Raw genomic sequence first — 56,483 nt, forward strand, 5'->3', positions numbered from 1 at the left:
CTCGTCGGGCTCATAACCCGAAGGTCGTCGGTTCAAATCCGGCCCCCGCAACCAACATCATAAACACCCTCAAGGGTGTTTTTTTGTTTCTGCGATTCGCAAAATCTTATACCTGATTCAGGGAACGGCTAAGCGCCGCTCCCTCACCTTCTCAGCCCTTCGGCAACACAATATTGCTCGCCGCCAGCATCCCCATTTCGTGATACATCGCGCAGGCCGCTTCAACGATCGGCATCGCCAGCGCCGCGCCGCTGCCTTCTCCCAAACGCATTCCCATATTCAGATAGGGCTCCAGCTCGAGATGCATCAGCGCCGTACGCGCCCCCTTCTCCGCCGAATAGTGCGACGGGATAAGATAGGGTTTCACCTGCGGCGCAATTCGGCACGCCGCTAGCGCCGCTGCGTAGGAGAGGAAGCCATCGAGCACCACCGGCAGACCGCAGGAGGCCGCGCCCAGCATCACACCCGTCATCCCCAATAAATCAAAACCGCCCACTTTTGCCAGCACGTCCAGACCATCATGCGGATCGGGGCGGTTAACGGCGATGGCCCGTCGTACCACCTCAACTTTATTGCCGACCTTCGCCAACGGCAGATTAGCGCCAATTCCCACCACCTCCTGGGCATCGCTGCCGGTCAGGACGCTGACGATTGCCGCCGCCGGGGTGGTATTGGCCATTCCGAGCTCCCCGACGCCAAACAGCGTGACGCCATCCTCCGCCAGCCCCCGGGTATAGCGCATCACCTCTAGCAGCAGCTCTTCCGCCTGGCTGCGGCGCATTGCCGGACCAACGGCGATATTGCCGCAGCCGCGCGCCACGCGCATGTTGATGACGCCCGGTATCAGCTCGGCATCGATTCCAACATCAATCACGTGCACCTTCGCGCCCGCCTGCGCCGCCAGTACGCAAACGCCGGTTTTGCCCAGCGTCATATTCGCCGCCTGAATTGCGGTCACCGCTTTTGGCGAAATGGCGACCCCTTCGTCCCACACGCCGTGGTCGGCGCACATCACCAGCAGCGCCTTTTTTTTCACCTGCGGCACGCCTTCAAGACCGGGCATACCCGCCAGCTGCACGGCAAGATCTTCAAGGCGTCCAAGGCTTCCGGGCGGTTTCAGCAGACCATCAATATGAAGTCGGGCGCGCGCCATCGCGTTTTCATCAGGCGCAGGGATCGCGCCCAGTAGAGAGGTTAAGCTTTGCATAGAGGTTCTCGTCTTGTTGGCTGACTCATAGCAGAGCCAGCAGGAAGAATAACGCCCGTTACGGCGCGCCTGGCCTATTTGATTTTTACGCCAATGCCCGACACCACCAGCCACACCTCGTCTGCCGCCGCCGCAAGGCGCTGGTTGACGCGTCCGGCGATATCGCGGAAATGGCGGGCAAGACGGTTCTCCGGCACAATCCCCATCCCTACCTCGTTGGTCACCAGCACCACGCGGGCCGGGCAGCGCTGGCAGGCGGCAATCAGTACCGCGATTTCGGCGTCGATCGCCCGCTCCATCGCCGCATAATCCCAGCCGTCCGGCGAGCTGTCGCCCCCCAGCGCAAACAGCAGGTTGGTCACCATGGTGGTGATGCATTCCAGCAAAATCGCCTCCTCTGGGGCGATATCCGGGGTGATCAGCTCATCAAGCTGCTGCCAGCGCTCGGCGGTGCGCCAGTGCGCGGGCCTGCCGTCGCGGTGGTGCTGGATCCTCGCCGCCATCTCGTCATCAAAGACCTGCGAGGTGGCGATATACAGTACCTGCGGCGCATGGGCGATCAGCGCTTCGGCATGGCGGCTTTTACCGCTGCGCGCCCCGCCGGTCACTAAAGTCAGCATACGGGCTCCTGATGTTGGCGCATGATGGCGTAGATTTTTTCGATATCAATATGCTGACGCATCGCGTCCGCCAGCAGATCGAACTGGCGCGATTTATACTGCGCATACTCGAAATCGCTATCCAGCGCCGCCAGCCCTTTACGCTGGCGCAGGCCGTTAACCAGCGCGCGGGTAAATGCATCGCTATCGAACAGGCCGTGCAGATAGGTGCCAAACGCCAGGCCGTCATCGCTGACCGCGCCGTCCGCCACGCTCAGGCTGCCTTTATGTAATTGCATCAGCGAACGGCAGCCGTCGCGCAGCTCGGTTTCGCCCATATGAATTTCGTAGCCGCTTACGGTCAGCCCCGCCGTCGCCGCCAGCCACGCCGGCAGCGCTGTTGCCAGGGTCGCCGTTACCTGGGTCGTCGTCTTGCTTTGCGCAAAGTGGGTGACGGTATTTAGCAACCCCAGCCCCGGCTGCGTGCCAAGCCCCGACTCTACCTCATCGATAATGGTTTCGCCGAGCATCTGATAGCCGCCGCAGATCCCCAGCACCGGTACGCCCTGACGCCGGGCCTGCAGTACCGCATGCGCCATGCCGCTCTCGCGCAGCCAGCCGAGGTCGCCGAGCGTATTTTTACTGCCCGGCAGGATCACCATATCCACGCCCGCCAGCTCCTGCGGCTGGCGAACATAGCGGACGCGGACGTCCGGCTGCGCCGCCAGCGCGTTGAAATCGGTAAAATTGGAGATGTGCGGCACCTGAATCACGGCAATCTCAATATCGCGCCTGTCGGTGCGCAGATATTTCCCTTTTTGCAGCGCGACGCCGTCCTCATCTTCAAGATCGACATCCAGCCACGGCATGACGCCGAGCACCGGGACGCCGGTGAGCGCTTCTATCTGCTCGATCCCGGAATACAGCAGCGCCACGTCGCCGCGAAATTTATTAATAATCACGCCCTTGACCCGCGCGCGCTCGCGATCGTGCAGCAGCGCGAGCGTGCCGTAGATAGAGGCGAATACGCCGCCGCGATCGATATCCGCCACGAGGATCACCGGGCACTGGGCCATCTCGGCCATGCCCATATTGACGATGTCGCGATCGCGCAGATTGATCTCCGCCGGACTTCCTGCCCCTTCCAGCACCAGCACATCATGTTCGGCGGCCAGGCTGTTATAAACCGCGAGGATCTGTTCCCGCAGGCGCGGTTTATATTCGTGATAGCTCACAGCGTCCATATCGGTCGCCACCTTGCCCATCAGCACCACCTGCGCTTTGCGGTCGCTGGTTGGCTTAAGCAGCACCGGGTTCATGCGCACATCCGGGATAATACCCGCCGCTTCGGCCTGGAAAATCTGCGCGCGGCCCATCTCTTTGCCATCCGGCGTGATACCGGAATTAAGCGCCATATTCTGCGATTTAAACGGCGCGGTGCGCTGTCCGTCCTGATAAAAGATGCGGCACAGCCCCGCGACCAGCACGCTTTTGCCGACGTCAGAAGCGGTGCCCTGTAACATAATTGCCAGCGTCATGACGCCTCCTTCATCGCGTTGCTTCGCATCCGCGTAAAAAATTCTTCTTCGGTTTTACACAGCGGCAGCCCGAGCTGCGCGTGCAGTTTCACCAGCCACGGCTGGGTGAGCCCGGCCTGGGCCATCAGTTCGCTGCGGGCAAACACCTCCCCGGGTTCGCCGTGCGCCAGCACTTCGCCGCGGCGTAACACGTAAACCGCATCGCTGATTTCATAGATCAGATCGATATCGTGGCTGGAGATCGCCACGTGGTTGCCCCGATCGGCAATACGCTTAATGATGTCGATCATCTGCGCGCGTCCCGAAGGATCGAGACCCGCCGTCGGCTCGTCGAGCAGTAAATAGCGCGCCTGCAGCACCAGCGCGCCGGCTATCGCCACGCGCTTTTTCTGCCCGTGGCTCAGGCACTGAATCGGCTGGTGACGAAACCCCTGGGCATCGACGAGAGTCAGGGCATCGTCCACCCGGCGGGCAATTTCCTCTTCCGCTACGCCCAGGTTCCGCAGGCTAAAGGCGATATCGCTGTCGATATCGGTATAGAAAATCTGCTGGTCCGGGTCCTGGAAAACGGTCGCCACCTGCTGACGCAGCGCCAGCAGGCCGCGCTTGCTGTAGTCCAGCGGTTTTCCTTGCCATAGCACCGCCCCGCTCTGCGGGCGCAGCAGACCGCTCAGGTTCATAAACAGCGTGGATTTTCCGCAGCCGTTCGCCCCTACCAGTCCGGTCACGGCGTGATGGGAAAAATCCAGCGTCAGCCCCTTCAGCACCGGCTCGTCCTGATAGCGAAACCAGAGATCGGTCGTGGCAAGCATACTTATCCTTAAAGGTGAAAATCACCCTGATACAGTTTGATATCCAGCGTGGTGCTCATCTGCTGGTAGCGAATCATCACCCGGGTAAACAGCAGTCCTACCAGCATCGCCAGCGAACGATAGCCCTTCGGCACGCTACGGTAGCCAAAACGTAATGTTTGCGCACGGTGAATCGCCAGCGCTTCGTCTAAAAGAATAAAAATAAAACGCCAGGTCAGCAGGATTTGCTCGGTCAGCAGCCGCGGTACCCGTCCGCGCTTGAGCAGCAAAATAAGCTGCGGGAACGGCAGATTCAGCACCAGCCAGAAGGTGGACGCCAGCGCCGCCAGGCTGCGCCAGAAGGTCTGATTGGCGGTCGTCAACCCCTCCGACGTCATGCCCAGCCAGACGCTGCCCAGCGGCAGGCTCACCAGCAGATCCTGCGGATTGCGGCTAACGCTGAACAGAATAGTCAGCACACCGATCAGCAGGAAGCCAAACGGCAGCGCCATCCAACGGCACCAGCGCCACGGCGAGACCCGCAGCAGCCAGCAGGTTAAGGCGGCAATCAGCGCCATTTCGATACCCTGCCCCAACGGAGGCAGGGTAAAAGCCAGCACCATCAGCAGCAGCCAGAACAGGAACTTGCGCTCCGGTGCGACGTGAAACCAGCGGCTCTGATAGCTGAGTCGGTCAAACCCGGTCATCACGGCGCTGTCTGCCTTTGCTGTAGCCCAGAATATAGAAAATTACCGCCGCGCCGAGAGAGCCCTGGAGCGTAAACAGCAGGCTCTCAATTTCTCCGCTAGCCGGTTCGTACAGCGGCTGGAACCACGGCTCATAATGCGGCGCGACCACCTGAATCTGGCTCTCCGCCTCGCCGTCTGAACCGCCGAATTCGCCGCCGTGATCGACAAAGAACGGCAGGATCACCAGCGCCACCACCATGGCGAACAATATCAGCGTCTTTTTCATGTTAATGCCCCTGTGCGGTAATCAGCTGACGTTTGGTCAACTGGTCGTAGATCATGACGGTTAACAGTCCTTCAGCAATGGCGATCGGGATCTGCGTCAGGCAGAAGATCCCCATAAACTTGACTATCGATCCGGTCGCGCCGGCGGCGGGATCCGGAAAGGCCACGCCGAGCTGTACGGAGGTGACAAAGTAGGTCACCAGATCCGCCAGCATCGCGCAGAGAAACACCCCGACGTCGCGGCGAATGCCCGCGCGGCAGGCCATTTTCCACACCATATAGCCAACCACCGGCCCGATGACCGCCATCGACATCCCGTTCGCGCCGAGCGTCGTCAGCCCGCCGTGCGCCAGCAACAACGCCTGGAACAGCAGTACGATGGCGCCAAGGATCGCCACCACGCCAGGCCCGAAGAGAATCACCGCCAGGCCGACGCCGGTCGGGTGGGAACAGCTGCCGGTTACGGAAGGAATTTTCAGCGCCGAGAGGACAAAAATAAACGCCCCGCACAGCGCCAGCAGCACCTTCTGATTGTTATCTTCCTGCACAATGCGGCGCAGGCGCACCAGCCCGTACCACAGGCAGGGTAAAAACAGCAGCCACCATGCCAGGGCCCACATCGGCGGTAAAAACCCCTCCATGATGTGCATCGCGAAAGCCTTTTCGGGAACCACTATCAGCAATAGCGCCGCAGCTAACCCGCTGAAAGACAGCTGTTTTAGCTGTTGTTCAAGTTTCATTCTGCATACTCCCACTGTTTATTGACCAGAATGGTCGAGAAATAGGGCAGCGGCTGGTCGTCGCTGACGTCATTGAGATGGCGCCAGCACTGCTCGCCCGGCAGCGTGGCTTCAGACATCATCAGCGCGGCATCCAGCAGACCGTTTTTCGCCAGCAGCGCTTTGATGCGGGGAAACCGCCCGTACACTTTCATCAGCACCAGGCTTTCATGCTGGCGCAGCGCCTGCTCGATTTCCGTTTCCGGCGCGGTGCAGGAGATCACTGCCAGCGATTGCTGCTCCATGGCCAGCGGCGTTTTTGAACGCGCGGCAATGGCGGCAAAAGAGGTGACGCCGGGAACAATCTCCAGCCACTCCGGGCAGCCGATACGCTGGAGTAAGAACACCCAGGTGCTGAACAGCATGGCGTCGCCGAGGGTAATAAAGCCGACCTGCTTGCCCGCTTCCACTTCCTGAACCAGCGCGGCGGCAACCTCATCCCACACCGCCTCTTTTTCCGCGCTGTCGGCGCTCATCGGGAAATGGCAGCAGCGTACTTCGGTCCGTTCGCCGATATACTCGCGCACGATGGAGAGCGCGAGGCTGTCGCCGCCTTTACGTCCGGCGGGCGCGTAGAGAATGTCCAGCGTGCCCAGCACCCGCGCCGCGCGCACGGTGATCAGGTCGGCGGCGCCAGGGCCGGTACTTAAGGCATATAGTTTGCCGCTCATGCCGCCTCCTCCATTGCCAGGCTCAGCGCCTGCTGCAGGTGAGCGACGAACATTGCGCGCACCGCCGGATTCTCTCCCAGCCCGTTCAGCCAGGGCGTCGCCGTGATACCGGCGGCGTTGAACAGCGTTTTCCAGGAGTCCTCTTCGTCCGAGGCCATATCGTTAATGGCGTGATCGCCGGCCACCAGCATCAGCGGCATCAGGTGTACGCCCTTCACCCCCTGCTGGCGCAGGCTATCGATAAGAATATCGACTTCCGGATAGCTCTCGACCGCGCCGACCCGCGCCGGAAATCCCTTCGCCGTCATCATATGATCCAGACAGGCGTAGGCGGCGAAAGCGTGATGGCTGGCGCCGTGGCCCATAAAGACCACCGTTTCATCGGCAGCAAGCGGCGGCATCTGCTGGCGCAGCGCCTGCATCAGCTGGACATAATCGTTATGGCTGCTCAGCAGCGGCGCCCCCAGCGTCAGGCGGAGGAACAGCGGGCGCAGGCTTTGCACTTCGCGGACGATCTTTTCATACTCATCGCCGTTGATAATGTGCAGCGACTGAATCGCCACATCCTGGTAGCCCTGCTCGGCCAGCTTCTGCAATGCCTGCAGCGGCGTATCAATCTCGATACCGTCGCGCTGTTTGAGCTTGCGGATAATCATCCCGGAGGTGAAGGCGCGAAACGTGTCGCGGTCCGGACAGCTGGCCGCCAGCTCGCGCTCGCAGGCGACGATGTTCTTTTCACAGGTGTCGGGATAGCTGGTGCCAAAACTGACCACCAGAAGCGCTTTTTTCATTTCTGACTCCTTAAGCAGCGGCCAGCCAGCGCGATAAGCGCCGGGCAAAGGCAGCCTGACTTTCCAGTAACTCTTCACCCGTCACCAGCGGCGCCGGGCGCGTAATCACGATGCAGGGGATACCGGCATCCAGACAGGGTTGTACTTTTTCCTGATAGCCGCCTTCGGCGCCGGAGGCTTTGGTGATCACCACGTCGGCCCGGCACTGGCGGTAGAAAGCGGCGTTGAACGCGGCGCTGAACGGCCCGCACAGGGCGAAAATCTCGCCTACGCCAAACCCCAGCGCGGCGCATTGCGCGATGACATCGGCGACCGGCAACACCCGGGCCAGCAGCGTTTTGTCACCTAATCCCGCCCGCCAGCGCGCCAGATCTTTACTTCCCGTGGTGAGCAGCACGCGCTGGCCGAAACGCCGCGCCACCTCGCAGGCTTGTTCAATGCTCTCCACGGTATAGAGCAGCGGATGCGTCAGGCCGCTCAGCTGCTCTGGGCGCTGATAGCGGCTCAGCAGCACGCCGGCGGTTTCACAGGCCCGGACGATATTGCGGCTTACCGCTTCGGCGTAGGGGTGCGAAGCATCGATCACCCAGCGGGTCCGGTTAGCCTTCAGCCAGGCGATCATCTCCTCCAGCTCGAGGCGCCCGCAGCGCACCTGGCCGCGAATATCCCCCGCCAGCTGCTGACCGGTGGGCGTCGCCACCGACAGGGTGTAGGGGACCTGCGCCGCGTCAAGCTGCTGACACAGCGCCCTCGCGTCGCTGGTTCCGCCCATCACCAGCACCTCGCCGTGGCTCACAGCACGTAGCCTCGCGGCGTGATCATCAGGCCATCCTGGATATACGTCGCTTTGTTGCCGACGATCACCAGGCTGGTCATATCGACCGGTGCAAAATCCATCTCCCCCAGGGTAGTCAGCCATTTCTCCTGTTTTTTACGTCCGGCGGATTTCACGACTCCCACCGGGGTCTGCGCGCTTTTACTGGCCGACAGCAGCTCAAAGGCGCGCGCCAGATGGCCCTCGCGGCCGCGGCTGCGCGGATTGTAAAAACAGATGACGAAGTCGGCTTCCCCGGCGGCGACAATGCGTTTTTCAATCACCGGCCACGGGGTCAGCAGGTCGCTGAGGCTGATATGGCAGAAGTCGTGCATCAGCGGCGCGCCCAGCAGCGAGGCGGCGGCAATGCTGGCGGTCATCCCCGGGATCAGGCGGACTTCCACATCCAGCTTCTGCTTGCTGACCAGTTCGAGCACCAGTCCGGCCATGCCGTAAATACCGGCATCGCCGCTGCTGATCAGCGCCACGTTATGCCCGGCCTGCGCCAGCTCAATCGCCGCCTGGCAGCGCTCAATCTCTTTGCACATTCCGGTTTTGATCACCTGCTTATCGCCGGTAAAGGCTTTCACCAGGTGCGTGTAGGTCTTATAGCCAACGACGATTTCCGCCGCCTGCAGCGCTTCAATGGCCTCCATGGTCATCATGGACTGCGAGCCAGGGCCGATTCCGATTACGCTTAACATCAGTGTGAAACTCCCAAAGTAATAGTGACGCCCTGTTCGCGCAGGGTTTCGCCTAACAGTTGCCCATGGCTCAGCAGCCAGGCCGCCGGACCGGATACGCTCCCCACGCCGACGGTTTTTCTGACGAACGATGAAGCGGGAAAGTGATGCTCATGCTCGCGCAGGGCATCAGCGGGAAAGGTTTCGAACGGTACGCGACAGCAGGAAGCCAGCTGAATCAGCCCCTGCTCGTGCTTCTTCAACGTGACGCTGCCGATAGCTTTCAGCGCCAGCGGATCCAGGCGCTGCGCCTCAAGCTGGCGCGCCAGCAGCGCCGCTAATAGCGGGAATGGCGTATCGCGGCGGCAGCCAATTCCGGCGACCACCCGCTGCGGCACCAGTTTCCAGTGCGGCACGGCGATCGGCGGCAGTTCGTTGCGCAGCGTGACGCAGACCAGCGCATCCAGCTCGGGAAGCTGGTGCAGATCGGCCACGGTGATAAACCCCCGCCGGTCGCAGTGGCGGACGTCTTCATCCAGCTCTTCGTCCCACCACAGACCGACGCGCTGATGGCTGACCAGCATCTGGTTGACGGTTTTCACCGCCGCGCGGAAGTCGCTCATCCGGGCATTAAGCTGGAATGCCAGCGTATCCAGGGCCGCCAACTCGTTGACGTCGGTGGCGGTGGTGATCACCGGGTCGGCGCCGAGCATCCCGGCCAGATAGCGGCTGAGGGCATTCGCGCCCCCCGCATGGCCGGAAAGCAGGCTAATGACGTGCTGGCCACGTTCGTCGATCACCACCACGGCCGGATCGCTGAACTTATCATTGACCAGCGGGGCCAGCACGCGTACCGCGATCCCGGTGGCGCCGATGAAAATCAGCGCCGAATAGCTGCTGAAGGCCTCCCGCGCGGCGCTGGCAAAACCGTTTTCAAAGGGGAGAAAACCCTCTTCCAGCAGCTTCTCGCTGGTAAAGCAGGTTAACGGCAGCATCGTCGCCAGCCGTTTCGCCAGCCGAACGCCCCCTGGCGTCAGGCAGAAAAGTGCGATTGATTCAGGCTTTACGGTATTCATGGCTAAAGTCCGCCGCGTAGAGTTTTGAGTAGTGATACTCAGAGCCCAGGAAATTCCCGACCAGAATGAGCGCCGTTTTGCGGATCCCCGCCTCGCGTACCTTGTCGCCGATATCCGCCAGCGTACCGCGTACGGTCTGGCTTTCCGGCCAGGTCGCTTTATAGATCACCGCCACCGGCGTGGTTGCCGGATAGCCGCCTTCAATCAGGCGCTCCGCTACCCGGTGAATGCGCTGCACGGAAAGGTAAATCGCCATTGAAGTCTGGTGGCTGGCAAATGATTCAAGCTGCTCGCGCGCCGGCACCGGCGTGCGCCCTTCAAGGCGGGTGATGATCAGGCTCTGGGAGACTTCCGGCACGGTGTACTCGACGCCCAGCTCCGCCGCCGCGCCCAGAAACGCGCTGACGCCCGGCACCACCTGCCAGTCGATACCGCGTTTGGTCAGCTCTTCGCCCTGCTCGCGGACCGAGCCATACAGCGACACGTCCCCGGTCTGTAAACGCACTACCGTTTTCCCGGCTTTAACGCCGGCTTCCATCAGGTCGAGAATTTGCTCCAGATGCAGTTCGGCGCTGTCGTGACACTCGGCGCCGGGCGGACAATACTCCAGCAGCTCGGTGTTTATCAGCGACCCGGCGTAGATCACCACCTGGGCCTGCTGGAGCAAGCGGTAGCCCTTGAGGGTAATCAGCTCACGGTCGCCCGGCCCTGCGCCAACGAACCACACGCTACGGGGGTCAAATGTCTCAGCCATGGTTTTCTTCCTTCTGACAGGCGATAACAAAAACGGGATTATTCGGTTTGAAATAGTGGCCGCTGCCCAGCGCGGTCAGCGATGAAACGTTCAGCAGCAGGCAATCAATCTGTGTAATCCCCCGCTGCTGCAGATAGTCGAGAGCCGCGTTCAGGTTCTCCTGCAGGATAAAAGTCATTACCAGACGGCCGCCGGGATAGAGCTGCTGCCACGACCAGTCAATCAGTTCGTCGAGACGGCCGCCGCTGCCGCCCATAAAAATGGCGTCGGCCCGCTCGGTAATCACCATCGGCGCTTCACCGGGCAGGATCTCAATATTGCCGCAGGTGAAATGCTGGCGATTTTCGTCCAGCAGCCGGAGAGCCGCGGGGTTGCGTTCGATGGCGGTTACCTGCAAAGAGGGATACTGCAGCGCCGCCTCAATCGACACGCTGCCGGTACCGGCGCCGATATCAATCAGGTGGCTTGCCCGGTGCAGTTCAAGTTTGGCCAGCGCCAGCGCGCGAACCGCTTCTTTGGTCATCGGCACCTTCTCGCCGCGCAAAAAAAGCTCATCTTTCATCGAGGATCACCACCGCGTTCATCTCATATTCGGCATCGACCTCACTGACCGGTAGCCAGTGGATCCGCTCGTTATCCATCGCCAGATTTTCGCCAATCACCATCCAGCGATACCCTTTACCCCGCGCCGCCAGCTGGGCGGCGATTTCCCGCGGCCCGCAGCGCCCGTCGGTCACCATCGCCACCTTGCGCTGACGCGCCAGCTCATCAAAACAGACATCTCGCCCGTGGCTGCTGGTCAGCCAGATATCGTTCATATCAATACCGGCCTTCGCACAGAGATACTGCACCGCGCTGATGCCGGGAATAATGCGCACGCGATCGATGCCAAAGTGGGCTATCAGCCGCGTGCCGATCCCGTAAAAGAGCGGGTCGCCTGAGGCCAGCACCACCACCTTCTGCGCTGCGCGTTCGCCGAGCCAGACCAGCAGTTCGGCAATATTGGCGCCCAGCGCAAACCGTTCGCCGCGAAATCCGGGGAACTGCTGCAAATGCCGCTTACCGCCTACCAGCGCATCCGCACTGGCGACCGCATCTTGCGCCGCCGGCGTCATCAAATGCAGGCCTGACGGCCCCATGCCAACCACCGTTAACATGACATCTCCCGCGCAATCTCGGCCACCGGGCGATTGCTGCCGAGGACCTTGTTATCAAAGGAGAACATGATGGCGTCGCAGACGGGCGGCGTTTTGGTAAAACGCAGCATCTGCATCACCCGCAGGCAGATGCGTTCAGCAAGATGGTTATAGATAGGCTGAAAACCGTACGCGTCAATGTGCTCCATCGCCGCTTCGGTGGTATCGCATTCGCTCACCAGTTGCAGCAGCGCCAGCGGCGCCCCCAACAGCGCCAGATGCGCGACCAGCGTTTCCATGCGCGCATCGGCGATATGGCTGTGGGTATGGAAGATCCCGGCGGCGACTTTAATCAGCTTGCCGGGATGGCCAATCAGCACAATCTGACGGAACCCGAGGCGGACGGCCTCTTCAATCATGTAGCCGACGAAGTTGCTCATGGTGACCACCACCTGCGAGTCGATGCCCATCTGCTCGCGTACGAAGCGTTCACCGTGGTTGCCCGGCACCAGCACCACCCGCTCCAGCCCCGCCGCGCGCTTAATTTCCAGCTCCAGCGACAGCGAACGCTTCCAGCTCTCTTCCGACATCGGCGTCACGATACCGGTGGTGCCGATAATCGAGATACCACCCAGGATCCCCAGCCGCGAGTTATAGGTTTTCTGCGCCCGCTCCTCGCCCTCCGGGGCGAAAATCTCTACCGTCGCCCCGCGCGACGGGCCTATCGCTTCGCGCACCGCCGACTCAATGGTGTGGCGCGGGGTGCGGTTTATCGCCGGGCTGCCGATAGGCAGGCCGATTCCTTTACGGGTGATGGTGCCGATACCTTCGCCGCCGCGCAGGGTTATCTCGCCGGAGTCGTCGAGCGTCACGCGGGCGAAAATCAGCATGCCGTGGGTGGCGTCAACGTCATCGCCGCCGTCTTTACGAATCGCGGCGATCGCCTGCTGCCCTTCGACGTGCGGTGATTCGACGTTAAGACACAGGGTGACGCCGGAAGGAGTCACAATGGAGACCTGATGAATGAGGTGCTGGCGCATCACCATCAGCGCCGCGACCTTTGCCGCCGCCGTCGCGCAGGATCCGGTGGTATAGCCTTTACGCAGCGCCTTGCCGTTGTGCCACACCGGGGCGTCGAAGGATTGCTCGCTCATCTCGCCCCCTGTAAGTGGTACAGAATGGCGTTGACGATAGCGGCGGCGACGTTGCTGCCGCCTTTACGACCCAGCGCGGCAATGCCCGGCAGGCCGCTCTGCGTCAGGGCGTCTTTCGACTCCGCCGCGCCGACGAAGCCGACCGGCACGCCAATCACGCCGTTGACCGCGACATCATGCTCCAGCAGACGAAACAGCGCGGTGGGCGCATTGCCGAAAACAAACACCTTCTCGCCCTCTTCGGCAACCGCAATATCGACCGCCGCCATCGAGCGGGTCATCCCCTGCGCTTTGGCCTCCGCCACCACGCGCGGATCGCTGATATAGCAGCGGCACTCGCCGCCGAATTTCGCCAACAGAGTTTTATTGATCCCGGAAAGGGCCATGGTGGTATCGGTATAAAGCGTGCAGGGCTGGCTCAGGGCGGCGCTTAAGCGAGGAAGCACGTCGGGAGAAAACCACAGGATATCCAGCCAGTCAAAATCGGCGGTGGTGTGGATCACCCGCTTGATAATGGCTTCGTGTAGCGGGCTGGCAAAGCGGTAGTCCGGGCGGGTCTGCGCAATAATGTCGCCAATAATGTCGAAGCTTTTCGCCTCAATCGCCTGCGGTTGCTGGATATAGTGCATTCATTTGTCCTCAGGCTGCGCCGACCAGCCAGAACCGGATCGCCATAAACAGCGCCAGCGCCAGGGTCGAAGACACCCACATCAGTCGAATCGTTCGGGAAATATCGTCTACGGAAACGTCGCGCGTCGCCTCGCCAATCCACGGCTTCTCCACGCGCTGACCAAAGTAATCGTTAGGGCCGCCAAGCCGGATGCCGAGCGCCCCGGCGACGGCGGCCTCCGACCATCCGCAGTTTGGGCTGCTGTGGTTGTAGCGATCGCGCCAGCCGATGCGCAACGCGCGGCCACTCGCTTCACCACAGAGGAGAGCGGCGAGGCTGATAAGCAGCCAGCTCAGGCGAGCGGGGATAAAGTTGGCGACATCATCAAGGCGAGCGCTAACCATGCCGATGGCGCGGTATTTTTCGTGCTTATAGCCGACCATCGAATCCAGGGTGTTGACCGCTTTATAGGCCATCGCCAGCGGCGCGCCGCCGAGCAGCAGGAAGAAGAGCGGCGCGATAATCCCGTCAACGGTGTTTTCCGCCACCGTCTCAACAACCGCGCGATTAATCTGCTGCGGCGCAAGCTGCGACGTGTCGCGCCCGACAATCCATGACAGCTTGCTACGGCTTTCCGCCAGATCCCCCGCGCGCAGCGGTCGCTCGACGTCCCGCGCCGACTGCGCCAGACAGCGTCCGGCCAGCACGGTGAAAATCATCCAGACCTCAACCAGCCAGCCAAGCCACGGATGAATCCTCTGCGCCAGCGTCAGCACGCCCCAGCAGACGCCCCACGTCAGTCCGACTACAACTATCCACATCACCCCGCCGCCGATGCGCAAGGCAACATCGCTACGGCAATAGCGGCGCACGCCGCGCTGAACGGCGGCGATCAGGTTGCCAATCCAGCGCACCGGATGCGGCCAGCTTTGCGGATCGCCGATGATAAAATCGAGAAGCCAGGCAACGCCCCATGCCAGTAGCGTCATAGCGCGCTCCTTGCCGCAGCCAGCCAGTGGTTGAGCATGGTGGGGCGCTGCGCAAAGTGCAGGTGCAGATAGCTGGCGAACGCGTTGCCCACCTGCCAGCCGCCGGACCACTGCTGAAGGGTCATACCGTCGCGGACCTTGCGGCAGGCCAGAACCGCCGGGGACTCGGGAGTAAAATCCGAGTAGTGAAATTCATGTCCGCGCAGGGTTTCGCCCGGCGCCGCCAGCAGCGTTTTGCGCATAGCTCGCGCCTCGCAGTAGCCAAAGCGGGTAAGCCGTTTGCCCATTTTGCTATGGCCGGGAATAAGGTTGGCCATCGGGTAGATATCACCGTTGGCGTCTTCCAGGGAGCTGCCGAGATACATCAGACCGCCGCATTCAGCGTAAATCGCCACCCCGCGCCGGTGCGCCTCCTGCAGCTGCGCCAGCATCGGCGTATTGGCCGCCAGCGCGGCAGCATGAATTTCCGGATAGCCGCCGCCGAGCCAAATCATCTGGCACGGTGGAAGCTCGCTATCGTGCAGCGGGCTGAAGCGCACGATATTCACTCCGCAGCGTTCAAGCAGCGAGAGGTTATCCGGGTAGTAAAAGTTGAAGGCCTCGTCGTCGGCCAGCGCCAGCGTCAGGCCCGCGCCAGCATCAGGGGACGGCAGCGTCGGCCACTCCCCGGCGGGTAGGATGGAGAGCTGGCTGAGGGTAAGAAGCTGTTCGATATCCAGCGTTTGCGCCAGCGTTTGGGCAAAATCGCGCCACGGCTGCTGGTTAACCAGCGACTCGCGGGCGGTAACCAGTCCCAGATGGCGTTCGGGTAACGCCACCCCTTCCACTCGCGGTACGTAGCCGAGCACCGGCAGCTCGCAGTAGCGTTCAATGGCGCCTTTGAGCAGCTGATAATGGCTTTCGCTGTTGACGCGATTGACGATAACGCCGGCAATGTTAAGACTGGGGTCGAAGTGTTGAAATCCCATCACCGTGGCGGCGATGGAGGTGGAAACCGCTTTGCCATCTACCAGCAAAATGACCGGACAGCCGAGCTGTTTAGCCATCGCGGCGGTGCTGCAGTAGCCAGGGTCGGTACCGAAGCCGTCATACAGCCCCATCACGCCCTCAATGACCGCGATATCCGCCCGCTGCATCTGTTCGCAAAATAGCGCGTTAAGCACCGGCTCCGGGAGCATAAAGCTGTCGAGGTTGCGGGAAGCGACGCCGCTGACGGCGGTGTGCCAGCCGGTGTCGAGGTAGTCCGGGCCGACTTTGCAGGGCTGAACCCGCATGCCGCGCTGCTTCAACAGGCTGAGCAGGCCAAGCGTGACCGTAGTTTTACCACAACCGCTGCCGGTACCTGCAAGAATGAATGCGTGCTGCCTGGCTGCCATACCCCGATCCTGTGCCGGGTGGTAGGGCTGCGTGCATTCCCAGTCTTTCGACTGTACGCATCTGAGCAACCCACTTCCCACCGAAGTTGTTGATTATTACCGACAGGCAGGTCTTCTGGCTTAGCGTCGTCCTCTCCCATCCTTCCCAATCCGGTAAGCAGATCAGTGGCTAAATATGGGTTCGTCAGCATCACAGCAGCGGGGGCTGCGGGGGATTCACACCCCCTTCCCTGGCGCCTGTCGGTTTTATCGAGCGGGATGAAACCCACTCGAATGATTCCCGGAACATCTTACGGAAGCAGGATGGCTCCCGTCGTGTTTAATTTTTAATTACCAAAGCCGTTTCATTACGCCGATGGCGCGCTGAAAGCCATTTCGGATATCACTCTATCTCATCAAATAAATAAAAACTGGTGCAGCTTATCGCTCTCTCATTATTATTTTGTTGCGCTATGACAATTTATTGCTCTGAATGAGATATTTTCATTTTATAATGAGCCAGATACGCGGGTATAACAAAAATCGGCAATAACAAATTATTGTCATTTAAAATGGCTCAGTTTGTGATCTGGCGTTAATTTGCTGGCGATAGGCCTGCGGAGTCACCTGATAGGCCTGGCGAAAAACTTTGCAAAAATAGCTGGTTTGCGAAAATCCTAAATTCCGCGCAATGCTGGCGATGCTCCAGTCGCTGTGGCAAAGCAGCTCTTTGGCGCTCACCATCCGCTGATGGTTCACCCAGGCATTAAAGCCAATACCCTGATATTTTTTGAACAGCTTACTGAAGTAATAGGGGCTGAGATAAACGTGAGCGGCGACGTCTTCCAGGCGAAGCTCGTCGGATAAATGGGCATCAATGTAGCGCAGCGCCTTCTTCATTTTGCTGTCATGAGGGCTGGCAACGCGGCTGGCGCGCGCAGGTTCCGGCTGCTGGGGATTATCTTTAATCACCACAAAGTTGAGCTGTTTTTTAAGGCAGTTTTCGACGATGAGCTTCAGTAAATCAGCAGAAGCAATCACTCTGGAGTAGTCCATTTCCGGCACGTCGCGAAACGCTTTAAGCAGCTCAGGGTCGGCCTGCCAGCGGTCATCCACGTTGAGGATATCGACCAGTTCAACATCGTTGCTTAAGCGCACCTGGCCGCAAAGCACAAAGCCCACAAGGTGCCCGGCAATGACCAGAGGAATGGAGAAATCGGTTAACCCGGCGTGGCAGCGGTAGATACAGAGCTGATCGGTTTTAGACGCCTCAAGCCCGCCGCAGCGGTCGCTCATTCGACAGCGGGTGCTGTGCTGGGGATGCTGGCGCATCAGCTGGCAAAAAGGTGTGAAGTTAAACAGTTCAGATATTTCATCACCATGAATATTGACGACCACCACCGCCAGACTGGTGGCCTGCGCAAAATCCTGTGCGATTTTATTAATGAGTTCTGAGTTCAGTGTGCTCGCAGAAATCATGATAAAACCTCTCAGTTAATTTTTTGTTATAAATAAAACATTTCTTTAATATTTACTTCCTTTCATCATCAATTGCCGCCAACGATAAAAGAATAATACGATAGCAAAAGTCTCCCATCCGTGGGAGACGTTTTTGGCGAGTTCGTGATACCGGTTCATGAAAATTTTTGGCTATTTCAGCCGTGACCTTAATCCTCTAATTTACAGGTATTACACGGTAGATTATTACCAATCAGATAACGATAGATGGCCGCGCCGAGACAAGCGCCGATCAGTGGCGCAATAATCGGCACAATAAAGTACGGAATATCCCTTCCGCCGGTCATCGCGATATCGCCCCAACCCGCCATCCACGTAAACAGCTTCGGCCCAAAATCACGCGCCGGATTCATTGCAAAGCCGGTCAGCGGCCCGGTTGAAGCGCCAATTACCGCCACCAGCAGGCCGATCAGCAGCGGGGCCAGCGGCCCTTTCGGTACGCCGTTGCCGTCGTCGGTCAGCGCCATAATCATCCCCATCAGCATGGAGGTGATCACCACTTCAACCAGCGCCGCATGCCAGATGCTCAGCGATGCCGCCGGGTAGGTGCTGAAAATACTCGCCAGCTGCAGGCTCTCTACGCTGCCGCGCGCGATATGGTGGGCGGATTCAAACTCGGTAAACATCGTGCTGTACAGCACATAGGCCAGCACCGCGCCGCCAAAGGCGCCGGCAACCTGTGAAACGATATAGGGGAAAACTTTTCGTCCGGGAAAGCAGGCAAACAGCCATAAAGCGACGGTCACCGCCGGGTTGAGATGCCCGCCGGAGATCCCCGAAGTCAGATACACGGCAAGCGAGATCCCCAACCCCCAGATAATGCATATCTCCCACAGTCCGAGGCTGGCTCCCGCCACCTTTAACGCGCTCAGGCAGCCGATGCCGAAAAACAAAAATAGCCCGGTGCCCAAAAACTCGGCGGTACATTGCGCTTTTAACGAATCATTCATTATGACACCTTCTTAGCAGAGTTCGTGTCCTGACCAGCCAACATCCTGCTGGCAGTAGAGTACAACGGGCACCACTATATGAACTCCCGTCCGCAAATTGTTGGCAACCTGCTGACGGCAGCCTCCGGAAAATTCGGGCATCAATAACAAATTATTGTCATTAAATAACTCAGAATTGCATTGCTCACGCGCGGCTTTCGCAATTATGCCAGCGCCATGGCATGCAAAAATATTGCTAAAACCAACTCATCGTTTTCCAACAAACATCACAAATCAGATTCTCTCGCATAGCAGATAAAATTAAAATCGTCATGAACAAATTTGTAAATATGGAATATACAAAACAAGATAATCACATCAGCACAAATAAAAATAACAAATAACATCAAACAGTTAAATAAATAAACGACAATTTTATATTATCCAATACCCACTATTTTTTCACCATCAAATTGAAGTCAGCCATTCTTTTTCCTCGCATCTTCTTATAGTCCCAACTATCGGAACACTCCATGCGAGGTCTTTATGCAACAAGAAGCACTAGGAATGGTAGAAACCAAAGGCTTAACCGCAGCCATAGAGGCCGCTGATGCAATGGTTAAGTCAGCCAATGTGATGTTAGTGGGCTATGAAAAGATTGGCTCCGGGCTGGTAACCGTCATCGTGCGCGGCGATGTTGGCGCGGTAAAAGCGGCCACCGATGCGGGTGCCGCCGCCGCACGTAACGTGGGTGAAGTGAAAGCCGTACACGTCATCCCACGCCCTCACACCGATGTAGAAAAAATCTTACCGAAGGGAATTAGCCAATGAGCAGCAATGAGCTGGTTGAACAGATCATGGCTCAGGTGATTGCCCGCGTGGCAACGCCGGAACAGCAGGCCATCCCTACTGAAAACCATCCAATACGAGAGACGGCTATGGCAGAAAAAAGCTGCAGTTTAACGGAATTTGTCGGGACCGCCATTGGCGACACCCTGGGTCTGGTTATCGCCAACGTCGATACCGCCCTGCTGGACGCGATGAAGCTTGAAAAGCGCTATCGCTCCATCGGCATTCTCGGCGCCCGTACCGGCGCAGGCCCGCACATTATGGCGGCGGACGAAGCGGTGAAAGCCACCAACACCGAAGTGGTCAGCATTGAGCTTCCGCGCGATACCAAAGGCGGTGCAGGCCACGGTTCGCTGATTATTTTAGGCGGCAACGACGTTTCCGACGTTAAGCGCGGGATTGAAGTTGCGCTGAAAGAGCTCGACCGCACCTTCGGCGATGTTTACGGCAATGAAGCCGGACATATCGAGCTGCAGTACACCGCCCGCGCCAGCTACGCCCTGGAAAAAGCCTTCGGCGCGCCGATTGGCCGCGCCTGCGGCATTATCGTCGGCGCACCGGCCTCCGTTGGCGTGCTGATGGCCGATACCGCCCTGAAGTCAGCCAACGTAGAAGTCGTGGCGTATAGCTCTCCGGCGCACGGCACCAGCTTCAGTAACGAAGCCATCCTGGTGATTTCCGGCGACTCCGGCGCGGTCCGCCAGGCAGTCACCTCCGCGCGCGAAATCGGTAAAACCGTCCTTGCGACCCTCGGTTCTGAACCGAAAAACGATCGCCCGTCCTACATCTGATACCCACGAGGCTGATTCATGAGATCGAAAAGATTTGAAGCACTGGCGAAACGCCCTGTGAATCAGGACGGCTTCGTTAAGGAGTGGATCGAAGAAGGCTTTATCGCGATGGAAAGCCCGAACGATCCGAAACCGTCGATAAAAATCGTTAACGGCGCGGTGACCGAGCTGGACGGGAAACCGGTGAGCGATTTTGACCTGATCGACCACTTTATCGCCCGCTACGGCATTAACCTGAATCGCGCCGAAGAAGTGATGGCGATGGATTCGGTTAAGCTGGCCAACATGCTGTGCGATCCTAACGTTAAACGCAGCGAAATCGTCCCGCTGACCACCGCGATGACGCCGGCAAAAATTGTCGAAGTGGTTTCGCATATGAACGTCGTTGAGATGATGATGGCGATGCAGAAAATGCGCGCCCGCCGCACCCCATCCCAGCAGGCGCACGTCACCAACGTCAAAGATAATCCGGTACAGATTGCCGCCGACGCCGCCGAAGGCGCATGGCGTGGATTTGACGAACAGGAAACCACCGTTGCGGTAGCGCGCTACGCGCCGTTCAACGCCATCGCGCTGCTGGTCGGCTCGCAGGTAGGCCGTCCGGGCGTACTGACTCAGTGCTCGCTGGAAGAAGCCACCGAGCTGAAGCTCGGCATGCTGGGCCACACCTGCTACGCCGAAACCATCTCCGTCTACGGTACCGAACCGGTCTTTACCGACGGCGACGACACGCCGTGGTCGAAGGGTTTCTTAGCCTCCTCCTACGCCTCTCGCGGTCTGAAAATGCGCTTCACCTCCGGCTCCGGCTCCGAAGTGCAGATGGGCTACGCCGAAGGCAAATCCATGCTTTACCTGGAAGCGCGCTGCATCTACATCACCAAAGCCGCGGGCGTACAGGGCCTGCAAAACGGTTCCGTTAGCTGCATCGGCGTGCCGTCTGCGGTACCTTCCGGCATTCGCGCGGTGCTGGCGGAAAACCTGATCTGTTCGTCGCTGGATCTGGAGTGCGCCTCCAGTAACGACCAGACCTTCACCCACTCCGATATGCGTCGTACCGCGCGCCTGCTGATGCAGTTTCTGCCGGGGACCGACTTTATCTCTTCCGGTTATTCCGCGGTGCCGAACTACGACAACATGTTCGCCGGTTCCAACGAAGATGCCGAAGACTTTGACGACTACAACGTCATCCAGCGCGACCTGAAGGTGGACGGTGGTCTGCGTCCGGTTCGCGAAGAAGATGTTATCGCCATCCGGAATAAGGCTGCCCGCGCGCTGCAGGCCGTTTTTGCCGGAATGGGGCTGCCGCCGATTACCGATGAAGAAGTTGAAGCCGCGACCTACGCCCACGGTTCGAAAGATATGCCGGAACGCAACATCGTCGAAGACATCAAGTTCGCCCAGGAAATCATCAATAAAAACCGCAACGGCCTGGAAGTAGTGAAAGCGCTGGCGCAGGGCGGGTTCACCGACGTTGCCCAGGACATGCTCAACATCCAGAAAGCCAAGCTGACCGGAGACTATCTGCATACCTCCGCAATTATCGTCGGCGATGGGCAGGTGCTGTCAGCCGTCAACGACGTTAACGACTATGCCGGTCCGGCAACGGGCTATCGCCTGCAGGGCGAACGCTGGGAAGAGATTAAAAACATCCCTGGCGCTCTTGATCCCAACGAGATTGATTAAGGGGTGAGAAATGGAAATTAATGAAAAATTGCTGCGCCAGATAATTGAAGAAGTGCTCAGCGAGATGAAGGGCAGCGATAAACCCGTCTCGTTTACTGCGCCAGCGGCCTCCGCGGCGCCCCAGGCCACGCCGCCCGCCGGCGACGGCTTCCTGACGGAAGTGGGCGAAGCGCGTCAGGGAACCCAGCAGGACGAAGTGATTATCGCCGTCGGCCCGGCTTTCGGCCTGGCGCAGACCGTCAATATCGTCGGCATACCGCATAAGAGCATTTTGCGCGAAGTCATTGCCGGTATTGAAGAAGAAGGCATTAAGGCGCGCGTGATTCGCTGCTTTAAATCCTCCGACGTGGCCTTCGTCGCCGTTGAAGGCAATCGCCTGAGCGGTTCCGGCATCTCTATCGGCATCCAGTCAAAAGGCACCACGGTGATTCACCAGCAGGGGCTGCCGCCGCTCTCTAACCTGGAGCTGTTCCCCCAGGCGCCGCTGCTGACCCTGGAAACCTATCGCCAGATTGGTAAAAACGCCGCCCGCTATGCGAAACGCGAATCGCCGCAGCCGGTCCCGACGCTGAACGACCAGATGGCGCGGCCAAAATACCAGGCGAAATCGGCCATTTTGCACATTAAAGAGACCAAGTACGTGGTGACGGGCAAAAACCCGCAGGAACTGCGCGTGGCGCTTTGATAAAGGATAACTCCATGAATACCGACGCAATTGAATCGATGGTGCGCGACGTATTAAGCCGCATGAACAGCCTGCAGGGCGAGGCGCCGACGGCGGCTCCGGCGGCAGACGGCGCGTCCCGTAGCGCAAAGGTCAGCGACTACCCGCTGGCGAACAAACACCCGGAATGGGTGAAAACCGCCACCAATAAAACGCTGGACGACTTTACGCTGGAAAACGTGCTGAGCAACAAAGTTACCGCCCAGGATATGCGTATTACCCCGGAAACGCTGCGCTTACAGGCTTCTATCGCCAGGGACGCGGGCCGCGACCGGCTGGCGATGAACTTCGAACGCGCCGCCGAACTGACCGCGGTACCGGACGATCGCATTCTTGAAATCTACAACGCCCTCCGCCCCTATCGCTCGACGAAAGAGGAGCTGCTGGCGATCGCCGACGATCTCGAAAGCCGCTATCAGGCGAAGATTTGCGCCGCTTTCGTTCGCGAAGCGGCAGCGCTGTACGTCGAGCGTAAAAAACTCAAAGGCGACGATTAATTACAGGGGTATGTGATGCGATATATAGCTGGCATTGATATCGGCAACTCATCGACGGAAGTCGCCCTGGCGACTCTGAATGAGGCTGGCACGCTGACAATCACCCACAGCGCGCTGGCGGAAACCACCGGGATCAAAGGCACGTTGCGTAACGTGTTCGGTATTCAGGAGGCGCTCGCCCTCGTCGCCAGAGGCGCCGGGATCGCTGTCAGCGATATTTCGCTCATCCGCATTAATGAAGCTACGCCGGTGATTGGCGATGTGGCGATGGAAACCATTACCGAGACCATCATCACCGAATCGACCATGATCGGCCATAACCCGAAAACGCCCGGCGGCGCGGGGCTTGGCGTGGGCATCACCATTACGCCGCAGGAGCTGTTAACCCGCCCGGCGGACGCGCCCTATATCCTGGTGGTGTCGTCGGCGTTCGATTTTGCCGATATCGCCAGCGTGATTAACGCTTCCCTGCGCGCCGGATATCAGATTACCGGCGTCATTTTGCAACGCGACGATGGCGTGCTGGTCAGCAACCGGCTGGAAAAACCGCTGCCGATTGTTGACGAAGTGCTGTACATCGACCGCATTCCGCTGGGAATGCTGGCGGCAATTGAGGTCGCCGTCCCGGGGAAGGTCATCGAAACGCTCTCTAACCCCTACGGCATCGCCACCGTATTCAACCTCAACGCCGAGGAGACGAAAAACATCGTCCCGATGGCTCGTGCGCTGATTGGCAACCGTTCCGCCGTGGTGGTCAAAACGCCATCCGGTGACGTCAAAGCGCGTGCGATACCCGCCGGTAACCTTGAGCTGCTGGCCCAGGGCCGGAGCGTACGCGTAGACGTTGCCGCTGGCGCCGAAGCCATCATGAAAGCGGTCGACGGCTGCGGCAAGCTCGATAACGTCACCGGCGAGTCGGGGACCAATATCGGCGGCATGCTGGAACACGTGCGCCAGACCATGGCCGAGTTGACCAACAAGCCCAGCAGCGAAATATTCATTCAGGATCTGCTGGCCGTCGATACCTCGGTGCCGGTGAGCGTCACCGGCGGTCTTGCCGGGGAGTTCTCGCTGGAGCAGGCCGTGGGCATCGCCTCAATGGTGAAATCGGATCGTTTGCAGATGGCGATGATTGCCCGCGAAATCGAGCAGAAGCTCAATATCGACGTGCAGATCGGCGGCGCCGAGGCCGAAGCCGCCATTCTGGGCGCGCTGACCACGCCGGGTACCACCCGACCGCTGGCGATCCTCGACCTCGGCGCAGGCTCCACCGATGCCTCCATCATCAACCCCAAAGGCGAAATCATCGCCACTCATCTCGCCGGAGCTGGCGATATGGTGACGATGATTATTGCCCGCGAGCTGGGGCTGGAAGACCGCTATCTGGCGGAAGAGATCAAGAAGTATCCGCTGGCCAAGGTGGAAAGTCTGTTCCATTTACGCCACGAGGACGGCAGCGTGCAGTTCTTCTCCACGCCGCTGCCCCCCGCCGTATTCGCCCGCGTCTGCGTGGTGAAACCGGACGAACTGGTGCCACTACCCGGCGACTTAGCGCTGGAAAAAGTGCGCGCCATTCGCCGCAGCGCCAAAGAGCGGGTCTTTGTCACCAACGCCCTGCGCGCACTGCGTCAGGTCAGCCCCACCGGCAACATTCGCGATATTCCGTTCGTGGTGCTGGTCGGCGGTTCGTCGCTGGATTTTGAGGTCCCGCAGCTGGTCACCGATGCGCTGGCGCACTACCGCCTGGTTGCCGGGCGGGGAAATATTCGCGGCAGCGAGGGCCCCAGAAACGCGGTGGCCACCGGCCTGATTCTCTCCTGGCATAAGGAGTTCGCGCATGGACAGTAATCACAGCGCCCCGGCTATTGTGATCGCCGCCATCGACGGCTGCGACGGCCTGTGGCGCGAAGTGCTGCTGGGTATCGAAGAGGAAGGCATTCCTTTCCTGCTCCAGCATCACCCGGCCGGGGATGTCGTGGACAGCGCCTGGCAGGCGGCGCGCAGCTCGCCGCTACTGGTGGGCATCGCCTGCGATCGCCATACGCTGGTCGTGCACTACAAGAATTTACCCGCATCGGCGCCGCTTTTTACGCTGATGCATCATCAGGACAGTCAGGCCCAACGTAACACCGGTAATAACGCGGCACGGCTGGTCAAAGGGATCCCGTTCCGGGATCTGAATAGCTAAGCAACAGGAGAACAGCAGTATGAATAACGCACTGGGACTGGTTGAAACAAAAGGGTTAGTAGGCGCCATTGAGGCCGCCGATGCAATGGTGAAATCGGCCAACGTGCAGCTGGTCGGCTACGAAAAAATTGGCTCGGGTCTGGTGACCGTAATGGTTCGCGGCGATGTCGGCGCGGTCAAAGCGGCGGTAGATGCGGGCAGCGCGGCGGCAAGCGTCGTAGGCGAAGTGAAATCCTGCCACGTGATCCCGCGTCCGCACAGCGACGTTGAGGCCATTTTACCGAAATCAGCCTGATTGATGGCGAATAAGGAGCACCGCGTGAAGCAATCACTGGGATTACTTGAAGTTTGTGGTCTGGCACTGGCTATTAGCTGCGCCGATATCATGGCGAAATCCGCTTCTATCACGCTGGTCGCCCTCGAAAAGACCAATGGTTCAGGCTGGACGGTCATTAAAATTACCGGTGATGTGGCCTCAGTACAGGCGGCCATCACCACCGGTGCACAGTTTGCCGAACAGCGAAACGGTCTGGTGGCTCATAAAGTCATCGCCAGACCCGGAGAAGGGATCCTGCCCGCAGAGGCTCCCCCACCCTCCGTCATGGAACCTGAGCCTGAAGAGTCAGAGACGGCTAATGTCGTTTCTGAAGCGCCAGCAGAAGAGCCCCTCCAGCAACAAGGCGTGGTCAGCTGCAACCTGTGCCTGGATCCAAAATGTCCGCGCCAGAAGGGCGAGCCGCGCACCCTTTGCATTCATCCCGGCAAGCGAGGTGAAGCGTAATGGATAAACAGCTTCTCGAATCAACGGTCAGTAAAGTCCTCGACGAGATGCGTCTGCGGCCCATTCCGCTGGGGGTTTCAAATCGTCATATCCACCTGTCGGCGTCGGATTATGAACGCCTGTTTCCTGGCCATCCCATCAGCGAGAAAAAAGCGCTGCTGCAGCCGGGACAGTACGCTGCGGAGCAAACCGTCACCCTGGTAGGGCCGAAGGGGCAGCTTAAAAATGTGCGCCTGCTCGGCCCACTGCGTTCGGTAAGCCAGGTGGAAATATCGCGTACCGATGCCAGAACCCTGGGGGTTGCGGCGCCGCTGAGAATGTCTGGCGATCTGAAAGGGACGCCGGGCATCCGTCTGGTCAGCCCCTATGGCGAACTGACGCTCTCGTCAGGGGTTATCGTCGCGCAGCGGCATATTCATATGTCGCCGCTCGATGCGCTGATCCTGCGGGTTTCCCACGGCGATAAGGTCTCCGTGGCCATTGAAGGCGACGAGCGCGGGCTGATTTTCAACAACGTGGCGATTCGCGTTTCACCGGATATGCGTCTCGAAATGCACATTGATACCGATGAAGCCAACGCCGCCGGCGCCGATAATCCGCAGGCCTTTGCCCGGCTGGTAGGCCCGCGATGAACGGCGAAGTTCTGCAGCGCATCGTGGAGGAAATCGTCTCCAGGCTGCAGCGTCGCGCCCACAGCACGGCGACGCTGAGCGTTGCGCAGCTGCGCGATGCCGACTGCCCCGGGCTGTTCAGCCAGCACGCCTCGCTGCGCATCCTGCTTGTCGACCTGCCGCTGCTGGGCCAGCTGACGGAGGCGGAAACCGACGATCCTGCGGCCCGGAAAATTCACGACGCGCTGGCTTTCGGCATCCGCGTGCAGCTCACCCTGCACAGTCAGCTGCTGCCGGTTATCCCGGTCAAAAAACTGGCGCGCCTGCCGGCGATCTTCACCGACGAGCGCGGGCTGCCGCTGATCCTGCACGCAGGATCGGTGCTGAGCTATCGCGACGTCGCGCAGCTGGGCCAGTGTCGCCTGGTTATCCACCGCAAATGCATCGTGACCGCGCTGGCGCGCGAAGCGGCACAGGCGCGGCATATTCAATTAATTAAGCAGGAGTAAATCATGCATCTGGCACGAGTCACGGGCGCGGTTGTCTCCACGCAAAAATCGCCTTCCCTGATCGGCAAAAAGCTGCTGCTGGTGCGGCGGGTCAGCGCCGATGGCGAGCTTCCCGCCTCGCCGACCTCCGGCGATGAAGTCGCCGTGGATTCCGTCGGCGCGGGGATCGGCGAGCTGGTTCTGCTCAGCGGCGGCTCCAGCGCCAGGCACGTTTTTTCCGGGCCAAACGAGGCCATCGACCTCGCCGTTGTCGGCATTGTCGATACGCTTTCACGTTAAGGAGCGAATATGGCGATTTATACCCGAACGGGCGACGCTGGCACCACCTCACTCTTTACCGGCCAGCGGGTGAGTAAAACTCACCCGCGGGTTGAAGCCTACGGCACGCTGGATGAGCTGAACGCCGCGCTGAGCCTGTGCGCCTGCGCCGCCGCGGATGAAAATCACCGCGCCTTACTTGAGGCCATCCAGCAGCAGCTTTTTTGGTTTAGCGCAGAACTGGCCAGCGACAGCGAACGGCCGTCGCCGAAACAGCGCTACATCAGCAGCGAAGAGATTTCCGCTCTGGAAGCCGCCATCGATCGGGCCATGGCCCGCGTCGAACCGCTGCACAGTTTTATTTTACCCGGCCGCTGCGAAGCCGCGAGCCGCCTGCATTTTGCCCGCACGCTGGCCCGCCGGGCCGAACGGCGACTGGTTGAGCTGGCGGCGGAAGTCAACGTGCGCCAGGTGCTGATGCGCTACATCAATCGCTTGTCAGACTGCCTGTACGCCCTGGCGCGCGCGGAAGATAGCGATGCGCACCAGAACAACATCATTCGTGAAGTGAGCCGGCGCTATCTGGCCGTCACTCAGCCGAGCCGCAGCAAGGAGACGACGCCCCTGGACCTTTCATTCCACGATCTGCACCAGCTCACCCGCGCCGCCGTTGAGCGCGCGCAGCAGCTTCAGGTGCCGGTGGTGATCAGTATCGTTGACGCACACGGCACCGAAACCGTGACCTGGCGGATGCCGGACGCCCTGCTGGTCAGCAGCGAACTGGCGCCGAAAAAAGCCTGGACCGCGGTGGCGATGAAAACGGCGACCCATGAGCTGAGCGAGGCCGTTCAGCCGGGCGCCGCGCTTTATGGCCTCGAAACGCATTTGCAGGGAAAAGTGGTTACCTTTGGCGGCGGTTACGCCCTGTGGCGCGACGGCTCATTAATTGGGGGTCTTGGCATCAGCGGCGGCAGCGTTGAACAGGACATGGATATAGCACAGACCGCCATCGCGGCCATTAACGTGGGAACTCATCAATGAATACTTCTGAACTCGAAACGCTTATTCGCACCATTCTTAGCGAACAGTTGACCCCAGCTCAAACGCCAAACCCGGCGCAGGGCAAAGGGATTTTTCAGTCCGTGAGCGAGGCCATTGATGCCGCGCATCAGGCGTTCTTACGTTATCAGCAGTGCCCGCTAAAAACCCGCAGCGCCATCATTAGCGCAATGCGTCAGGAGCTGACGCCGCATCTGGCCGCCCTGGCGGAAGAGAGTGCCAATGAAACGGGGATGGGCAACAAAGAAGATAAATTTTTGAAAAACAAAGCTGCGCTGGACAACACGCCGGGCGTGGAAGATCTCACCACCGCGGCACTGAGCGGCGACGGCGGCATGGTGCTGTTTGAATATTCGCCATTTGGCGTTATCGGGTCGGTCGCACCGAGCACCAACCCGACGGAAACCATCATTAATAACAGCATCAGCATGCTGGCGGCGGGCAATAGCGTCTACTTCAGCCCGCATCCGGGAGCAAAAAAGGTCTCACTGAAGCTGATTAGCATGATTGAAGAGATTGTTTTCCGCTGCTGCGGCATCCGCAATCTGGTGGTTACCGTAGCAGAACCCACTTTCGAAGCCACCCAGCAGATGATGGCCCATCCGCGCATTGCGGTTCTGGCCATTACCGGCGGCCCGGGTATTGTGGCGATGGGCATGAAGAGCGGTAAGAAAGTCATTGGCGCTGGCGCGGGTAACCCGCCCTGCATCGTTGATGAAACGGCGGATCTGGTTAAAGCGGCGGAAGATATCATCAACGGCGCCTCGTTCGATTACAACCTGCCCTGCATTGCCGAGAAGAGCCTGATTGTGGTGGAGAGCGTCGCCGAACGTCTGGTGCAGCAAATGCAAACCTTCGGCGCGCTGCTGCTGAGCCCTGCCGACACCGACAAACTCCGCGCCGCCTGCCTGCCTGAAGGCCAGGCGAATAAAAAACTGGTCGGCAAAAGCCCATCGGCCATGCTGGAAGCGGCCGGCATCGCCGTTCCGGCGAAAGCGCCGCGTCTGCTGATAGCGCTGGTTAACGCCGACGATCCGTGGGTCACCAGCGAGCAGCTGATGCCGATGCTGCCGATAGTGAAAGTTAGCGATTTCGATAGCGCGCTGGCCCTGGCGCTGAAGGTTGAAGAAGGACTGCATCATACCGCCATTATGCACTCGCAGAACGTGTCGCGCCTGAACCTCGCGGCCCGCACCCTGCAAACCTCGATATTCGTCAAGAACGGCCCCTCTTATGCCGGGATCGGCGTCGGCGGCGAAGGCTTTACCACCTTTACTATCGCCACGCCGACCGGTGAAGGGACAACCTCGGCGCGCACGTTTGCCCGCTCCCGTCGCTGCGTGCTGACCAACGGCTTTTCCATTCGCTAACCGAGGTCGCGATGAAAACTTTCTCACTACAAACGCGGTTGTACAGCGGTCAGGGTAGCCTGGCGGTGCTCAAACGCTTTACCAACAAGCACATCTGGATTATCTGCGATGGCTTTCTTGCGCGCTCGCCGCTGCTGGAAACCCTGCGTCAGGCGTTGCCCGCAGATAACCGCATTAGCGTCTTTAGCGAGATAACCCCGGACCCCACTATCCACACCGTGGTACAGGGCATTGCGCAAATGCAGGCCCTGCAGCCGCAGGTGGTCATCGGCTTCGGCGGCGGATCGGCAATGGATGCGGCGAAAGCTATCGTCTGGTTCAGTCAGCAGAGCGGCATCAGCATCGAAACCTGCGTGGCTATACCGACCACCAGCGGTACCGGTTCAGAAGTAACCAGCGCCTGCGTAATTAGCGATCCGGATAAAGGCATCAAGTACCCGCTGTTCAACAATGCGCTCTATCCCGATATGGCGATCCTTGACCCGGAGCTGGTGGTCAGCGTGCCGCCGCAGATTACGGCCAACACCGGCATGGACGTGCTGACCCACGCGCTGGAGGCGTGGGTCTCTCCGCACGCCAGCGACTTTACCGACGCGCTGGCGGAAAAAGCCGCCAAACTGGTGTTCCAGTATCTGCCCACGGCGGTGGAAAAAGGCGACTGCGTGGCGACGCGCGGGAAAATGCACAATGCCTCAACGCTTGCCGGAATGGCGTTCAGCCAGGCGGGGCTGGGGCTTAACCATGCTATCGCCCACCAGCTTGGCGGGCAGTTTCACCTCCCGCACGGACTGGCCAACGCGCTGCTGTTAACCGCGGTTATCCGCTTTAACGCCGGTCATCCGCGCGCCGGAAAACGCTACGCGCGGCTGGCCAAAGCCTGCGGCTTTTGTCCGGCAGACGCCAGCGATAGTACGGCGATCAATGCGCTGATCCAGCAAATCGAACGGCTCAAGCAGCGCTGTGCGCTGCCGTCACTGGCGGTCGCGCTGAAAGAGGGACGTGCCGAGTACTCAGCGCGCATTCCGGCCATGGTGCAGGCCGCACTGGCTGACGTGACCTTGCGCACGAATCCTCGCCCGGCCAGCGCCGGGGAAATTCAGGAACTGCTGGAGGAACTGCTATGAGTACCGCCGTCAACGCTGTTGAAATGGCCAGAAGCGCCGAGGAGATCCGCGAGCGCGTGCGCGCTGCGGGCGTAGTCGGCGCGGGTGGAGCGGGTTTTCCCGCCCACGTGAAGCTGCAGGCGCAGGTGGAGATCTTTCTGGTTAACGCCGCCGAGTGCGAACCGATGCTCAAGGTCGACCAGCAGCTAATGTGGCAGCAGGCTGCACGTCTGGTCCGCGGCGTGCAGTACGCGATGACGGCAACCGGCGCGCGCGAAGGGGTGATTGCCCTGAAAGAGAAGTACCGCCGGGCTATCGACGCCCTCACCCCGCTGCTGCCTGCCGGTATTCGCCTGCATATTCTGCCGGATGTCTATCCCGCAGGCGATGAGGTGCTGACTATCTGGTTAGCTACCGGTCGACGGGTCGCACCCGCCGCGCTGCCAGCCAGCGTTGGGGTCGTGGTGAATAACGTACAAACGGTGCTCAATATTGCCCGTGCGGTTGAGCAGCAGTTTCCGGTGACCCGCCGCACGCTAACCGTTAACGGCGCGGTCGCCCGACCGCTGACCGTCACCGTCCCCATCGGCATGTCGCTGCGCGAAGTGCTGGCGCTGGCGGGCGGCGCGACGGTCGACGACCCCGGTTTTATTAACGGTGGCCCGATGATGGGCGGCCTGATGACTGCTCTCGATAGCCCGGTAACCAAAACTACCGGCGGCCTGCTGGTGCTGCCCAAAAGCCATCCGCTTATCCAGCGGCGGATGCAGGACGAGCGCACGGTGCTTTCCGTGGCCCGTACCGTCTGCGAACAGTGTCGCCTGTGTACCGATCTCTGCCCACGGCATCTGATCGGCCACGAACTCTCCCCGCACCTGCTGGTGCGGGCGGTGAACTTTCATCAGGCCGCCACGCCCCAGCTGCTGCTGAGCGCGCTCACCTGTTCGGAATGCAACGTCTGCGAAAGCGTGGCCTGTCCGGTGGGGATCTCGCCGATGCGCATCAACCGCATGCTGAAACGCGAGCTGCGCGCGCAAAACCAGCGCTATGAAGGACCGCTCTATCCGGCCGACGAAATGGCGAAATATCGCCTCGTGCCGGTGAAGCGACTGATCGCCAAACTGGGGCTGAGCCCCTGGTATCAGGAGGCGCCGCTGGTGGAAGACGAACCGGCAGTAGAAACAGTGACTTTACAGTTGCGCCAGCATATCGGCGCCAGCGCGGTAGCGAACGTTGCAGTGGGTGAACGCGTTACCCGCGGGCAATGCGTTGCCGATATCCCGGCAGGCGCATTAGGCGCGCCGGTTCACGCCAGCATCGACGGCGTGGTTGCGGCCATCAGCGAACAGGCCATCACGGTTGTAAGAGGTTAACCATGTCTCAGGCTATAGGAATTTTAGAACTCACCAGCATTGCCAAAGGAATGGAACTCGGCGATGCGATGCTGAAAAGCGCCAACGTCAATCTGCTGGTCAGCAAGACTATCTGCCCGGGTAAGTTTCTGTTGATGCTCGGCGGGGATATCGGCGCCATCCAGCAGGCCATTGAAACCGGCACTTCGCAGGCCGGCGAAATGCTCGTCGACAGCCTGGTGCTGGCGAATATCCATCCCAGCGTACTCCCGGCCATCAGCGGCCTGAACAGCGTAGACAAACGCCAGGCGGTCGGCATCGTTGAAACCTGGAGCGTTGCGGCCTGCATCAGCGCCGCGGACCGGGCGGTGAAAGGCTCCAACGTCACCCTGGTACGGGTGCATATGGCCTTCGGCATCGGCGGTAAATGCTACATGGTGGTGGCGGGCGACGTTTCCGACGTCAACAACGCGGTTACGGTAGCCAGCGAAAGCGCGGGTGAAAAAGGGCTGCTGGTTTATCGTTCGGTAATCCCGCGACCGCATGAAGCCATGTGGCGACAGATGGTGGAGGGATAATGGAAAGACAGCCAACAACGGATCGCATGATTCAGGAATACGTTCCCGGGAAACAGGTAACCCTCGCGCACCTGATTGCCAATCCCGGGAAAGATCTCTTTAAGAAACTCGGCCTGCAGGATGCGGTGTCCGCCATCGGCATCCTCACCATTACGCCCAGCGAAGCGTCGATTATCGCCTGCGACATCGCCACCAAATCCGGCGCGGTGGAGATTGGTTTTCTTGACCGCTTTACCGGCGCCGTGGTGCTGACCGGCGACGTTTCCGCTGTCGAGTACGCCCTCAAGCAGGTGACGCGCACCCTGGGCGAGATGATGCAGTTTACTACCTGCTCAATAACCCGGACGTAGCGCGATGAAACGTCTGATGTTGATCGGCCCCAGCCAGTGCGGCAAAACCTCGCTGACCCAGGGCCTGCGCGGCGAAGCGCTCCATTATAAGAAAACCCAGGCGATTGAATGGTCGCCGATGGCCATCGACACGCCGGGCGAATATCTGGAGAACCGCTGCCTTTATAGCGCTCTGTTGACCAGCGCCTGCGAGGCCGACGTTATCGCTCTGGTGCTGAACGCCGACGCCCAGTGGTCGCCGTTTTCTCCGGGTTTTACCGCTCCGATGAACCGCCCGACGATTGGTCTGGTCACTAAAGCCGACCTTGCCGATGCGCAGCGGATATCGCTAATCGGCGAGTGGCTCAGGCAGGCTGGCGCCCAGCAGATTTTTATCACCAGCGCGCTGAATAATCTGGGTCTTGATGCCGTGCTGGATTTTCTGAATTCGAAGGAACCTTTATGTCTTACAAAATAATGGCCATTAATGCCGGCAGTTCATCGTTAAAATTCCAGCTGCTGGAGATGCCTCAGGGCGATATGCTCTGCCAGGGATTGATCGAGCGTATCGGCATGGCAAACGCCCAGGTGACCCTCAAAACGCCGGCGCAAAAATGGCAGGAAACGGCGCCCGTAGCCGATCACCGTGAAGCCGTCACCCTGCTGCTGGAAAAGCTTCTCGACCATCGGATTATCCAGAGTTTGCAGGATATCGATGGCGTCGGCCACCGCGTGGCGCACGGCGGGGAGCGCTTTAAAGATTCGACGCCGGTGACCGATGAGACCTTAGCGGAAATCGAGCGCCTGGCGGAGCTGGCCCCGCTGCATAATCCAGTCAACGCGCTGGGCATTAAAGTTTTCCGCCAGCTGCTGCCCGACGCGCCGTCGGTGGCGGTGTTTGATACCGCTTTTCACCAGACGCTGGACGAGCGCGCGTTTATCTATCCGCTGCCCTGGCGCTACTACAGCGAGTTGGGCATTCGCCGTTACGGCTTCCACGGCACCAGCCACAAGTACGTTAGCGCGACGCTGGCGGAAAAGCTGGGCGTACCGTTGAGCGCTCTGCGCGTGGTGTGCTGCCATCTCGGCAACGGCAGCAGCGTTTGCGCAATCAAAGGCGGGCGCTCGGTTAACACGTCAATGGGCTTTACGCCGCAGTCCGGCGTGATGATGGGCACCCGCAGCGGCGATATCGATCCATCGATTCTACCGTGGCTGGCGCTGCATGAGGGAAAAACGCCGGAGCAGCTTAATCAGCTGCTGAATAACGAGTCCGGCCTGCTGGGGGTTTCCGGCATCTCGCACGATTATCGCGATGTCGAGCAGGCGGCGGATAGCGGTAATCGTCAGGCAGCCCTGGCGCTCTCGCTGTTTGCCGAGCGCATTCGCGCCACCATCGGCAGTTATATTATGCAGATGGGCGGCCTGGACGCGCTGATCTTTACCGGCGGCATCGGCGAAAACTCCGCCCGCGCCAGGAGCGCCATCTGCCATAACCTGAATTTCCTCGGGCTCTCGGTCGATGAAGAGAAAAACCAGCACAACGCTACCTTTATTCAGGCCGAAAATGCGATGGTCAAAGTGGCGGTCATCAATACCAATGAAGAGCTGATGATTGCCCGCGATGTGATGCGCCTGGCGCTTCCCGAAGCGCAGACATTAACCGTTTCAGCCTGAGCTCGCCGCCAGGCAAATTGCGGTGAATCATGGAAATAGCGGGATCGGCATGACACTATGCGCTTAAAATTCTGAAAACTTTACCCTAAATAATTCAGGTCACAGGACAAAGCACTGGTGCTTTGTCCCGTAGCTTGAAGTATAACGGGTAAAAAGGTGAATACGTGGCCGTAGCGCAATGCCCCGCCTCCTGTGGGGAACTCATCCAGGGCTGGATCCTCGGCAGCGAGAAGCTGGTCTCCTGCCCCGTTGACTGGTACAGCACCGTCGAGGTGGACTACGGTTCGCCTCGGGCGGATGAACGTCCGCTGGCGCGGGCGATGGTCGACCAGTTGCTGAGCTACTGGCGTTATCCGCCGGCGCTGAGCAAGGAGATTCGGATCGATATCTGCTCCACGATTCCGGTTGCCAAAGGTATGGCCAGCAGCACCGCGGACATCGCCGCGACGGCGGTAGCCGCCGCGCATCATCTCGGCCATCCGCTGGATGAACCCACCCTCGCCCGGCTCTGCGTCTCCCTGGAGCCCACCGACAGCACTCTGTTTCGTCAGCTCACCCTGTTCGACCACAACACCGCCGCCACGCAGATTGCCTGTGACAGCCAGCCTCAGCTCGATCTGCTGGTGCTGGAAAGCCCCGCTACGCTGCTGACCACCGATTACCACCGACTTCCCCGGCTTGAAAAGCTGCACGCCCACTCCGCGTCTCTGCAGCTAGCCTGGGAGAAAGTTCAGCTGGCCTGCGAGACGGATAATCCCCGGCGGATGGGAGAGGCCGCGACGCTTAGCGCCGTCGCCAGTCAGCATCTGTTACCAAAGCCGGGGTTTGATACGCTGCGGGGGCTGGTGGAAGAGTGCGATTTATACGGTATTAACGTGGCGCACAGCGGCAGCGTGGTCGGCCTGATGCTCGACCGTCAACGTCACGACATTGAGTATTTACAGCGACGGCTGGAAGAGACGCGGCTTAGCGAGCTCTGGCCCAGGCAGCACCTGCTGCGCATGGTGCAGGGCGGCGTCGAACTGCGCTAACGCTGCCGCAGCTATGCCCCGGAGGCGGTGCTACGCGCCTGTCCGGGCTACCGGACCACAGACGGCTGTAAACCCGTAGCCCTGCTAAGCGCAGCGCGAGCCGGGAAGAAGCCGCACCGATGCATTAATCCCGGCGCATTCCCCGGAGGCGGCGCTGCGCGCCTGTCCGGGCTACCGACCCGCAGACGACTATGAACCCGTAGCCCGGTCATACAGCAGCGCCACCGGGAAGAACCGCAGACGAACAATAGCGGCAGACATCTACTCGTTAAATACCCGCCTGAAGGCCGTCAGCAGCCGGGTATTTTCCTGCTGGCTGCGGATCGCGACGCGAAAGTAGCGCCCGTCGAGCCCTGGATAATTGGCACAGCTGCGGATCAGGATGTGCTGCTGCAGCATCGCGTATTGCAGATCCAGATCCGCAACGTCGCAGCGCAGAAACAGATAGTTTGCCTGTCCGGGATAGACCGTCAGGCCGGGAATATGGCGCAGTTGATGATAAAAGCGCTGCCCTTCCTCCGCCAGCCACTGCCAGGTTTTCTGCTGGTAGGCGCTATCCTGGAGAATGATCTCCCCCGCCAGGGCGGCAAAAGCATTTATCGACCACGGCATCTGGCGCTCGCGCATTCTTGCCACCGCCCGCGCATCGCCATTGACCAGATACCCCAGGCGCAGGCCGGGTATGGCATAAAATTTGGTGAGCGAACGCAGCACCCACACGTGCGGATTGTGGGCCAGAAGCGGAATAAATCCCGGCTCATCGGGGATAAAATCGATAAACGCCTCATCGAGGATCAGGGCGATGTCCAGCGACTGACAGCGTTCAGCAATCAGCGCCAGCAGTCGACGATCGGGCAGCAGGCCGGTTGGATTGTTCGGCGTGCAGAGAAATAAGCAGTCCAGATCCGGCGTCAGGGCGTCAAGAATCGCTCCGGTGAGCTGCCAGCCATCCTCCTCGCGCAGCAGAAATTCCCGCACCGCGCACTCCACCGACTGCAGCGCCCGGCGATATTCAGCAAAACCCGGAGTGACGATCATCGCCTGGCGCGGTTTCAGCCCCTGAACCAGGGTAAAAATCGCTTCAGTTTCGCCGTTTCCTGCAAGGATCGACGACGCAGGAATATGATGATGTTCCGCCAGCGCAAGGTGCAGCTGCTGATACTCAACGTCGGGATAGCGTTCAGCGCAGTCCATATTGTTGAGGATTGCGCGCTTTAAACTTTCCGGCATCCCCAGCGGGTTGATGTTGGCGCTAAAATCCAGCAGCTGCTCCGCAGAGATGCCCATAAGCGCGGCGGCCTCGCGAATATTGCCGCCGTGCGCGCTCTTTAATAGAGCCATTTCACTTTCCTGTTGCGTTATCCTCGCCTTGCCAGCGTCGCGCCGTCGGCGAAGTAGGCTTTAATCCCTGCCAGAATCGACTCTGCAACCTGCTGCTGGAATTTCGCCGTTTTCAGTTTACGCTCTTCTTCGATGTTGCTGATAAACGCGGTTTCCACCAGGATCGATGGAATATCCGGCGCTTTCAGCACCGCGAAGCCCGCCTGCTCAACCTGATTCTTGTGCAGGTTATTAATATTTCCCATCTTTTCCAGCACCGCCTTGCCAAACTTCAGGCTGTCGGCAATGGTCAACGACTGCACCATGTCGAACATCGTGTGGTCGACGTAGCGATCGCCGCTTTTGCTGACGCCGCCGATCAGATCCGAGGCGTTCTGGGTCTGAGCCAGATATTTAGCCGCGGTACTGGTAGCCCCTTTGGTTGACAGGGCAAATACCGACGAGCCGCTCGGCTGACGGCTGGTAAACGCATCGGCGTGAATAGAGACAAACAGGTCGGCGCGCTGCTTCTGCGCTTTGGCGACGCGAACCTTCAGCGGGATAAAGACATCCTCGTTGCGGGTCATATAGACCTTCATGTTGCCCTCTTTCTCGATCAGCGCGCGCAGCCGTCGGGCTATCTGCAGCACCACGTCTTTCTCGCGGGTGCGGTATTTACCGACGGCACCGGAATCCTCGCCGCCGTGTCCGGGATCGAGCATGATAACGATAGGCCGATCGCGCCCGGCTTTACCCGGTTTCGGCCCGCTCTCCGCAGGCGGAACCTGCCGCTGCAGATCGCCTTTATTGTAATCCTCGAGCAGCGCCAGCAGCGGATCCTGCACGTCGGTCGCGTTGGAAGGGTAGAGATCCATGACCAGACGCTCTTTAAAACCGGCGACCGGAGCGAGCGCGAACAGCTGCGGTTTTACGTTCTGTTTCAGCTCGAACACCATGCGTACGGTTTGCGGGTCGAATTGTCCCACGCGGGCGGACTGAATATAGGGATCGTCGCTGCGAATCTGGTTACCCATGCCTTTTAGGACGGAGTTGAGGTTAACGCCTTCCAGATCCACAACCACACGTTCAGGATTACTGAGCGCAAACTGCCGATATTTCAGGATATGGTTGGACTCCACGGTGACGCGCGTGTAGGTCGATGATGGCCAGACGCGTACGGCAACCACCTGCGCCGCGGCAGCCAACCCAACCGGACTCACACTCATTAACCACATGGCGCCCGCCCCCTGTAAAAATCGGCGGCGGCTTAATCCTGACTTGTATCCCGACATGCCACTCCCAAGCAGTAAGAAATCATTCGTATTTAAAACAAACAGATTGACCAGAAACTTTAACGAAAGGCGCATAACCTGTCATCTATAAAAGGGTAAACAATCTTTGACACCCTGATTTGGCTCACACTGTTTTCTCGGTTGCGCGAGAAATTGGAGCTTGCGTTTGCCGGCAAAACAGAATAAAAATACATTAATTACGAATAATCATGCATTGAGGTTGTGTCATGGTGAAGGAACGTCGCACCGAACTGGTAGAGGGATTCCGCCATTCTGTCCCCTATATTAACGCCCATAGAGGTAAAACGTTTGTCATCATGCTGGGCGGGGAAGCCATCGAGCATGATAATTTCTCTAGCATAGTCAACGACATTGGCCTGCTTCACAGCCTGGGAATTCGTCTGGTAGTGGTCTATGGCGCCCGTCCGCAGATCGACGCCAACCTGGCGGAGCACCGTCACGAACCGGTCTATCACAAACAAACCCGAGTGACTGACGCCAAAACGCTCGAGCTGGTTAAGCAGGCGGCGGGTATGCTGCAGCTGGAAATTACCGCTCGCCTGTCGATGAGCCTCAACAACACCCCTCTGCAGGGCGCCCACATCAACGTGGTCAGCGGCAATTTCATTATCGCGCAGCCGTTAGGCGTGGATGACGGCGTGGATTACTGTCACAGCGGGCGCATTCGGCGCATCGATGAAGAAGCCATTCACCGTCAGTTGGATAACGGCGCGATTGTGCTGATGGGCCCGGTTGCGGTGTCGGTCACCGGCGAAAGCTTTAACCTGACCTCCGAAGAGATTGCAACCCAGCTGGCGATTAAGCTCAAAGCCGAAAAGATGATTGGCTTCTGCTCGTCACAGGGGGTGTACAACCAGGATGGCGAGATCGTCCCCGAGCTATTCCCTAACGAAGCCCAGGCGCGGGTTGAAGAGATGGAAGCGGACGAAGACTACAGCTCCGGTACCGTGCGCTTCCTGCGCGGCGCGGTAAAAGCCTGCCGCAGCGGCGTGCGCCGCTGCCACCTGATTAGCTATCAGGAAAACGGCACTCTGCTGCAGGAGCTGTTCTCACGCGACGGTATCGGCACTCAGATAGTGATGGAGAGCGCCGAGCAGATCCGCCGCGCCACCATTAACGACATCGGCGGCATCCTTGAGCTGATAAGCCCGCTGGAGCAGCAAGGCATTCTGGTCAGGCGTTCTCGCGAACAGCTGGAGATGGAAATCGATAAGTTCACCATTATTCAGCGCGACAACACCACCATCGCCTGCGCCGCGCTCTATCCTTTCCCGGAAGAGAAGATCGGCGAAATGGCCTGCGTGGCGGTGCATCCGGACTACCGCAGCTCATCGCGCGGCGAAGTGCTGCTCGAACGAATTGCCGCGCAGGCGAAGCAAATGGGCCTCAGCAAACTGTTTGTTCTGACAACCCGCAGCATTCACTGGTTCCAGGAGCGCGGATTTACGCCGGTAGACGTTGACCTGCTGCCGGAGAGCAAAAAAGAGATGTACAACTATCAGCGCCGCTCCAAGGTGTTGATGGCAGACCTGGCCTGATTCTCTCCCCGGAAAGCGCACGGCTGACCGGGGAAAACATCACTGAGCGGAAAAAATATCCGCCAGGCCGCTGCGTCGTTCGGTACGCGCGACAACCGCCTGGGTCAGTACCTGCTCATCGGCATAGATCGACAGCTGCCGTTTCGCGCGAGTTATAGCGGTATAAACCAGCTCGCGGGTCACCAGCGGCACGCTGCGCGAAGGCAGGATCAGCGCCGCGTGATCGAACTCCGACCCCTGCGATTTATGCACCGTCATCGCCCAGGCGGTATCATGCTCCGGCAGACGACTTGGCTGTACCGACTTGATGCTGCCATCAGGCATCGGGAACCAGACGCGCAGGCCACCCCCTCTTTCCAGCGCGATACCGATATCGCCGTTAAACAGCCCCAGCGCGCTGTCGTTGCGCGAGATCATCACCGGCCGACCTTCATACCAGCGCGAATGGCGCGGTAACGTAATCGCCCGCTTGCGGTTGAGCATCTGCTCCAGCTGTTCATTAACTCCACTGACGCCATACGGGCCCTCGCGCAGCGCGCACAACAGCTGGAATTCGCCAAAAGCGGCGATCATCTCTTCGGGCTCTGCCCGAGCGCGCAGCAGTTGCAGGAAGCGGCCGTAGCCCGCCTGCGCCTGATTCAGCATCGCTTCATACTCTTCGGTGGCGCTCAGCGGATACAGAGCGATATCGTCAAATGACTGGCGCAGCGTTGCGCGTACCGCGCTGCGATCGCCGCTGTTCACCGCCCAGGCCAGCTGGCCGATACCGGAATGGCGACCGAAACGGTAGCTTTTCTGCAGCAGGCACAGGCTATCGCGGAGCGAACCGGCCATATTACCCTCGCCTGCCGGAACCGGCTGGCCGGTTAACCGGGCGAGCTGCGTCGCCCGCTCCGGGGTATAGCCTGCATTAACCCACGCGCAGATATCGCCGAGCACGGCCCCGGCCTCGACCGAAGCCAGCTGATCGCGGTCGCCAAGGAAAATCACCCTTCCGTGCTCAGGTAGCGCATCGATCAGGCGCGACATCATCGGCAGGTCAATCATTGAGGCTTCATCGACCACCAGCACATCAAGATGCAGCGGGTTTCCGCTGTGATAGCGCATCCGCTGGCTTCCCGGCTGCGCGCCCAGCAGGCGATGGAGGGTACTGGCTTCGGTGGGCACCAGCGCCTTTTGTTCGTCGGTGAGAGGAAGACGGCGCAGCGCAGCGCCAAGGGACTCGGTCAGGCGCGCCGCGGCTTTACCGGTCGGCGCAGCCAGGCGAATACGGCAGCGCGGGCTGGAGAAGATCTGGATCAGCGCGGCCAGGAGTTTAGCGACGGTCGTGGTTTTACCGGTGCCCGGTCCGCCGGAAATTACCGAAATCCGCCGGGTCAGGGCGACAGCAGCCGCCACTTTTTGCCAGTCAGTTTCCTCTGCGGGCGGAAACAGCGCGTCGAGCGTCGCTGCCAGCCGGGCTTCATCCACCTCCAGCACCTGATTGGCTTCATTGAAAAAGCGCGCGACGGTTAATTCGTTGCGCCACATGCGGTTAAGGTAAAGCCGATCGCCGCAGAGAATCATCGGCGCTGGCCGCTCTCCGCAGCTGACGGCCTCGGAATCATTGAGCAGCGGCAGCCAGCCGTCCGGCGCGCCGGTCAGTTCAAGAATTTGCTCGCTCAGGCCACCTGCTTTAGCCTTCAACAGTTCATCATCGACAAGACGCGAAATCGGCAGGCAGACGTGCCCTTCACCAGCATCGCGACTGAGGATCGCCGCGACCAGCTTCACCGCCGGATGCGCTTCTTGCGCCACCATTAGCGCAAACTGAACGTCCAGCGGGCGCAGCAGTCGCTGCTCAACCGCCTGCAGCAATAGTTCATCCAGGTTCATAGCGCCACCTCCTGAGTTTCTCCAGCAAACAGCGCATCAAGGCCGTCAATCAGCGGTCGCGCCGGACGGGTGGTAAAAATACCCTGCCCGCCGTCCTGTCCATCCATACCGCGTAAAAAGAGATAAATGACGCCGCCAAAGTGGCGTTCGTAATCATAATCGGTAATACGGTGGCGCAAATAACGGTGCAGCGCCAGGCTGTAGAGCTGATACTGCAAATCGTAACGATGGGTGCGCATAGCCTGCATCATCGCTTCCTGGGTATAGGCCTCGCGATCTTTCCCCAGCCAGTTGGATTTGTAATCCAGCAGGTAATATCGGCCGTTATGGCGAAATACCAGGTCAATAAAGCCTTTCAGCATACCGCGCACCTGGCGGAAATCGAGCATGGGGGTATCGACGGAGAGCGGATCGTACTGACGAATCAGCGCATCCAGGCGCAGCGGATCCAGAGGCTGCTCGATGGGCAGATAAAAAGCCATCTCCACCTGTTTATCACGCTCGCTAAGCTGATTCAGCGCGATCTCCGCGCCAGGGAGACGGGTACGCAGCACGCCGTCGAGCCATTCGGTCAGTACTGGGGCCCATTTCTCCTCGAAGCCGCTAAGCTGGAGCTTTTCCGCCATCCAGTCGGCGGGGACCGGCTGGGTGAAATCAATATCTTCAAACAGGCTGTGCAGAAACGTGCCTGGCGATGCTCCGCGCGGGAAGTGGTGCGGCGTAAGCTGCGGTTCTTCCGCCACATCGCCGACGCCTGCGGCATCGATATCCAGACGCGGTAAAAGGTCCTGCGCCGCGCTGTGTCCGTTTTGCTGCAGGCCGGAGTAGCTGGTGACGCGCCAGTCATCGCTCACCGAACGCTCAAGCAGACGCGCGGAGAGCGGCGGCAGCGCCGACTGTGGAGCCTGCCAGGGCGTCTGCGTCGTCGTCGCGGGGAGCTGCAGGGCGATATCCCCGCTGCAAAACGCCTGCAGTCGCGCCGTTAGCCCTGCGGCGTCCATCGCTTCTCCGCCCTGCAGCAGCCGCCCCAGCGCGCTGTGGTGAAAATCGCTGGCGCCGGGCTTGTCGCTGCGGCGGGGGCTAAGCGGCGCAACGCCCAGGCTGCAGTGCCAGACCGCCCGGGTCAGCGCAACGTACAGCAGACGTAAGTCTTCGGCCAAACGTTCGGCCTCAGCCAGCTCCATGCTGCCCTCATCCTGGCCCAGATCGAGCACGGCGGCAAAGGAGGTTCTGTCGTGATAAAACGCCTGATCCTGTTTGCGAAAACGCGCGATAAACGGCAGCCAGACCAGCGGATACTCCAGCCCTTTCGATTTATGGATGGTGACGATCTGCACCAGATGCTTGTCGCTTTCCAGGCGCATCTGCTGGCTGGAGGCGTTGCTATCCGGCTCGGCGATATGCTGCGCCAGCCAGCGCACCAGCGCATGTTCGCTCTCCAGCTGGTTCGCCGCCTCCTGAAGCAGCTCGCTGATATGCAGGATATCGGTCAGGCGCCGCTCGCCGCCGTTGGTTGCGAGAAGGTTTTCTGCAATGCGCCGCGCGGTCATCAGCGCGCGCAGCATCGGCATAACGCCTCGCTGCCGCCAGACTTGCCGGTAGCCGCTAAACTCTTCTACCAGCTCATCCCACGCCCGTTCGTTCTGGTTGAGGTTTTCGATATCCTGCGCGTTAAGACCGAACATTGAGGTCGCCAGCGCGCTGCGCAGGGTATTCTCGCGCTCGGGGGCCAGCACCGCCTGCAGCAGCCAAAGCAGCTCCTGCGCCTCCGGCGTTTCAAACACGCTATCGCGGTTGGAGAGATAGACGGAAGGAATCGACAGCAGCTGGAGGGCATCGCGAATTAACGACGCCTCCTGACGATTGCGCACCAGCACCGTGATGTCTGAAGCCCGCACGGGTTCAGCTTTTTCACCGCGCCACAGCAGCGCCTTGCCCTGCTGGCCCGCGCTTAGCCAGTCACGAATTTGCGCCGCGCACAGCTGGGCCATAAACGTCTGGTAATCCCCTGCGCCCACGGCCTCGCCCGGCATCAGCCAGATATTCATCGCCGGAACCGCCGTATCATCAACGGTAAAGCGCAGCCCCTGATTTTTCTCGGCCGATTTCACCGGCAGGAACGGGATTTCGCGAAACATAAAAGGGTTATCGCTGAGGCTAAACAGGCGATTGACGCTGTCAACCATCCCCGGGGCGGAGCGCCAGTTGGTATCGAGCGTATAGTGAGCGGTGACGTCTCCACGCGCTTTCATGTAGGTAAAGATATCCGCGCCGCGGAAGGCGTAAATAGCCTGTTTAGGGTCGCCAATCAGCAGCAGCGCGGTATCCGCCTGGCGCCGCCAGATGCGGCGAAAGATTCGGTACTGCTGCGGGTCGGTATCCTGAAACTCATCGATCATCGCCACCGGGAAGCGCTGACGAATCGCGCTGGCCAGCGCTTCTCCGCTCTCTCCGCGCAGGGCGTCATCCAGGCGGCTAAGCATATCGTCAAATCCCAGCTCGCCGCGGCGGCGTTTTTCCCGCGCGACCGCCTCGCGGATTTCAACCATCGCCCTGGCGATCACCAGATCGGTCAGGGTTAACGGTGTCGCCAGCAGCGCTTCTATCGAGCTGAACAGCGGGTGTACCGGCGGTGCGCCGTCCGCTTTGGTGCGCTCAAGCAAGAAGGGCTGAGAGAACTTTTCCAGCGCATCCGGCAGCTGGTAGCTCAAAGTCTCTTCCTGGGCCCAGGCGGTCACTTTTTCCAGCCATTTGCCCTGATTGCCGCGATTGAACTTGCGCCGGTCGAGACCGGAGGTTTCCAGTACCGCCTCAATCTCGCTCGCCTGTTCCAGCCACTGCTGTTTGACCGCGTTAATGCGTTCAATAATTTGCTGGTGGCGTTCGGCCAGCGTTTCTTCAGCAGGGGGCGGAGATTTTAGCTGCGGCGCCTCTCCTTGCAGCCAGCGGTCGATGGATTTCAACAGGTCGCGCGGCCCTTTCCACGCCTCGTGGATAACCGCAGCAATTTCGCGCGGCAGCGGGTAGCAGTGGCGACGCCAGAAGTCGGCGCAGGCCTGATAGCGCAGGCGGGATTCATCTTCAATCAGCTGCAGTTCGAACAGCATGCCGGACTCAAAGGCGTTAAGGCTCAGCATCCGCTGGCAGAACCCGTGAATGGTAAATACCGCTGCTTCATCCATCTGGCGTTCGGCCAGCAGCAGCGTTTGCGCCGCCTGGGCTTTATCGGCAATTTCCGCCAGCAGCCCGGCATAAAGAGGATTGTCGGTGCTTTCGCGCAGGCAGGCGATCCGCAGCTCGTGGATATTGCTGCGGATACGTCCGCGCAGCTCTTCGGTCGCCGCTTCGGTAAAGGTCACCACCAGCAGCTCTTCCACGCTGATCTGCCGGGGGAAAGCGGATTCACCACCCAGCCCCAGCAACAGCCGCAGATAGAGCGCGGCGATGGTAAACGTTTTTCCGGTGCCCGCAGAGGCTTCTATCAGGCGCTCGCCCGTCAGGGGCAAGCGCAGTGGGTCAAGAGACTCGGCGGTGTCGGTCATTCATTCTCTCGCATCAGGGGTAACGATTTCTGCAACGCGCTGACGTTCTCCCAGACTTTGCCATCCTGCGGATGCGCGTATTCCGCCTTGCCATTCTGGCTACCGGAAACCTGGGAGAGAATTGCCATGCCCTGCGGATCCACCACCGTCTGATGGAAGAAGTCGGCAAGCTTTTGCGGCGTCAGCAGTTTAATCTGAGCCACTACTTTATCACGTGAATCGAAGCGCATATTACCGCGATCGAAATCTTTGCTCAGCTTCGATGCTTCATCGCCCAGCGTTTGCGGTGCCTCCAGCATCTGACTGATGACCGTCTGCTGAATCTGCGCAAACTCTTCCGGCTTCATCGCCCGCAGTTTGGCTTCCGCCGTGGGGAAGAAGGCCTGGAAGCGCTGCCAGAGGAAAGCCGGCTGCTTATCGTTGCTTTGCAGCAGGAAGCCCATTCCCCACTGGCGGCCCACGTTCATCGAGAAGGCGAAGACCGCGTATCCCAGCTGCTCTTCCGTACGCAGCTGGTTGTAGAACCACGGCTGGACGATCTGCCCGAGAAGCGAGCTGGCAGCTGAGCTGGCGTATTCGTCCAGGTTCGGCGGCGCGAAGACAGCGGCAAGGGCGGAGTCGGTGCTGTTACCCGCTTTCTCAAAAATCGCCAGCTGCTTGCGATCAACCAGTACGTCTTTGTTGCGGCACCATTCGTTGCCGTCCGCCCCCAGCTGTTTTTGGATCTGGCGGGCCATCGCCGTTGACCGTTCGGCGGTAAGGTTACCGATGACCAGCAGCTCCGGTCGCCCTTTCGCCTTGAGGTTATCGCGATACTCCAGCACCTCTTTCAGCGTAATCGACGGCAGCAGCGCCCGGCGATCTTCACGCTGAAAGTACGGCACCTGTGAAACCATCTGAATCGGCATGATCGCCTGATCGTAGGCTTTGCCTTTGTCCGCCGAATCCATCATCTGCGCGTACCAGGATTTGGCCTGCTCCAGCTGCTCTTCGGTTGGCGTATAGCTAAAGTAACCGTCCAGCAGGGCGTTAAACAGCTCTGGCAGATGCTGCGTATAGCCGTTGGCGTTAACCATCAGCCCGTTATTTGCACCGGTAGAGAAGCTGATGCCCCCAACCGCAGCCTGGTTGCTGAGCTGATCGAGCGCGATACCCGCCAGATAATCATTGAGGGCAAACATCACCTGACGGCGGGCGCTGTCCATCGCCTGCGGGTTACGCAGCACCAGCGATATATCCGCTTTTGGTTCGCTGGCGAAGTACTGACTCGGCGCGTAGATCACCCGCAGCGTCGGTTCATCGACAATCAGCTGCGGATGAGGGTAAGCCTTATCGCTTTTGATTAAGCTAAAATCGTCCGGAATATAGGGGTTCAGCACCGGCAGCCTGAGATCGATAGCACTGGATTTCTGCTGCCAGTCGGCGAAGGTTTGCTCGCTGATTTTATCCACCTGATAGGGCGCATTGACGAAGTAGGCCGTCTTATTATGCGGTTCTTGCGGGCTGATGTACCAGATACGGGCATTTTGCGGCGTCATCATCGCCAGACGGTCTTTGATCGCCTGCGGATCGTAGCGATCGGCGATGTTAACTACGTCCAGGGTATGTTCGACCGGCACGCGGATCATGGTGTCCGCCAGCCATTCGACGTAATCCATATTGCGGTTGATGGACGGGTAGCGGAAGTCGAGCGCCAGCACGTGGGCCAGTTCATCAAAATAGCGTTTATCAATTCCCTGGCTACGCAGCAGATTGAGGTAGCTGAAGATGGCCGCGGTCACTTCATCGCGGTGCGCCAGGCCTTTGTCCGTCAGAGTAGCAGAAATAGCCAGCACCCCGCTGTTGCCGTTGACAACCGGGTCGGAGTCCGCGCGAATACCCTCAGCCAGCCCCTGCTTTTGCAGCCAGTCTGAGAGCGTGCCGGGACTGCGATTACCGATCATATAGGTCACCAGCTCGTCGGTTTTGCTGCGGAACTGGTCGCTATTGTTATCAATGCGGAACTCCACGCGCAGGACTTTACGCGGCATCGCCGGGACATAGTGAATGATGATGCCCTTCTGCGCATCGGTCACCACCGGGACGGTTATTTCCGGTTTGCTGATATCGTGGTTCGGCACGCGGCCGTAGGTGGCCGCCGCGATACTTGCCAGCTCCGGCAGAGGCTTGTTGCTGTAGATTACCGCCTTCATCAGGTTGGCGGAATACCAGCTATCGCGAAAGGCGTGCAGGGCATCAAGCACCGGCTTGCCGGGCTTGTCGCTCAGAGTCTCAAGGTTACCGCCGGAAAACTGCGAGCCGGGGTGCGCCGGGTTAATGGTTTCCGCGCTGACCTGCGCCATCCGCATCCCGTCCCGGCTGCGCGCCATCGTCAGCTCGGCGTTGACCGCATTACGCTCGCGGTCGGCATATTTTTTATCCAGCAGCGGCGCGGCGATGGCGTCGGCCAGGCGATCGACCGCGCCGTCCAGAGCATCGTTTTCTACTTCAAGATAGAAGGCGGTGCGGTACGGGGCGGTACTGGCGTTATGGCTGCCGCCGTGCATTTTGAGATATTCGGCGAGGCTATCCGGCTGCGGGTACTTTTTCGACCCCATCAGCGTCATATGCTCCAGGAAGTGGGCCAGTCCCTGATGCTCAGCGGGGTCCTGCAGCGACCCCACGGGAACGACCAGCGCCGACAGCGATTTTACCGCCTGGGGATCGGAAACCAGCAATACCACCATGCCGTTATCGAGGCGGATCGCCTGATATTGACGGGTATCTTTGTCGCTTTTACGGATGGTTTCCTGAATCGGTTGCCATCCGGTGTCTGCCTGACTTAACGGCGCCCAGAGGGCGGCCAGTAAAACAATAACCTTGAACCATAAACTGCGGGGCATTCACGGACCTCATCATTAACAAACCTGGCGCTGCACGCTATGCAGCCTTTATAAAACATCAGTCCGTGATTGGTTGCGCATCATAAATGAAGTGCCATCTATTGCGCAATTTTTATACTATTACAATGTTATTCGGACTGATGAAAACGAAACACCGGTAGCAAATAACGCTGCGTTTGCGTAAGGATCTCTTCATAGTATTCCGGCTCCAGGGTGCGCCACAGGCGCTGATACCAGACGTCGGCACCTTCGCCTCTGACCACCATGTTCCCTTCATAAGCCTGAAGAAATTTACTGCGCGCTTTTTGCTGCGTCTCTTCGTCCATTAACATGACATTCTTTTCGGCGTCATAACAGACTTTTAGCCATGCGCCGCCGCTTTCCGGCAGCAACAGCAGCGGTTTTGACATTCCCTGCAGGTAACCGTCAACGAGCTCATTCAGGTATTCCTGGGCCTGTTCCTGCGCCAGCGGGGGAAAGCGCCACTCGCCTTCTTTGCGCACAAACAGCCGACTTTCGCCGCGACCGCCGCTAGCACAATAGACAAGATGCTCCAGCCAAAGTTGCATTCCCTGCGCCACGCTTAATAACGATGGCCGCCAGCGCAGCAAACCGTCGGATTGTACCTGCTGTAGCCAGCCAGTAATGTTGACTCCGTTACATTGCAAATCGATTTCCATGCTCTGCCCCGGTTGACGGCAGGCTATTACCCGCTCTGCCAGGTTCTGCATCTCCTGACGCTGCGTTTCCCAGGCCAGTTCGCCGAATGCGCCATAGGGTAGCTCCCCGGCGGCACGAAAACGGCGATACATTGCCGAGGCGTCCTGCTGTTCAATCAGCGTATTAAGCAACTGCTGGTTCAACTGATAGCGGCTCAGCCCTTCGAGGGTAAAAGGTTCATCGTCAGGGATCTCGCTCTCTTCCGAGCGGAAATTCACCCGCAGCCGCTGCTGAAAGAAGGCGCGTACCGGATGCTGCCAGAAGCGCAGCAGCTGTTCCAGAGGCAGGTGATCGAGTTCAGGGACCGGTAGCGGCTGGATAAACTCACCGTGGGCTTCCCCCTGCTGGCTGGCAGCCGCCAGCCATTCCCGGGCATAGCTTTGATCTTCGTTCGCCAGAAAATTCGCGGCATCAAAAGGCATGCGGGTATGCAGATGAGTAATATGTTCTTTAACGCGACGCTCGCTGGCATCGCAATCCAGATCTTCGTCTCCTTCCAGGCAGTGGCTCTGACCGATATAGTCCGCCAGCTCCTGAACCAGAACCGAGGGATAGCGTTCGCTGTTATCCTGAATAGAACGGCCGATATAGCTGATATAGAGCTTCTGCTCGGCGGACATCAGGGCTTCAAGGAACAGATAGCGGTCGTCATCGCGACGGCTACGGTCGCCGCGCTGCGGCTTCTGACTCATCAGGTCAAAGCCCAGCGGCGCAAGCGTGCGCGGATAAACACCGTCGTTCATCCCCAGCAGGCAGACCACCTTGAAAGGAATCGAACGCATCGGCATCAGGGTGCAAATATTAACCGGCCCGGCGAGAAAGCGCTGGCTGATACGCTGCTGATCGAGGCGCAGGGACAGCTCATCGCGCAGCAATGAGAGCGGTACCGTTTCGCCATACTGGGCGTCGACGCCGCCGTCAATCACCGCCTGCCACTGCTGTTCTATCAGCGCGAGGGCGGCTTCCGTTTCGCTATCCGGGAGGAAAAAGTCGTTCAGCAGATCGCGGCATACCGGTAGCCACTCGGCCAGTGGCCGCTCCTGGGCCAGCCCGCGACGCCAGAGATTAAGCTGCATCAGCAGCGATGCCAGGTTGCCCACCAGCTCGGCAATCAGCCCGCTCGACTCATCATAAGGCAGCACCGAGCGCCACTCACCCTCGCTGCTGTCCATGGCATAGCCCAATAACATGCGCGTCAGGCCAAAGCGCCAGGTATGCTGGCCGGTTGCCGGGAGGTCGAGTTCACGCACGTTGTCATCATCCATCCCCCAGCGTACGCCCGATTCGTTCACCCACTGTCGCAGGTAGCGCAGCCCCTCTTCGTCAATGTTAAAGCGCGCCGCCAGCACCGGCACGTCAAGCAGCGCCAGCACATCTTCGCTGGCAAAGCGGCTATCGGGCAGCGAAAGGAGCGTGAGAAAGGCCTGCAGTGCCGGATGCGATTCACGGGCGCGTCGATCGGAAATCGCCCACGGCAGCCAGCGTTCGCCGCTGGCGCTGCCGAAAACTGCCTGAATATACGGGCTATAGCTATCGATATCCGCCACCATGACGATAATATCGCGCGGCGTGAGCTCGGGATTCTCTTCGAGCATCGCCAGCAGCCGATCGTGCAACACCTCAACTTCTCGCTGTGGGCTATGACAAACATGAATCGTCAGGCTGCGATCGTCCGCTGCCAATGGCCGCTTGCTGCCGCTATTGGCAAACTCTTCGGCGCTGCGCCCGGCCACGGCTTCATTGCGCAGTTCGAGAATGTCCGCCTGAAGATTATGCAGCAGGTTATCCGGCACAATATCGACAAAAGCGTCCAGCTCTTCATAGCGTTCAAGACCCGCCAGCAGGTAGATATAGTCGCGCCCCAGCTTACCCCAGGAGGCCAGTAGCGGGTTGCCGACATCCTGCTCACCGGCGTCGTTGAACAGCCCCGGCGCCTGTTCCGCATCGCGGAACAGTGGCAGCTCTCGCGCCGTTTCGCGGTGGTGGCGCCGCTGGCGGGACAGCAGTTTGGCCAGAAATGCCGGATCTTTGATGTCGCCCCAGTAGTAGCGGCACGGGTTAGTGAAGAGGACATATACATCAACATGTTTACCCAGCGCCTGGAGCGCCTGCAGATACACCGGCGGCAGCGCCGATATTCCGCAAATAAAGACCCGTGATGGCAGCCCGGCGGGCGGCTGTTCGGCGTCTTCAAGCGCGCTGATAAAACGTTGGTACAAGTTGGCGCGATGCCACAGCGGCTGGCCCAGCTCGGCGGTATATTCCACCAGCGCTTTCCACAGCGGCGCCTGCCACTCCTGCGCCTCTCCCAGACCGTCAACGCGCTGGTCAGCCTCCCAGCGCATCAGCCACTCCGGGCGATAAACCAGATACTGGTCGTAGAGATCCGCCACTCTGGCGGCCAGCTGAAACAGTTTACGCTTGTCGCTATCGTCATGCAGGTAGTGGCGCAGTAGCGTAAAAGATTCATCATTAAGCCGCTCGGGTAACAGAGTCATAAGTTTCCAGCTCATGCTTTGCTTGCTGAACGCGCTTTCTCCGGGGATATCTTTCAGCACCCGCACGAACATGTCCCAGATAAAACTGGCGGGTAGCGGGAACTCAATGTTGGCCGCAATCCCGAAGCGCTTCGCCAGCGTCATCTGCAGCCACTGCGCCATCCCGGTACTCTGTACCAGCACCATTTCCGGCATAAAAGGGTCATCCAGCCGCTGGCGCTCGACGATAAACTCCATCAAGGCTTCAAGCACATCCAGACGGTTTGAGTGGTACACCCTTAACATATTCGCTCCTGGCTACTGACTGACCGGGCAATGGAGCCGGGTCATCTGCGCCCGCCTGGCTGCGGGCATCGTGATCGTTACCGTGATGCTGACACATCTTTGCATCGATGTCTGCATACGGGATATCTGGTGGCCCCCGGCAATCGCCGGAGGGCTAAGCTGACCAAATCGCCACGCATCGCGCCACAGCTGACGGTACTGGGTGAGCTGCATAGAACTGCTGGCCAGCCCGCGCTGATAGCCCGCCAACGCAGTGACGGTGACGATCAGCAAGACTAAAGCCAGGAGCGTTTCCGGCAGGCTAAACCCTCTCTGCCGGCTCAGGGCATCTGGCATAGGCTCGTCTCCTTTAACGGGCAAAAATCGCTCCAGCCGTGTGGTGAAAAATGGACGCGGTTTTGTTCCACAGCGCCCGACTGCCACAGCAGCATTCTGCCACCGCCGCTGCTGCCAATGAGCAATACCGAGGCGTCGCTAAAGATCCTCAGACAGGCGCGCCAGTCGAGTGCAGCCTTCTGCTGGCAGCTAACCGCCTCTTGCAACGGCCAGGTCAGCGTTTTTCCCCACTGCAGCGCGGAATGCGCATCAGCAGCGTCGCGAAGCGCCCGCGTTTCGCTGGCCGTCTGCGCTAACAGCGAACGCTGCTGCTGGTGCAGCCCCTGGAGTAACAGTGTGCCAAGCGCTAAAAGCAGTAGCACCATCAGCAGCGAAGAGAGCCCGCGCTGGCGATTCACAGGTTATACCCCGTTACGCCATATTCCGCTCGCGCGCGGATTTGCGGGTCGGCAACGGAATGCGCCGCCAGCGTTATCGACAACTCAGGCGAAAAATCCGTCTTATTCTGCCGGGTAACCTGAAAAACGGTGACCTGAATCGCCGCTGGATTGGTCATTTTCTCCCAGCCCTTGCCGCTACACTCCTCCGCCCCTCTCAGGGTTTCCAGCGCCCCGTCGCGCAGGCGAAATCCGGTAGTATCAGATTCTGATGACGGAGAGCGATTCCAGACGCCATCGCTGTTGCCATCCCAACGAACAAGCAGGCAATCGCCGCTCTCTGCGATATACAGCGGTTGCCCGCTACAGCGGCCACGGCAATAACCTGCGCGCTGCAGATGCTTCGCTACGGTGTAGATTCGCTGCCATAGTTCATTTTCCAGCGCCTGCTGCCGGGTCTGGCGAAGCGCGGCCCACTGCAGCGCCGGGAGAAAACGCGCGCTGCCGAGCAATAGCACGGAGCTAATAGCCATCGCGATCAGCGTTTCCGGCAGCGAAAAACCGCGACGTTTTACAGACATGATGCCGTCTCCTCGCCGCGGCACAGGCGGATTCGCCCCCAGTTAGAAACGATAATATTCCAGCCGCCCGCCGCGCTTTGCAGGCGGATATGTCCCGCCCAGGCGGTATTTCGCAGGCCGTAAAATCCTAGCCCCGGCGTCATCGCGCTGAGCGAAACCTCCGGCCATAGCGGCTGCAGCGTGAAAGCGTTGCTGACGCTACAGTCGTTCGTCGCTCCGCTGACGCTCAGGCACCAGCCCTCCGCGCTTCGGTCGACGCTTAATACCCTGTCGCGGTTGTGCCAGTTGGCGTCATCGCGTAGCAGCACCAGATAATCGCGAACCTGGCAGGCGGTTTGCCACAGACGCTGCTGATGTTGCCAGCTCTGCCAGCCATAAAGTCCGCTGGCGCCAAGAATGACGACGACGACCATGGTGACCAGGGTTTCAATCAGGGTATAGCCATGTTCTCTGTTCATGGCCCGAGTATGCGTAGCATTGAGGCTTTATACGAACGAGAAAATGGCGCTTTGCGTCGCGCCTCGGAGAGTATTCAAGGCGTTGCAACGGATTACAAAAGTACAGGAAATCTGCTCGCAAAAAATCCGTACGACCAGCGGCTTACAGCCGCGGCTCGGCCGGGCTGGCGCATAAAAAAACCGGCGCTCGCAGGCGCCGGTTTTCATCATGACTTCGGGGTTAAATCGCGACCGGCGCTTTAATCCCCGGATGCGGATCGTACCCTTCGATTTCGAAGTCTTCAAAGCGGTAGTCGAAAATCGACGCTGGCTTGCGTTTGATCACCAGCTTCGGCAGCGCCCGCGGTTCGCGGCTTAGCTGCAGGTGCGTCTGCTCCATGTGGTTGCTGTACAGGTGCGTGTCGCCGCCGGTCCAGACAAAATCGCCCACTTCGAGGTCGCACTGCTGGGCTACCATATGCACCAGCAGCGCGTAGCTGGCGATATTGAACGGCAGGCCGAGGAACACGTCGCAAGAGCGCTGATAGAGCTGGCAGGAGAGCTTGCCGTCGGCGACATAGAACTGGAAGAACGCATGGCACGGCGCCAGCGCCATTTTGTTCAGTTCGCCGACGTTCCAGGCCGAGACGATAATCCGACGAGAGTCCGGATCGTTTTTCAGCTGTTCCATCACCGTGCTAATCTGGTCGATGTGACGGCCGTCCGGCGCGGGCCAGGAACGCCACTGCTTGCCATAAACCGGACCCAGGTCGCCGTTTTCATCCGCCCATTCATCCCAGATAGTGACGTTGTTTTCGTGCAGATACGCGACGTTGGTGTCACCCTTCAGGAACCACAGCAGTTCATGGATGATGGAGCGTAAATGACAGCGCTTGGTCGTCACCAACGGGAATCCTTCCTGCAGGTTAAAACGCATCTGGTGGCCGAAAATAGAGACGGTGCCGGTACCGGTGCGGTCATTTTTTTGCGTGCCCTCGTCGAGCACTTTCTGCATCAAATCAAGATACTGTTTCATGGTTCCTCAAGAATTTTGTTGCTGCGGACGAGAACGGTACGCCCAGACCATCATTATGATACCCGCAAGCACCATCGGAATCGAAAGAATCTGCCCCATGCTGATGTACTGTACCCAGCCGCCGGTAAACTGCGCATCAGGCTGGCGGAAGAATTCCACGATGATGCGGAACAAGCCATAGCCGATAAGGAACAGCCCGGAAACCGAACCGGCCGGACGCGGCTTACGGATAAAGAGGTTCAGGATCAGGAACAGCACCACGCCTTCCAGCGCCAGTTCATAGAGCTGCGAAGCATGACGCGGCAGCGCGCCGTAGGTATCGAACAGCGATTGCCACTCCGGATGCGATGGCAGCAGCGCCAGATCTTCCGCCCGAGAGCCGGGGAAAATCATGCTGTAGTGGAAGTTCGGATCGACGCGCCCCCACAGTTCACCGTTGATAAAGTTACCCAGACGCCCGGCGCCGAGGCCAAACGGAATCAGCGGCGCAATGAAGTCAGAAACCTGGAAGAAGGTACGCTTGGTGCGTTTGGCGAAAATGATCATCACCAGAATCACGCCGATCAGGCCGCCGTGGAAGGACATACCGCCGTCCCAGACGCGGAACAGATAGATCGGATCGTCGAGGAACACCGGCAGGTTGTAGAAGAAGACATAGCCAAGACGCCCGCCGAGGAAAACCCCAAGGAATCCGGCGTACAGCAGGTTTTCAACTTCGTTTTTTGTCCAACCGCTGCCTGGACGATTGGCCCGACGGGTGGCCAACCACATCGCAAAAACAAACCCAACCAGGTACATCAGGCCGTACCAGTGGAGGGAGACCGGTCCAATGGAAAAAATTACCGGATCAAACTCCGGAAAATGCAGGTAGCCACTATTCATCTGTCACCATAAAGACTTGTTATTCCGCCGAAAGTGGACAGCGGGGATCGTTCACGCGCGTCAGAAACGGGCGCTCCAAAGGCTGCGAATGATAGCATAAGCGCCAGGGGCGATCCCCGTTGGACATGTAAAAGATATGTATACGAATGCGAATTCGCGGCTGAGCATTCCCGGAGGCGGCGCGCTGCGCCTGTCCGGGCTACCCAACCCTCAGGCCGCTCGAACCTCGTCAGCGTTGTCCCGGGTCACGGCTAACGCCTTACCCGGGCTACAAATTCTTGAACCGTAGCCCGCGCTAACGGCCGCCGCGAATCAGGCCGCCGAGTCCTCGTCGTTCCATAAATGCCGCGACCTGATGGCGCACTTCGGCGGTCATCTGCGCTTCCAGGCTTCGCTGTGAAAGCTCCTGAGCTTCATTGATATCGATGCGCCGCAGCAGGTACTTCACTCTCGCCACCGAACGGCCGTTCATCGACAGATGACGATAACCCATGCCAATCAGGATCGTCACGCACATCGGATCGCCCGCCATTTCTCCGCACAGGCGCAGATCGATACCAAAACGCTCGGCGTCGCGGGCGATCATCGCCAGCGCCCGCAGAACCCCAGGATGCAGGCTGTCATACATACTGGCGACCCGGGTATTATTGCGATCCACCGCCAGAATGTACTGGGTCAGATCGTTGGTGCCGACGGAAATAAAATCGACGCGGTTCGCCAGCTGCGGCAGCATAAAGACCATCGACGGCACTTCCAGCATCACGCCAAGACGCGGGCGGGGAATGGCGTAGCCGATCATCTCTTCCACTTCGCGGCTGGCGCGATCGATCAGGCGACGAGCCTCATCCACTTCATCGAGGCTGGTAACCATCGGCAGCAGGATGCTGAGGTTTCCGGTCGCCGCGTTGGCACGCAGCATCGCGCGGACCTGAACCAGAAAGATCTCCGGCTGATCGAGCGTGATCCGAATCCCACGCCAGCCAAGGCACGGGTTCTCTTCGCTGATCGGCATGTACGGCAGCTGTTTGTCCGCGCCGATGTCCAGCGTGCGCAGCGTCACCGATTTATCGTTGAACATCTGCAGCATGCCCTGATATTGGGCA

General features: G+C 59.5%; 56 protein-coding genes and 1 riboswitch (1 of these 57 running past the window's edge). Of the genes, 22 read left to right on the forward strand and 34 right to left on the reverse strand.

The window, feature by feature from the left end; genetic code table 11:
- Positions 1-151: 151 nt before the first annotated feature.
- The 21 genes from cobT to pduF form a co-directional block, all read right to left on the reverse strand.
- Complete coding sequence (gene cobT / locus ABLV75_RS21505; RefSeq protein ID WP_004105084.1) at positions 152-1,207, reverse strand: nicotinate-nucleotide--dimethylbenzimidazole phosphoribosyltransferase; 1,056 nt, start codon at positions 1,205-1,207, stop codon at positions 152-154.
- A 74-nt stretch (positions 1,208-1,281) separates the two neighbouring features.
- Positions 1,282-1,827 (reverse strand): bifunctional adenosylcobinamide kinase/adenosylcobinamide-phosphate guanylyltransferase, encoded by a 546-nt coding sequence (gene cobU, locus ABLV75_RS21510; RefSeq protein ID WP_004105085.1) that lies wholly within the window; start codon positions 1,825-1,827, stop codon positions 1,282-1,284.
- Positions 1,821-3,344 carry a cobyric acid synthase gene (locus ABLV75_RS21515; RefSeq protein ID WP_004105086.1) on the reverse strand — a complete coding sequence of 508 codons (1,524 nt, stop codon included), beginning with the start codon at positions 3,342-3,344 and terminating at the stop codon, positions 1,821-1,823. Before ABLV75_RS21515 ends, cobU begins: the two co-directional genes overlap by 7 nt.
- The gene (locus tag ABLV75_RS21520; protein ID WP_004105088.1) at positions 3,341-4,156 is read right to left on the reverse strand and encodes an energy-coupling factor ABC transporter ATP-binding protein; all 816 of its coding nucleotides are present in this window, start codon (positions 4,154-4,156) and stop codon (positions 3,341-3,343) included. The genes ABLV75_RS21515 and ABLV75_RS21520 overlap by 4 nt, the downstream gene beginning before the upstream one ends.
- Before the next feature lie 8 nt (positions 4,157-4,164).
- Positions 4,165-4,842: an energy-coupling factor ABC transporter transmembrane protein gene (locus ABLV75_RS21525; RefSeq protein ID WP_004105090.1), complete on the reverse strand. Its 678-nt coding sequence runs from the start codon at positions 4,840-4,842 to the stop codon at positions 4,165-4,167.
- Positions 4,829-5,110, reverse strand: a complete 282-nt coding sequence (locus tag ABLV75_RS21530; protein WP_004105092.1) for an energy-coupling factor ABC transporter substrate-binding protein — start codon at positions 5,108-5,110, stop codon at positions 4,829-4,831. The genes ABLV75_RS21525 and ABLV75_RS21530 overlap by 14 nt, the downstream gene beginning before the upstream one ends.
- Before the next feature lies 1 nt (position 5,111).
- The gene (gene cbiM, locus ABLV75_RS21535; RefSeq protein WP_004105094.1) at positions 5,112-5,849 is read right to left on the reverse strand and encodes a cobalt ECF transporter S component CbiM; all 738 of its coding nucleotides are present in this window, start codon (positions 5,847-5,849) and stop codon (positions 5,112-5,114) included.
- Complete coding sequence (locus ABLV75_RS21540; RefSeq protein WP_004105097.1) at positions 5,846-6,559, reverse strand: cobalt-factor II C(20)-methyltransferase; 714 nt, start codon at positions 6,557-6,559, stop codon at positions 5,846-5,848. The genes cbiM and ABLV75_RS21540 overlap by 4 nt, the downstream gene beginning before the upstream one ends.
- Positions 6,556-7,350 carry a sirohydrochlorin cobaltochelatase gene (locus ABLV75_RS21545; RefSeq protein WP_004105099.1) on the reverse strand — a complete coding sequence of 265 codons (795 nt, stop codon included), beginning with the start codon at positions 7,348-7,350 and terminating at the stop codon, positions 6,556-6,558. Before ABLV75_RS21545 ends, ABLV75_RS21540 begins: the two co-directional genes overlap by 4 nt.
- Before the next feature lie 10 nt (positions 7,351-7,360).
- Complete coding sequence (locus ABLV75_RS21550) at positions 7,361-8,146, reverse strand: cobalt-precorrin-6A reductase (protein WP_004105100.1); 786 nt, start codon at positions 8,144-8,146, stop codon at positions 7,361-7,363.
- A complete protein-coding gene (locus ABLV75_RS21555) occupies positions 8,143-8,868 on the reverse strand; it encodes a precorrin-3B C(17)-methyltransferase (protein WP_004105101.1) in 726 nt (241 codons plus the stop codon). Before ABLV75_RS21555 ends, ABLV75_RS21550 begins: the two co-directional genes overlap by 4 nt.
- Positions 8,868-9,923 (reverse strand): cobalt-precorrin 5A hydrolase, encoded by a 1,056-nt coding sequence (gene cbiG / locus ABLV75_RS21560; protein WP_004105102.1) that lies wholly within the window; start codon positions 9,921-9,923, stop codon positions 8,868-8,870. Before cbiG ends, ABLV75_RS21555 begins: the two co-directional genes overlap by 1 nt.
- Positions 9,904-10,677 (reverse strand): cobalt-precorrin-4 methyltransferase, encoded by a 774-nt coding sequence (locus ABLV75_RS21565; RefSeq protein WP_004114994.1) that lies wholly within the window; start codon positions 10,675-10,677, stop codon positions 9,904-9,906. The genes cbiG and ABLV75_RS21565 overlap by 20 nt, the downstream gene beginning before the upstream one ends.
- Positions 10,670-11,239 carry a decarboxylating cobalt-precorrin-6B (C(15))-methyltransferase gene (locus tag ABLV75_RS21570; protein WP_004105104.1) on the reverse strand — a complete coding sequence of 190 codons (570 nt, stop codon included), beginning with the start codon at positions 11,237-11,239 and terminating at the stop codon, positions 10,670-10,672. Before ABLV75_RS21570 ends, ABLV75_RS21565 begins: the two co-directional genes overlap by 8 nt.
- Entirely contained in the window at positions 11,229-11,834 is a 606-nt protein-coding gene (locus ABLV75_RS21575; RefSeq protein ID WP_004114996.1) for a cobalt-precorrin-7 (C(5))-methyltransferase, read from the reverse strand. Before ABLV75_RS21575 ends, ABLV75_RS21570 begins: the two co-directional genes overlap by 11 nt.
- Positions 11,828-12,967, reverse strand: coding sequence for a cobalt-precorrin-5B (C(1))-methyltransferase CbiD (gene cbiD / locus ABLV75_RS21580; protein WP_004114997.1), 1,140 nt, complete (start codon positions 12,965-12,967; stop codon positions 11,828-11,830). Before cbiD ends, ABLV75_RS21575 begins: the two co-directional genes overlap by 7 nt.
- A complete protein-coding gene (locus ABLV75_RS21585) occupies positions 12,964-13,596 on the reverse strand; it encodes a cobalt-precorrin-8 methylmutase (RefSeq protein ID WP_004105109.1) in 633 nt (210 codons plus the stop codon). The genes cbiD and ABLV75_RS21585 overlap by 4 nt, the downstream gene beginning before the upstream one ends.
- A 10-nt stretch (positions 13,597-13,606) precedes the next feature.
- Positions 13,607-14,566 (reverse strand): adenosylcobinamide-phosphate synthase CbiB, encoded by a 960-nt coding sequence (gene cbiB, locus ABLV75_RS21590; protein ID WP_004105111.1) that lies wholly within the window; start codon positions 14,564-14,566, stop codon positions 13,607-13,609.
- Positions 14,563-15,942 (reverse strand): cobyrinate a,c-diamide synthase, encoded by a 1,380-nt coding sequence (locus tag ABLV75_RS21595; protein WP_004105113.1) that lies wholly within the window; start codon positions 15,940-15,942, stop codon positions 14,563-14,565. The genes cbiB and ABLV75_RS21595 overlap by 4 nt, the downstream gene beginning before the upstream one ends.
- An 87-nt stretch (positions 15,943-16,029) precedes the next feature.
- Positions 16,030-16,198, reverse strand: a riboswitch (cobalamin riboswitch).
- Between the two features lie 290 nt (positions 16,199-16,488).
- Positions 16,489-17,400: a regulatory protein PocR gene (gene pocR / locus ABLV75_RS21600; protein ID WP_004105115.1), complete on the reverse strand. Its 912-nt coding sequence runs from the start codon at positions 17,398-17,400 to the stop codon at positions 16,489-16,491.
- Between the two features lie 188 nt (positions 17,401-17,588).
- Positions 17,589-18,389, reverse strand: a complete 801-nt coding sequence (gene pduF, locus ABLV75_RS21605; protein WP_004105118.1) for a propanediol diffusion facilitator PduF — start codon at positions 18,387-18,389, stop codon at positions 17,589-17,591.
- Between the two features lie 525 nt (positions 18,390-18,914).
- Between pduF and pduA the strand changes: the two genes are divergently transcribed.
- The 21 genes from pduA to ABLV75_RS21710 all read left to right on the forward strand — a co-directional run bounded on the left by pduA (position 18,915) and on the right by ABLV75_RS21710 (position 35,758).
- Positions 18,915-19,199: a propanediol utilization microcompartment protein PduA gene (gene pduA / locus ABLV75_RS21610; protein ID WP_001183618.1), complete on the forward strand. Its 285-nt coding sequence runs from the start codon at positions 18,915-18,917 to the stop codon at positions 19,197-19,199.
- The gene (pduB, locus tag ABLV75_RS21615) at positions 19,196-20,008 is read left to right on the forward strand and encodes a propanediol utilization microcompartment protein PduB (RefSeq protein WP_004105122.1); all 813 of its coding nucleotides are present in this window, start codon (positions 19,196-19,198) and stop codon (positions 20,006-20,008) included. Before pduA ends, pduB begins: the two co-directional genes overlap by 4 nt.
- Before the next feature lie 18 nt (positions 20,009-20,026).
- Positions 20,027-21,691, forward strand: coding sequence for a propanediol dehydratase large subunit PduC (gene pduC, locus ABLV75_RS21620; protein ID WP_004105132.1), 1,665 nt, complete (start codon positions 20,027-20,029; stop codon positions 21,689-21,691).
- 10 nt (positions 21,692-21,701) lie between these two features.
- Positions 21,702-22,376 carry a propanediol dehydratase medium subunit PduD gene (pduD, locus tag ABLV75_RS21625; RefSeq protein WP_004105135.1) on the forward strand — a complete coding sequence of 225 codons (675 nt, stop codon included), beginning with the start codon at positions 21,702-21,704 and terminating at the stop codon, positions 22,374-22,376.
- A gap of 14 nt (positions 22,377-22,390) precedes the next feature.
- The gene (pduE, locus tag ABLV75_RS21630; RefSeq protein ID WP_004105138.1) at positions 22,391-22,912 is read left to right on the forward strand and encodes a propanediol dehydratase small subunit PduE; all 522 of its coding nucleotides are present in this window, start codon (positions 22,391-22,393) and stop codon (positions 22,910-22,912) included.
- 15 nt (positions 22,913-22,927) lie between these two features.
- A complete protein-coding gene (pduG, locus tag ABLV75_RS21635) occupies positions 22,928-24,760 on the forward strand; it encodes a propanediol dehydratase reactivase alpha subunit PduG (protein ID WP_004105140.1) in 1,833 nt (610 codons plus the stop codon).
- Positions 24,750-25,100, forward strand: coding sequence for a propanediol dehydratase reactivase beta subunit PduH (pduH, locus tag ABLV75_RS21640; protein ID WP_004105142.1), 351 nt, complete (start codon positions 24,750-24,752; stop codon positions 25,098-25,100). Before pduG ends, pduH begins: the two co-directional genes overlap by 11 nt.
- Positions 25,101-25,119: 19 nt before the next feature.
- Positions 25,120-25,395: a propanediol utilization microcompartment protein PduJ gene (gene pduJ, locus ABLV75_RS21645; RefSeq protein ID WP_001057755.1), complete on the forward strand. Its 276-nt coding sequence runs from the start codon at positions 25,120-25,122 to the stop codon at positions 25,393-25,395.
- Between the two features lie 3 nt (positions 25,396-25,398).
- Positions 25,399-25,881, forward strand: a complete 483-nt coding sequence (locus ABLV75_RS21650; RefSeq protein ID WP_086075064.1) for a BMC domain-containing protein — start codon at positions 25,399-25,401, stop codon at positions 25,879-25,881.
- Positions 25,881-26,513, forward strand: coding sequence for a phosphate propanoyltransferase (locus ABLV75_RS21655; RefSeq protein WP_004105183.1), 633 nt, complete (start codon positions 25,881-25,883; stop codon positions 26,511-26,513). Before ABLV75_RS21650 ends, ABLV75_RS21655 begins: the two co-directional genes overlap by 1 nt.
- On the forward strand, positions 26,510-27,001 hold the full coding sequence (gene pduM, locus ABLV75_RS21660) for a microcompartment protein PduM (protein ID WP_004105184.1): 492 nt from the start codon (positions 26,510-26,512) through the stop codon (positions 26,999-27,001). The genes ABLV75_RS21655 and pduM overlap by 4 nt, the downstream gene beginning before the upstream one ends.
- A 3-nt stretch (positions 27,002-27,004) precedes the next feature.
- Positions 27,005-27,280, forward strand: a complete 276-nt coding sequence (gene pduN, locus ABLV75_RS21665) for a propanediol utilization microcompartment protein PduN (RefSeq protein WP_000549823.1) — start codon at positions 27,005-27,007, stop codon at positions 27,278-27,280.
- A gap of 9 nt (positions 27,281-27,289) precedes the next feature.
- On the forward strand, positions 27,290-28,300 hold the full coding sequence (pduO, locus tag ABLV75_RS21670) for a two-domain cob(I)yrinic acid a,c-diamide adenosyltransferase PduO (RefSeq protein WP_004105187.1): 1,011 nt from the start codon (positions 27,290-27,292) through the stop codon (positions 28,298-28,300).
- Positions 28,297-29,688 (forward strand): CoA-acylating propionaldehyde dehydrogenase PduP, encoded by a 1,392-nt coding sequence (pduP, locus tag ABLV75_RS21675; RefSeq protein ID WP_004105189.1) that lies wholly within the window; start codon positions 28,297-28,299, stop codon positions 29,686-29,688. The genes pduO and pduP overlap by 4 nt, the downstream gene beginning before the upstream one ends.
- Before the next feature lie 11 nt (positions 29,689-29,699).
- A complete protein-coding gene (gene pduQ, locus ABLV75_RS21680) occupies positions 29,700-30,812 on the forward strand; it encodes a 1-propanol dehydrogenase PduQ (protein WP_004105190.1) in 1,113 nt (370 codons plus the stop codon).
- Positions 30,809-32,164, forward strand: a complete 1,356-nt coding sequence (gene pduS / locus ABLV75_RS21685) for a cobalamin reductase PduS (protein WP_004105191.1) — start codon at positions 30,809-30,811, stop codon at positions 32,162-32,164. The genes pduQ and pduS overlap by 4 nt, the downstream gene beginning before the upstream one ends.
- A 2-nt stretch (positions 32,165-32,166) precedes the next feature.
- Entirely contained in the window at positions 32,167-32,721 is a 555-nt protein-coding gene (gene pduT / locus ABLV75_RS21690) for a propanediol utilization microcompartment protein PduT (protein ID WP_000075777.1), read from the forward strand.
- A complete protein-coding gene (pduU, locus tag ABLV75_RS21695) occupies positions 32,721-33,071 on the forward strand; it encodes a propanediol utilization microcompartment protein PduU (protein ID WP_000441103.1) in 351 nt (116 codons plus the stop codon). Before pduT ends, pduU begins: the two co-directional genes overlap by 1 nt.
- Before the next feature lie 4 nt (positions 33,072-33,075).
- Positions 33,076-33,528, forward strand: a complete 453-nt coding sequence (gene pduV / locus ABLV75_RS21700; RefSeq protein ID WP_004105216.1) for a propanediol utilization protein PduV — start codon at positions 33,076-33,078, stop codon at positions 33,526-33,528.
- Positions 33,513-34,727: an acetate/propionate family kinase gene (locus ABLV75_RS21705; protein WP_004105218.1), complete on the forward strand. Its 1,215-nt coding sequence runs from the start codon at positions 33,513-33,515 to the stop codon at positions 34,725-34,727. The genes pduV and ABLV75_RS21705 overlap by 16 nt, the downstream gene beginning before the upstream one ends.
- Before the next feature lie 164 nt (positions 34,728-34,891).
- Positions 34,892-35,758 (forward strand): L-threonine kinase, encoded by an 867-nt coding sequence (locus ABLV75_RS21710; protein ID WP_004105221.1) that lies wholly within the window; start codon positions 34,892-34,894, stop codon positions 35,756-35,758.
- Positions 35,759-36,019: 261 nt separating this feature from the next.
- Here ABLV75_RS21710 and cobD read toward each other — a convergent pair whose 3' ends face one another.
- A complete protein-coding gene (gene cobD, locus ABLV75_RS21715) occupies positions 36,020-37,099 on the reverse strand; it encodes a threonine-phosphate decarboxylase CobD (RefSeq protein ID WP_004105223.1) in 1,080 nt (359 codons plus the stop codon).
- 17 nt (positions 37,100-37,116) lie between these two features.
- Positions 37,117-38,370: an N-acetylmuramoyl-L-alanine amidase AmiC gene (gene amiC / locus ABLV75_RS21720; protein WP_024274647.1), complete on the reverse strand. Its 1,254-nt coding sequence runs from the start codon at positions 38,368-38,370 to the stop codon at positions 37,117-37,119.
- 227 nt (positions 38,371-38,597) lie between these two features.
- On the opposite strand from amiC, the gene argA reads away from it, so the two are divergent.
- On the forward strand, positions 38,598-39,929 hold the full coding sequence (gene argA / locus ABLV75_RS21725) for an amino-acid N-acetyltransferase (RefSeq protein ID WP_004105227.1): 1,332 nt from the start codon (positions 38,598-38,600) through the stop codon (positions 39,927-39,929).
- Between the two features lie 39 nt (positions 39,930-39,968).
- Here the strand turns inward: argA and recD are convergent, their stop codons facing one another.
- The 11 genes from recD to ptsP form a co-directional block, all read right to left on the reverse strand.
- Complete coding sequence (recD, locus tag ABLV75_RS21730) at positions 39,969-41,804, reverse strand: exodeoxyribonuclease V subunit alpha (protein WP_004105230.1); 1,836 nt, start codon at positions 41,802-41,804, stop codon at positions 39,969-39,971.
- Entirely contained in the window at positions 41,801-45,346 is a 3,546-nt protein-coding gene (gene recB, locus ABLV75_RS21735) for an exodeoxyribonuclease V subunit beta (protein ID WP_004105232.1), read from the reverse strand. Before recB ends, recD begins: the two co-directional genes overlap by 4 nt.
- A complete protein-coding gene (gene ptrA / locus ABLV75_RS21740; RefSeq protein ID WP_004105234.1) occupies positions 45,343-48,228 on the reverse strand; it encodes a pitrilysin in 2,886 nt (961 codons plus the stop codon). Before ptrA ends, recB begins: the two co-directional genes overlap by 4 nt.
- 128 nt (positions 48,229-48,356) lie before the next feature.
- Complete coding sequence (gene recC / locus ABLV75_RS21745) at positions 48,357-51,731, reverse strand: exodeoxyribonuclease V subunit gamma (protein WP_004105236.1); 3,375 nt, start codon at positions 51,729-51,731, stop codon at positions 48,357-48,359.
- 12 nt (positions 51,732-51,743) lie between these two features.
- Positions 51,744-52,067: a prepilin-type N-terminal cleavage/methylation domain-containing protein gene (locus tag ABLV75_RS21750; protein WP_004105238.1), complete on the reverse strand. Its 324-nt coding sequence runs from the start codon at positions 52,065-52,067 to the stop codon at positions 51,744-51,746.
- Complete coding sequence (locus ABLV75_RS21755) at positions 52,052-52,465, reverse strand: DUF2509 family protein (protein ID WP_004105239.1); 414 nt, start codon at positions 52,463-52,465, stop codon at positions 52,052-52,054. Before ABLV75_RS21755 ends, ABLV75_RS21750 begins: the two co-directional genes overlap by 16 nt.
- The gene (locus tag ABLV75_RS21760) at positions 52,462-53,025 is read right to left on the reverse strand and encodes a prepilin peptidase-dependent protein (protein ID WP_004105241.1); all 564 of its coding nucleotides are present in this window, start codon (positions 53,023-53,025) and stop codon (positions 52,462-52,464) included. The genes ABLV75_RS21755 and ABLV75_RS21760 overlap by 4 nt, the downstream gene beginning before the upstream one ends.
- The gene (locus tag ABLV75_RS21765) at positions 53,016-53,483 is read right to left on the reverse strand and encodes a prepilin peptidase-dependent protein (RefSeq protein WP_004105242.1); all 468 of its coding nucleotides are present in this window, start codon (positions 53,481-53,483) and stop codon (positions 53,016-53,018) included. The genes ABLV75_RS21760 and ABLV75_RS21765 overlap by 10 nt, the downstream gene beginning before the upstream one ends.
- 220 nt (positions 53,484-53,703) lie before the next feature.
- Positions 53,704-54,498, reverse strand: coding sequence for a thymidylate synthase (thyA, locus tag ABLV75_RS21770; RefSeq protein WP_004105244.1), 795 nt, complete (start codon positions 54,496-54,498; stop codon positions 53,704-53,706).
- 6 nt (positions 54,499-54,504) lie between these two features.
- A complete protein-coding gene (gene lgt, locus ABLV75_RS21775) occupies positions 54,505-55,380 on the reverse strand; it encodes a prolipoprotein diacylglyceryl transferase (RefSeq protein WP_004105246.1) in 876 nt (291 codons plus the stop codon).
- 295 nt (positions 55,381-55,675) lie between these two features.
- On the reverse strand, positions 55,676-56,483 hold the end of the coding sequence (ptsP, locus tag ABLV75_RS21780; RefSeq protein ID WP_004105247.1) for a phosphoenolpyruvate--protein phosphotransferase. 1,439 nt of this gene lie beyond the right edge of the window; only the last 808 of its 2,247 coding nucleotides appear in the window; its start codon lies beyond the right edge, outside the window — the gene reads right to left on this strand; it ends in the stop codon at positions 55,676-55,678.

This window comes from Klebsiella sp. CN_Kp066, assembly GCF_040065135.1.
Taxonomy (GTDB): Bacteria; Pseudomonadota; Gammaproteobacteria; order Enterobacterales; family Enterobacteriaceae; genus Klebsiella; species Klebsiella oxytoca.

What these genes read in the sequence shown, in the direction of transcription:
- cobT (WP_004105084.1), bottom strand. Translation starts at nt 1,207, where the DNA reads ATGCAAAGCTTAACCTCTCTACTGGGCGCGATCCCTGCGCCTGATGAA.
- cobU (WP_004105085.1), bottom strand. Translation starts at nt 1,827, where the DNA reads ATGCTGACTTTAGTGACCGGCGGGGCGCGCAGCGGTAAAAGCCGCCAT.
- ABLV75_RS21515 (WP_004105086.1), bottom strand. Translation starts at nt 3,344, where the DNA reads ATGACGCTGGCAATTATGTTACAGGGCACCGCTTCTGACGTCGGCAAA.
- ABLV75_RS21520 (WP_004105088.1), bottom strand. Translation starts at nt 4,156, where the DNA reads ATGCTTGCCACGACCGATCTCTGGTTTCGCTATCAGGACGAGCCGGTG.
- ABLV75_RS21525 (WP_004105090.1), bottom strand. Translation starts at nt 4,842, where the DNA reads ATGACCGGGTTTGACCGACTCAGCTATCAGAGCCGCTGGTTTCACGTC.
- ABLV75_RS21530 (WP_004105092.1), bottom strand. Translation starts at nt 5,110, where the DNA reads ATGAAAAAGACGCTGATATTGTTCGCCATGGTGGTGGCGCTGGTGATC.
- cbiM (WP_004105094.1), bottom strand. Translation starts at nt 5,849, where the DNA reads ATGAAACTTGAACAACAGCTAAAACAGCTGTCTTTCAGCGGGTTAGCT.
- ABLV75_RS21540 (WP_004105097.1), bottom strand. Translation starts at nt 6,559, where the DNA reads ATGAGCGGCAAACTATATGCCTTAAGTACCGGCCCTGGCGCCGCCGAC.
- ABLV75_RS21545 (WP_004105099.1), bottom strand. Translation starts at nt 7,350, where the DNA reads ATGAAAAAAGCGCTTCTGGTGGTCAGTTTTGGCACCAGCTATCCCGAC.
- ABLV75_RS21555 (WP_004105101.1), bottom strand. Translation starts at nt 8,868, where the DNA reads ATGTTAAGCGTAATCGGAATCGGCCCTGGCTCGCAGTCCATGATGACC.
- cbiG (WP_004105102.1), bottom strand. Translation starts at nt 9,923, where the DNA reads ATGAATACCGTAAAGCCTGAATCAATCGCACTTTTCTGCCTGACGCCA.
- ABLV75_RS21565 (WP_004114994.1), bottom strand. Translation starts at nt 10,677, where the DNA reads ATGGCTGAGACATTTGACCCCCGTAGCGTGTGGTTCGTTGGCGCAGGG.
- ABLV75_RS21570 (WP_004105104.1), bottom strand. Translation starts at nt 11,239, where the DNA reads ATGAAAGATGAGCTTTTTTTGCGCGGCGAGAAGGTGCCGATGACCAAA.
- ABLV75_RS21575 (WP_004114996.1), bottom strand. Translation starts at nt 11,834, where the DNA reads ATGTTAACGGTGGTTGGCATGGGGCCGTCAGGCCTGCATTTGATGACG.
- cbiD (WP_004114997.1), bottom strand. Translation starts at nt 12,967, where the DNA reads ATGAGCGAGCAATCCTTCGACGCCCCGGTGTGGCACAACGGCAAGGCG.
- ABLV75_RS21585 (WP_004105109.1), bottom strand. Translation starts at nt 13,596, where the DNA reads ATGCACTATATCCAGCAACCGCAGGCGATTGAGGCGAAAAGCTTCGAC.
- cbiB (WP_004105111.1), bottom strand. Translation starts at nt 14,566, where the DNA reads ATGACGCTACTGGCATGGGGCGTTGCCTGGCTTCTCGATTTTATCATC.
- ABLV75_RS21595 (WP_004105113.1), bottom strand. Translation starts at nt 15,942, where the DNA reads ATGGCAGCCAGGCAGCACGCATTCATTCTTGCAGGTACCGGCAGCGGT.
- pocR (WP_004105115.1), bottom strand. Translation starts at nt 17,400, where the DNA reads ATGATTTCTGCGAGCACACTGAACTCAGAACTCATTAATAAAATCGCA.
- pduF (WP_004105118.1), bottom strand. Translation starts at nt 18,389, where the DNA reads ATGAATGATTCGTTAAAAGCGCAATGTACCGCCGAGTTTTTGGGCACC.
- pduA (WP_001183618.1), top strand. Translation starts at nt 18,915, where the DNA reads ATGCAACAAGAAGCACTAGGAATGGTAGAAACCAAAGGCTTAACCGCA.
- pduB (WP_004105122.1), top strand. Translation starts at nt 19,196, where the DNA reads ATGAGCAGCAATGAGCTGGTTGAACAGATCATGGCTCAGGTGATTGCC.
- pduC (WP_004105132.1), top strand. Translation starts at nt 20,027, where the DNA reads ATGAGATCGAAAAGATTTGAAGCACTGGCGAAACGCCCTGTGAATCAG.
- pduD (WP_004105135.1), top strand. Translation starts at nt 21,702, where the DNA reads ATGGAAATTAATGAAAAATTGCTGCGCCAGATAATTGAAGAAGTGCTC.
- pduE (WP_004105138.1), top strand. Translation starts at nt 22,391, where the DNA reads ATGAATACCGACGCAATTGAATCGATGGTGCGCGACGTATTAAGCCGC.
- pduG (WP_004105140.1), top strand. Translation starts at nt 22,928, where the DNA reads ATGCGATATATAGCTGGCATTGATATCGGCAACTCATCGACGGAAGTC.
- pduH (WP_004105142.1), top strand. Translation starts at nt 24,750, where the DNA reads ATGGACAGTAATCACAGCGCCCCGGCTATTGTGATCGCCGCCATCGAC.
- pduJ (WP_001057755.1), top strand. Translation starts at nt 25,120, where the DNA reads ATGAATAACGCACTGGGACTGGTTGAAACAAAAGGGTTAGTAGGCGCC.
- ABLV75_RS21650 (WP_086075064.1), top strand. Translation starts at nt 25,399, where the DNA reads ATGGCGAATAAGGAGCACCGCGTGAAGCAATCACTGGGATTACTTGAA.
- ABLV75_RS21655 (WP_004105183.1), top strand. Translation starts at nt 25,881, where the DNA reads ATGGATAAACAGCTTCTCGAATCAACGGTCAGTAAAGTCCTCGACGAG.
- pduM (WP_004105184.1), top strand. Translation starts at nt 26,510, where the DNA reads ATGAACGGCGAAGTTCTGCAGCGCATCGTGGAGGAAATCGTCTCCAGG.
- pduN (WP_000549823.1), top strand. Translation starts at nt 27,005, where the DNA reads ATGCATCTGGCACGAGTCACGGGCGCGGTTGTCTCCACGCAAAAATCG.
- pduO (WP_004105187.1), top strand. Translation starts at nt 27,290, where the DNA reads ATGGCGATTTATACCCGAACGGGCGACGCTGGCACCACCTCACTCTTT.
- pduP (WP_004105189.1), top strand. Translation starts at nt 28,297, where the DNA reads ATGAATACTTCTGAACTCGAAACGCTTATTCGCACCATTCTTAGCGAA.
- pduQ (WP_004105190.1), top strand. Translation starts at nt 29,700, where the DNA reads ATGAAAACTTTCTCACTACAAACGCGGTTGTACAGCGGTCAGGGTAGC.
- pduS (WP_004105191.1), top strand. Translation starts at nt 30,809, where the DNA reads ATGAGTACCGCCGTCAACGCTGTTGAAATGGCCAGAAGCGCCGAGGAG.
- pduT (WP_000075777.1), top strand. Translation starts at nt 32,167, where the DNA reads ATGTCTCAGGCTATAGGAATTTTAGAACTCACCAGCATTGCCAAAGGA.
- pduU (WP_000441103.1), top strand. Translation starts at nt 32,721, where the DNA reads ATGGAAAGACAGCCAACAACGGATCGCATGATTCAGGAATACGTTCCC.
- pduV (WP_004105216.1), top strand. Translation starts at nt 33,076, where the DNA reads ATGAAACGTCTGATGTTGATCGGCCCCAGCCAGTGCGGCAAAACCTCG.
- ABLV75_RS21705 (WP_004105218.1), top strand. Translation starts at nt 33,513, where the DNA reads ATGTCTTACAAAATAATGGCCATTAATGCCGGCAGTTCATCGTTAAAA.
- cobD (WP_004105223.1), bottom strand. Translation starts at nt 37,099, where the DNA reads ATGGCTCTATTAAAGAGCGCGCACGGCGGCAATATTCGCGAGGCCGCC.
- amiC (WP_024274647.1), bottom strand. Translation starts at nt 38,370, where the DNA reads ATGTCGGGATACAAGTCAGGATTAAGCCGCCGCCGATTTTTACAGGGG.
- argA (WP_004105227.1), top strand. Translation starts at nt 38,598, where the DNA reads ATGGTGAAGGAACGTCGCACCGAACTGGTAGAGGGATTCCGCCATTCT.
- recD (WP_004105230.1), bottom strand. Translation starts at nt 41,804, where the DNA reads ATGAACCTGGATGAACTATTGCTGCAGGCGGTTGAGCAGCGACTGCTG.
- recB (WP_004105232.1), bottom strand. Translation starts at nt 45,346, where the DNA reads ATGACCGACACCGCCGAGTCTCTTGACCCACTGCGCTTGCCCCTGACG.
- ptrA (WP_004105234.1), bottom strand. Translation starts at nt 48,228, where the DNA reads ATGCCCCGCAGTTTATGGTTCAAGGTTATTGTTTTACTGGCCGCCCTC.
- recC (WP_004105236.1), bottom strand. Translation starts at nt 51,731, where the DNA reads ATGTTAAGGGTGTACCACTCAAACCGTCTGGATGTGCTTGAAGCCTTG.
- ABLV75_RS21750 (WP_004105238.1), bottom strand. Translation starts at nt 52,067, where the DNA reads ATGCCAGATGCCCTGAGCCGGCAGAGAGGGTTTAGCCTGCCGGAAACG.
- ABLV75_RS21760 (WP_004105241.1), bottom strand. Translation starts at nt 53,025, where the DNA reads ATGTCTGTAAAACGTCGCGGTTTTTCGCTGCCGGAAACGCTGATCGCG.
- ABLV75_RS21765 (WP_004105242.1), bottom strand. Translation starts at nt 53,483, where the DNA reads ATGAACAGAGAACATGGCTATACCCTGATTGAAACCCTGGTCACCATG.
- thyA (WP_004105244.1), bottom strand. Translation starts at nt 54,498, where the DNA reads ATGAAACAGTATCTTGATTTGATGCAGAAAGTGCTCGACGAGGGCACG.
- lgt (WP_004105246.1), bottom strand. Translation starts at nt 55,380, where the DNA reads ATGAATAGTGGCTACCTGCATTTTCCGGAGTTTGATCCGGTAATTTTT.